The sequence below is a fragment of the Sphingomonas folli genome, assembly GCF_019429525.1.
GTDB classification, from domain to species: Bacteria; Pseudomonadota; Alphaproteobacteria; order Sphingomonadales; family Sphingomonadaceae; genus Sphingomonas; species Sphingomonas folii.
The window spans coordinates 222070-279181 of the sequence record NZ_JAHXZL010000006.1 but is presented as its reverse complement, the minus strand read 5'-3'; the positions used below and the strand labels follow the sequence as shown (position 1 = coordinate 279181).

The window sequence follows — 57112 nt, the reverse complement described above, 5'->3', positions numbered from 1 at the left end:
TCGCTCCGCGCGGGCGCGTCGGTGGAGCAGCTGCGCGACCGGCACGGCCCGGCCAGCGGCTCGAAGATCGGCGCGGAACCCGGATGAATCGGGAGCCTCCTCTTAGAATGAGGCGTGGGAGCGGTCCCGACGCTCGACCCGCACCGCGACGTGCGGGGGCGACGCAGGCACGCCCGGCACACTCGGTATCTCTGCCCGTGAGGATCGGCATGCGCGCCACGATCGAGATGAAGCTGGCCCTTACCGTCGCGCTGCCGGCGCGGGTGCTGGCGCTCGGCCGCCTGGTGGATCACGCGAGGGACATCGCGCCGACCGACGAGCTGAACACCGACCGGCGCGGGAACCAGGAGGCGTCGGCACCGGCGAGCAGGATCGACCTGCCGCGCGACGGGACCTTGGCGCGGGGACGGCCGTTCCGGCGCGACGCGACGGCGCCGGGGGAGCGGTCCAGGCCCCATGACGAGCGGGTTCGCGAGATCGGCCCGGTGGATCGCGACGGCGAGGCGGCGCGTCGCGCGCTCGGCGAGAGGGTTCGGGTGGCGCGGCAGTTCACCGCAACGCTGGCCCCACGCGGCGTCGGTATCACGCTGGGGTCCAGCGACGACGTGCTCGCCCTCGTGCCGCGGCCATGATCCGGTCGGCGACGCGTCCGGTGCCCCGCATGGACCCTGACCCCGCGGCGACCTGGCCGCTCGCCGGCGCGCCCGACGATCGGCTCACGGCGCGCGACTTCGCCCGTCTGTCCGACTTCATCCGCGCCGAATCGGGCATCCGCCTGCCCGACGCCAAGACGACGATGCTCGAGGGCCGGCTGCGTCGCCGCGTCCGCGTCACCGGCCATACCACGCTGGCGGACTATTGCGCCACGCTGTTCGAGCGCGGCGGGCTCGCCGCCGAGCGCGAGCATCTGCTCAACGCGGTGACCACCAACAAGATCGACTTCTTCCGCGAGCCGCGCCACTTCGACTATCTCCAGGCGGAGGTGCTGCCGCGGCTGCGCGACTCCGGCGTGGGGCGCATCCGCGCCTGGAGCGCCGGCTGCTCCACCGGGGCGGAGCCCTATACGCTGGCGATGCTGCTCGATTCCTTCGCGCTCGATCACGGCGGCCCCGATTACGGCATCCTCGCGACCGACCTCGACACCGAGGTGCTGGCGGTGGCGCGCCGCGGCGTCTTCCCCAGCGCGCAGCTCGATCCCGTGCCGCCGCTGCTGCGCCAGCGCTACCTGCGCCGCGCGGTCGACGGGGCGCGCGACGAGCTGCGTATCGCACCCGAGCTGCGCGCCGCGATCGGCTTCGCGCCGCTCAACCTGATCGACGATCATTATCCCGTGGGCGCGCCGATGCACCTGATCTTCTGCCGCAACGTGCTGATCTACTTCGAGCGCGACACGCAGTGCGCGGTGGTGCGGCGGCTCGCCGGCTGTCTCGCGCCCGGCGGGCTGCTGTTCCTGGGCCACAGCGAGTCGATCGCCGGGCTCGACCTTCCCCTGGTGTCGGTCTCCGGCACCGTGTTCGCGCGGGCATGAGCGCGGTGCGCAGGACCCGCGTCCTGGTGATCGACGACAGCGCCAGCGTGCGCCAGGCGATGACCGCGATCCTCTCCGCCGACGCCGAGCTGGAGGTGATCACCGCGAGCGACCCCTTCGTCGCGGCGCGGCATATCCAGCAGGCGGTGCCCGACGTGATCACGCTCGACGTCGAGATGCCGCGGATGGACGGGCTGACCTTCCTGCGCAAGTTGATGGCGCAGCGGCCGATCCCGGTGGTGATGTGCTCCTCGCTGGTGGAGGAGGGATCGGAGACGCTGCTCCAGGCGCTGGAGGCGGGCGCGGTCGACGTGATCCTCAAGCCGCGCATGGGCGTCGTCGAGCATCTCGCCGACGCGCACGTGCAGATCCGTGAGACCGTCAAGGGCGCGGCGCGCGCGCGGCTGGGCGCTCGGCCGCCGCGCGAGGCGCCGCCGCGCAGGCTCTCCGCCGACGCGGTGCTGCCGCCGCCGAGCGGCCACGCGATGAGCCGCACCACCGAGATGGTGGTCTGCGTCGGCGCCTCCACCGGCGGCACCGAGGCGCTGCGCGAGGTGCTGGAGGCGCTGCCCGCCAACGCGCCGGGGATCGTGGTGGTGCAGCACATGCCCGAGCGGTTCACGCGCGCCTTCGCGCAGCGGCTCGACTCGCTCTGCGCGGTGGACGTGCGCGAGGCCGTCGATGGGGACACGGTGATGCGGGGCCGCGTGCTGATCGCGCCGGGCGGGCTGAGCCACACCCTGCTCGAGCGGCACGGCGCGCGCTACGTCGTCGCGGTGCGCGAGGGTCCGCTGGTGGCGCGTCACCGCCCCTCGGTCGACGTGCTGTTCCGCTCGGCCGCGCGCAGCGCCGGCGCCAATGCGGTGGGCGTGATCATGACCGGCATGGGCGACGACGGCGCGCGCGGGCTGCTCGAGATGAAGCAGGCCGGCGCGCGCACGATCGCGCAGGACGAGGCGACCTCGGTGGTGTTCGGCATGCCCAAGGAAGCGATCGCGCGCGGCGCGGCGGAGCGGGTGGTGCCGCTGGGGCGGATCGCGCGCGAGCTGCTCCAGGCCGCGGCGCGCTGAGCGAGGAGAGGAAGCATGCTGGTGGCACCGATCACACCCGACCGCGATCTCACCCCGATCGAGCAGCTGGTCGAGGGGCTCAACGCCCTCGCCGGGGGGCTGGAGGAGCGGTTCCGCGGGGTGGGCGAGACGCTCGCCGCGGCGATCGACACGATCGACCGCATGGCGGGCGCGCTCGACGAGGTGCAGCGCGCGCTCGCGCCCGAGCGCGCCGGCGCCGCGGTGGCCGAGCTGCGCGCCGCGGCGGCGCGGCTCACCGAGCTGCCCGAGACGCAGCGACGCCGCGCCGACGACGTCGCGCAGCTGACCCAGCGGACCCGCACGCTGCGCGCGCTGCTCGCGGAGATGGGCGAGGTGATGCGGCTGCTCGGCTGCTACGGCATGAGCATCAAGATCGCCTCGGCGGGCGAGCCGGCCTTCTTCCAGTTCGTCGCGGTGATGCAGGCCAAGCTGGACGGCAGCGAGCAGCAGCTGCGGTGCTTCGCGCAGGAGCTCGAGCGTTTCGGGCGGATCGTCGCGGACGTGCGGGCGACCGACGCGCGGCTGGCGAGCGAGTGCGCCAAAGTGGGTGAGCAGGCGCCCGCCGAACTCGCCGCCAGCGCCGACGCGCTCGAGGTGCAGCTCGCCGCGGTCGCGCGGATGGCGCAGGAGGTGGGCGCGATCACGCGCACGGTCCAGGGCGAGGTGGCACGCGTGCTCGGCGCGATCCAGATCGGCGACAGCGTGCGCCAGCGCGTCGAGCATTGCGTCGCGGTACTGCGCGTGATCGATCCCTCGGCGGGGGCCGGCGGCGAGCGCCCGGCGAAGCCGCCGCGCGGCGCGGTGGCGCATGTCGCGCGGCTGATCGCGGCGCAGATGCGCGCGATCGCCGACGACTTTCGCCACGCGAGCGTCGCGCTGCTCGACTCGCTCGCGCAGCTCGGTCCGCTCGCCGCCGAGCTGCTCGCGCTGGTCGAGGCGCAGGCGGCGCATGTCGCGGAGAGCGCGGGCGAGGGGGCCGGCGACGGCGGCGCGCTGCTGCGGCTGGAGCAGGGCATCGCCGCGCTGGGCGACGTCACCGCGCACCTGTTCGACACCGACGAGCAGCTCGCGATGCTGGCCGCCTTCGTCGAGGAGACGGTGGTGGATCTCGGCCGCGGGCTGCAGGCGATCCGCGCGGTGACGCTCGACGTGCAGGACATCGCCACCAACACGCGGCTGCTCTGCCGCCGCCACGGCGACACCGGGCGCGCGGTGGCGGTGATCGCCACCGAGGTCGACCCGTGCGCGCGCAAGCTCGAGCGGCTGCGCGGCGCGGTGGTCGAGCAGATCGCGGCGCTCGGCGCGGTCGCGCTGGGCGGCGTGGCCGCGGGTGTCGGCGGCGACGCGCGCGCGATGCTGCGCGACGCGCTGGCGGTGGTGCGCACCGCGTGCGAGCGCTCCGACTCGGCCGTGGCGGGCAGCGGCGACGAGGCGCGCCGCATCGCCGCCGCGCTGGCGCACAGCGTCGAGGAGCTGCACGAGCAGCAGATGTTCATCAGCGCGCTCGAGGCGGCGTCGGGCTCGCTCCACGACTGCACCGAGGGACATGAGGCGCTGAGTGACGCCGACGTGGCGAGCCTGCACGAGCTGCTGCCGTGGATCGCCGGCCTCTACACGATGGCGCGCGAGCGCGAGATCCACGCGCCGTTCCTGCTCCCCGGCATGGCGACCCGCACCGGCGACGCCGCGGCGCCCGCGGAGGACGACGACGGGCTGTTCTGAGCCGGGGACGGAACTCGCGGCGTCGGCGCGGCTTGGGTCGAACATCCACGTGACGAAGAGGATGACGCGATGACCCAGCAGGCCACTCTCTACCGCATGGTCCTGCCCGACCATGTCTGCCCGTTCGGCGTTCGCGCCAAGGCGATGCTGGAGCAGGCGGGCTATGACGTCGACGACCGGGTCCTCGCCACGCGCGAGGCGGTCGACACGTTCGAGCGCGAGCAGGGCGTGGAGACCACGCCGCAGGTGTTCGTCGACGGCGAGCGCATCGGCGGCAGCGACGAACTGGAGCGCTGGTTGCAGCGCGGCTGAGGCCAGGGGCGGGGCGGGGCGCGGACGCCCCCGCCCGCGCGCTCAGTGGCCGACCGCCTCGCGCACCTTGTCGGCGGCCTTGGCGAGCAGGCCCTTCTCGGCCTCCTCGGCCTCCTCCTTGGTGCGGAAGGCGGCGCCCTCCGGTTCGGCCGGCGGGGCGTAGACCGAGAAGAGCTTCAGCTCGCCCGTGCCCTTGTTGACGATATTGTGCTGCGCGCCCTTGGGCACGACGACGAGGTGGTTGGGACCGGCCTTGGTCGAGTGGCCGTCGATCACCACCTGCGCGTCGCCGGCGACGATGAACGTGGTCTGGTCGGCCGGATGGGTCTCCATCCCGATCTCCTCGCCCGCCGGGATGCTCATCAGCACGATCTGCACCTTGGCGTCGCGGTACACTTCCTTCTGCCAGAGCGCGTTCTTCGACGCGAGCTCGACCATGTCCTTGTTGAAGATCGTCATCGGACCGTCCTCCTTGATGTGTCGCAAGGCCCGACGATCGAGCCGCCCCGAGCGTTCCCGCGCGCCTCAGCCGCGCCGACGCGCGCGCGTCGGCAGCACCAGCTGCTCGATGAAGTTGCGGATCTCGGTCGAGCGGGTCGCCGGGTCGGTGACCTGCGCGTCGAGGCCGAGCCGCCAGGCGAGGTCGTGCCGGTCGGGGGCGTCGCCGAGCGCCTCCACCAGCGCGGCCTGCGCGACCACATCGGCGTCGTCGCGCGCCAGCCCGTGCTCGACCAGATCGTCGGCCTGGCGCCGCAGCGCGGCGGCGACCTCGCCCAGGTCGATCTCGGGATGATATTGCACGCCCCAGAAGACGCCGTCGCCGTGGCGGATCTCAGCCGCCTGTACCGCGGTCACCGCGTTGCTGGCGAGCAGGATCGCGCCCGCGGGCAGCTCGGCGACCTCGTCGGTGTGGATCGCGGGGGCGTCATAGGCGGGCGCGCGGCCGCGCAGCAGCGGGTGGTCGCGCCCCGCCGCGGTCGGCGTGATGCGGCGCGCGAAGCCCGCCTCGCGGCGCTCGCCCATCGCGCGCACGCGCCCGCCCGCGGCGGCGACGGCGACCTGCAGCCCGGCGCACGAGCCGAACGAGGGCACGCCCGAGCGGAAGACCTCGCGCATGAAAGCGGTGATGCGGCGGCACTCGGGTCTGTCGTCGTAGAGGTGCAGCGGCGATCCGGTGAGGAACACCGCGTCGTGCGCGGCGATGTCGCCGATGCCGAGCGGGTCGGCGCCCTCGTCGGCGGGGGTGACGCGGGTGATCCGCGCGCCCGGCGCGAGCGTCGCGAGCAGTGAGGCATAGGTCTCGCCCGAGCTACGTCCGACGCTGTCGCGCCGGCGCGCCCGCGCCTCGGGCGGCTCACTCTCGGCGACGAGGAAGGACAGGGCTGCGGTGGGTTGATCTGGCACGTCGCGCTGGAACGTGCCGGCGCGCGATCGGGTCCGGCCGCCAGTGGCTCAGCGCGGTCGCCCTGAGGATCGCTCGGCCAGGGCGGCGACGATCTCGCGCTCGGAAGCGACGTGATCCTCGATCACGCAGCGGAAGCCGAGCCCGGGCATGCCATGGTCGCTCGGCACTCTCGCTTGCGCGACGGTGAGCCCGTCGAGCGAGCGGGTGAGGCGCTCGGCGTCGGCGACCACGTGCGGGTGCTGCTCGAGGTGGCGATAGCCGCCGCTGGTGGCGACCACGCGCCCCGCGGGGTCGACGATCGAGATCGTCGCGCGGGAGGCGCGGTTCATGACGCCGATCAGCTCCGCCACCTGCCCCTCGAAGTCGAACTCGAGGTAGCAGATCCCGACGATCACCCCCTCGCAGATCACCGGCGCGACATAGATCAGCACCTTGCGGTCGTTCGACCAGGGATTGACCCAGACCTCGTCGGTGACCCAGCCCGCGGTCGCGCCGCCCGACAGCACGCGGCGGAACTGCGCGAAGTCGGCGAAATGGACGTCGCGCACCGCCATATTCTCATGCGCGCAGACCCGCACCTTGCCCTCGGCGTCGACCAGGAAGGCGTTGAGGAAATAGGGCGAGTAGCCGAGCAGCGCGCGCAGCCGGTCGTGCGCGCGCGCTTCGGCGCGGGGATCGGTGTCGAGCAGCAGGCTCTCGCGGATCGAATGGTCCGAGGCGAGGAAGCGGACGTCGACCGAGCGATCGTACAGCATCCGCGCGAGCGCGTCGGCGATCGACTGCGCCAGCTCGCCGAGTCGCCCGCCCTCGAGCTCGCTGACCAGCTCGGCGGCGATCTCGCTGCCCTGGCGCAGCCGGCCGAGCAGTTCCTCGCGGAAGGCGTGCGACGAGCTGCTCGCCTGCGCCGCGAGCGACTTCACCTCCTGCGCGACGATGCCGAAGCCACGCCCTGCCTCCCCCGCGCGCGCCGCCTCGATCGCGGCGTTGAGCGCGAGCAGCTTGGTCTGCGCCGCGATCGCCTCGGAACGGTCCGCGTGCGCGCGGACCTCGGTGCTGAGCGATCCCAACAGGGAGCGGATACGACGCGGCATGATGATCCCTGTGTCAGGTCGCCGGTTATGCGGCTGAACGGTGAATGCGGGGTAAACCCATCTGCATCAAGCTCGTCCGCCGCTCGCCCGCGCCAGGACGTGCGCGCCCGAAAGTCGTCCGTCGCGCGGCGCCACGGCGCTACTTGTCCATCATTGATCATACTTAATCGGTATAATGTGAGAGAACGTTCACATCATAGCGTCGTGGGCGCTGCTTTGACGCTTGACAGCGCGAGGTCTTGCACGGATTAAATCAATTTGATTGACGTATCGCCGAAGAGCGCGTCTGCCAGGAGGGGATTTATGAAGGGGATCAACGGGTTGAATGCGAGCCGCGCGAAGCTGCTCGCCGCCGTGTCGCTGGTCGGGCTGCTCGGCCTGCCGCTCGACGCGCTGGCGCAGACCGGCGCCGGCACCGCCACCGGGGACGCGGCGACGACCGATCCCGACCGCGTCGCCGCGCCCGATCAGGCGAGCGACGAGCCCGCCGACATCGTCGTCACCGGCATCCGCGCCTCGCAGGCGCGCGCGATCGAGGTGAAGCGCAACGCCGACAGCGTGGTCGAGGCGATCAGCGCGCAGGACATCGGCAAGCTGCCCGACGTCACCATCTCCGACTCGCTCCAGCGCATCCCCGGCGTGCAGATCCGCCGCGACGCGGGCGAGGGCGCCGCGGTCAACATCCGCGGCCTGCCGCAGGTGACCACGCTGCTCAACGGCGAGCAGTTCCTCGGCGCCAACTCGGTGACGACGGTGCAGCCCAATTTCACCGACATCCCGTCGCAGCTCTTCTCGGGCGCGACCGTCTTCAAGTCGCCGACCGCCTCGCTCCAGCAGGCCGGCCTTACCGGCACGATCGACCTGCTGACGCGGCGACCGTTCGACCTCAAGCAGGGCCTCACCTTCTCCGCCGCGGGCGAGGGCCAGTATGGCGACAAGACCGAGAAGTGGAACCCGTCGTTCAACGGCCTGATCGCGTTCCACGGCGACCGCGTCGGCCTGCTGGTGTCGGCCTCGTACAGCGACCTGACGCTGGCGAACAGCTTCCGCGGCGTGCAGGACTATGGCGTCGCGCTGCGCAACGAGTCGGGCAGCGCCACCAACCAGGGTGATTTCGCGGTCGGCAACAACGGCGTCAGCCGCGGCACGCCGGTGCGCGACGCCAGCGGCAACATCACCGGCTACGACGTCAACGGCGACGGCGACGCCAACGACGCGTTCATCACGCCGCAGTCGCACACCGCGTGGAACCGCATCACCGATCGGCAGCGCTTCGGCGCGAACGCGTCGTTCCAGTTCGAGATCAACGACGCGCTGCGGCTGACCGCGGACGGCTTCTACACGCGCCAGACGCAATATGACCGCACCGCCGGCTTCCAGTTCCAGAACATCGACTGGCTGTCGTCGCCCTTCTCGCCGACCAAGTCGCGCGACACCGGCGCCACCTCGGGCGGCTACAACGTCAACACCGTCCAGCAATATACCTACGCGCTGCCGAGCTTCGACAGCTACTCGGAGACCTTCCGCACCAAGAGCGAGTCGCAGAACTACAACGTCCAGCTGGACTGGAAGCCGACCGACACGTTCAAGGCGACCGTGCGCGGCATCTATGGCAAGGCCAACCGCGACCGCGACCAGTCGTACACCCAGTTCAGCCTAACCAACGGACGCCAGTGGGGCTATCAGGCCGACGGGACGCCGCGGAGCACCGGCGTCGCCAACGGCGGGCTCGGCAACTATCCCGCCTCGGTGGGCGGCGACCGGACGTTCAACCCGACCGGCTACCAGGTCTACAGCGACACCGCGACGGTGGACTATTCGAGCGGGACGCCCGTCTTCGGCTTCTCGCCGGGCTTCCTCGCGCAGGCGGGCGACGCCTCGCGCTACGGCCTGAAGACCGTCTCGTCCGAGGGCAACGTCTACCAGAAGGGCGATATCTGGGCGTTGCGCGCCGACGGCGAGTGGCAGCCCAACGACGAGCTCAAGATCGCTTTCGGCGCGCGCTACGGCGAGCGCAGCGTCAACCAGTACACGTTCGACCGCGCCTCGCCGGTCTATGCCGGCAACACCGACAACCCGGCGAACCCGGCGGCGGGCTGCCTGGTCAAGTGGAAGGCGTTCGACGTCAACCTCGACGACAAATACTGCCCGGTGCTCGACGCGCAGGGCCGCGGCTACACCGCCGGGCTGACGCGCCAAGCGACCGATCCGATCTTCGCCGGTCAGATCAAGCAATATCAGCTTCCCGCCGCCGGGGCGCCGACCTTGTGGGCGCTCGATCCGAAGGCGATGGACGACAGCGAGGCCTGGCAGAACAAGTTCTACCCGGGCAGCGTGAACGTCATCAACCCGGCGCTGTCGTTCGACGTCAACACGCGCCAGATCTCGGGCTACGCCCAGGTGTCCGGCGAGGGTGAGCTGCTCGGCATGCCGTTCCGCGCCAACGGCGGCCTGCAGGTCGTCAACACGCGGCTCAACGTGCGGCAGAACATCGTCGGTGTGCCGCAGCCCTACGGCGTCGCGGGTGTGGACGCGGGCGACGTGCGCACCCAGCGCGAGTTCACCGACTTCCTGCCGTCGATCAACATCGCCTTCGACGTGACGGACAAGCTGCGCGCCCGCGCCGCTTTCTCGAAGACGATGACGCTGCTCGACTTCCAGCAATGGGGCGGCGGTCTCAACATCAACTACGCGATCAACACGGCGACCAACCTGTTCGAGGCGCGCACCGCCGACTCGCTCGGCAATCCCAACCTCAACCCGTGGCGCGCCACCAACGTCGAGGGCAGCCTCGAATATTACACGGGTCGGTCGAGCCTGATCGCGGCGGGTGCCTTCTACATCGCGGTCGACAGCTTCATCGATCGCACCACCGAGCTGCGCAGCGACATCCCCGACAATGACGGCGTGATCCGCCGCCAGGTCGTGACCAACACCTTCCGCCAGGGCGAGGGCGGCACGCTCAAGGGCATCGAGCTCTCGGCGCGCCAGTCGCTGGCCGACTATGGCGTCAACGGGCTGTTCGGCGGCTTCGGTGTCGACGCCAACTACACGCTGTCGCTCGGCGACGCCGGGCTCGTCGACCTGGCCGGCAACAACCAGCCGTTCCAGGACAATTCGAAGCACCAGATCAACGCCGCGCTCTGGTTCGAGAAATATGGTCTGCAGGCGCGCGTCGCCTACAATTACCGCTCGAAGCGGCTGGTGTCGTCCAACTACGGCGGGATCGACGGTCTCGCCCAGTATCAGCAGCCGACCAACTATCTCGACGCCTCGATCTCGTATGACGTGACGCCGTTCCTCACCCTCTACGGCCAGGCCTCCAACCTGACCGCCGAGACCGAGCGTTACTATCTCACCTGGCCCGATCAGGTGCTGTACGAGAACATCTACGAGCGGCGCTTCATCGCCGGCGCGCGCGTCCGCTTCTGATCGCCCTGGTCACCGCTCCCGCCCTCGGGCAGGAGCGGTGGCGGGTGAGGGACGCATCATGACGAACGCACCGATCCGCTCGATCACGATCGTCGGCGGGGGCACCGCCGGCTGGATGGCGGCGACCTGGCTGGCGCGCCGCTTCGCGCACCTGCGGCTCGCCATCACCGTGGTGGAGAGCGCCGCGATCGGCACCGTCGGCGTCGGCGAGGCCACCGTGCCCGCGATCCGCGACTTCCTCGCCGCGGTGGAGCTCGGCGAGGCCGAGGTGCTGCGCGAGACCGAGGGCACGATCAAATACGGCATCCGCTTCCGCGACTGGCAGCGCGACGGCCACGACTTCTTCCACCCCTTCGGCCTGTACGGCGTCGCCGCGCGCGGGGTCGCCTTCCACCATTACTGGCTCAAGCTGCGCGCGGCGGGCGATCCGACCCCGATCGGCGCCTATTGCGTCGCGACCCAGCTGGCCGAGCGCGGCCTGTTCCTGCCGCCCGCCGACCGCCCCGCCAACGACCTCGGCGTGTTCAACTTCGCGCTCCACTTCGACGCATCGAAGTTCGCCGCGCTGCTCAAGCGGCTCGCGCTCGCCAACCATGTCCGCCACGTCGAGGGGCGCATCACCGAGGTGCTTCGCGACGGCGAGCGCGGCCTGGTGGACGCGGTGCTGCTCGAGGACGGCACGCGCTTGGAGGGCGACCTGTGGATCGACTGCTCGGGCTTCCGCAGCCTGCTGCTCGGCGACGCGATGGGGGTGCCGTACGTCGACTGGCGCCGCTGGCTGCCGTGCGACCGCGCGGTGGCGATCCCGTGCCGCGCCTCGGCGCCGCACCGCCCGCTCACCACCGCGACCGCGCGCGCCGCGGGATGGCAGTGGCATATCCCGCTGCGCCATCGCACCGGCAACGGCTATGTCTATTGCTCCGACTTCACGAGCGACGACGCGGCCGAGGCGGTGCTGCGCGCCAGCCTGGAGGGCGAGCCGCTCGCGCCCGCCAACCGGCTGCGCTTCACCGCGGGGCATCGCGCGCGCTTCTGGGAGGGGAACGTCGTCGGGCTGGGGCTCGCCTCGGGCTTCCTCGAGCCGCTCGAGTCGACCAGCATCTCGCTGATCCAGTCGGGGCTCGACCGGCTGGCGCCGCTGTTCCCCGACCGCGGCTTCGACCCGCGGCTGGCGGCGACCTACAATCGCCAGTCGGTGCTGGAGTTCGAGCGGATGCGCGATTTCCTGCTGCTCCACTATCTGCCCAACCGGCGCGAGGGCGAGCCCTTCTGGGACGCGATCCGCGCGGTGCCGCCGACCGACGGCCTCCAGGCCAAGCTCGACGCGTGGCGCGCCGCGGGCGAGTTCGTGCGGCGCGAGTGGGACACGTTCCAGGACGCGAGCTGGCTCAGCCTCTACGCCGGCTTCGACGACCTGCCCGCGCGTCCGTCGCCGATGGCGGACCAGTATGACGTCGCGACGCTCACCGACAGCCTGGCGCGGATGCGCGAGGCGATCGCGGGCACGCTGCGGCTGGCCGAGCCGCACCAGGATTTCCTCCGCCGCGTCGCGGGCGGGGGGCAGTGACATCGCGCCGCGGCGCGTACCGGGAAGAGAGACGATGGGGGCGAGAATGAGGAGGGCGGCGTGGCTGCTGGCGGGCACCGGCCTGGCGCTGGGCGCGGGGATGGCGGCGCGCGCCGACGTGCCCGGCAACGGCGGGCCGTACAACGTGCGCAGCCTGGCGGGCGGGATCGGGATCGAGCGTCCGCTCGCGCGCGCCGACGCGCTGGTCGCGGCGGGGGCACCCTACACGCTGAGCGCCTGGGTCCGCCCTGACTCGAGGCAGGACGGCGCGGTCACGCTGATCGCGCTCGGCGCCGCGCCGACGCAGCGCGCGCTGCTGCTCGACGGCGGCCGGCTGGTGCTCCGCGACGGCGAGGCGGCGGTGCGCGGGCCAGCGCTCACCCCGGGCAAATGGGCCCATGTCGCGGCGGTGTCCGACGGGGCGCGCGCGACGCTCTACGTCGACGGGCGCCGCGTCAGCACCGTCGCGGCGCGCTCCGTCGCGGTGACGCCGGTGATCGCGATCGCGCCGCCCGGCGCGGCGCATCTCGGCGGCCAGCTCGTCGGCGCGACGGCGGAGAGCGGCGCGACCGACGCGCGCGCGCTCGCCGCCGCCGCGCGCGCCCGGCCCGACTTCGACACGGTGCAGATGACCGAGATCGGCGTCGGCTGGCCGTTCCAGAAGAGCGCCAACATCGGCCTCACCGTCCAGCAGGACGCCTGGACGCTCCCCCGGTCGCGCGCCGACGCGACGACCAGGCCGGTCGCCAAGCCCGTGCCGCAGCGGCCCGTGATGCAGCCGACCGCGCCCGGCCACTGGCAGCTCAACGGCTGGCAGCTCGCCGCCGCGCCCGAGGTGACCGGCGACGGTGCCGCGCTCTCGCGACCCGGCGCCGCCCGGGGTGAGGCGTGGCGCGTCGCGACCGTGCCCGGCACCGTGCTGCAGACATTGGTCGACCGCGGCGTCTACCCGGACCCCTATTACGGGCTCAACAACCTGCAGATCCCCGAGCGGCTCGCGCGGCAGGACTATTGGTACCGCACGCGCTTCACCGTCCCGCCCGAGGCGGCGGGCAGGAGGCTGACGCTCGTCTTCGGTGGGATCAACTATGCGTCGGAGGTCTGGGCCAACGGCGAGAAGCTCGGCACGACGCGCGGCGCCTTCATCCGCGGCCAGTTCGCCTATACGCCGGTGGCGGGCGAGAATGTCGTGGCGGTGCGCGTCTCGCCGCCGCCGCACCCCGGCATCCCGCACGAGCAGTCGGTCTCGGCGGGGGTCGGCGAGAACGGCGGCCAGCTCGCGATCGACGGCCCCACCTTCGTCGCCACAGAGGGCTGGGACTGGATCCCCGGCATCCGCGACCGCAACACCGGCATCTGGCGCCCGGTCGAGCTGGTCGCGACCGGCGCGGTCAGGATCGGCGACCCACACGTCGTCACCGATCTGCCGCTGCCGCGCACCGACAGCGCCGACGTCTACGTCACCGTGCCGCTCGACAACGCCGGCGCGGCCGCGCCCGTGACGGTGCGAGTCGCCTTCGGCGGCGTCACGGTGGAGCGGCAGGTCACCGCCGCGCCGGGGCACAGCGAGGTCGCCTTCACCCCGCGCGACTTCCCGCAGCTGCGCGTCGCCGACCCGCGGCTGTGGTGGCCCAACGGCTACGGCGAGCCGCACCTCTACGACGTCACCTATCAGGTGAGCGACGCCGCGGGCGTGTCCGACCTGCGCCGGGGCCGCTTCGGCATCCGCGAGGTGAGCTACGACCTCTCGCTGTTCGACCCCGCCGGCGCGCTGCGCCGCGTCAACGTCCAGACCACCGACGGCGCGCTCGCGGGCACGAAGCTGATCGACGTGCGCCACGCCGCGATCAAGGAGTCGCCGCGCGGCTGGGCCGAGTCGCTCACCGCGGCGGGGGCGACGTCGCGGGCGGTGACGCCGATCGCCAAGACGCTCCCCGAGCCGCACCTCACGCTCCGCGTCAACGGCGTCCGCATCGCCGCGCGCGGCGGCAACTGGGGCATGGACGACGCCATGAAGCGCGTCAGCTACGACTGGCTCAAGCCCTTCTTCCGCCTCCAGCGCGAGGCGCACATGAACGTCATCCGCAACTGGATGGGCAACAACGACGAGGAGGAGTTCTTCGATCTCGCCGACGAGAACGGCATGATGGTGCTCAACGATTTCTGGCAGTCGACGCAGAACTTCCAGGTCGAGCCCGACGACCCCTCGCTGTTCCTCGCCAACGCGCGCGACACGATCGCGCGCTACCGCAACCATCCCTCGATCGTCCTCTGGTTCGGTCGCAACGAGGGCGTGCCCTATCCCACGCTCAACGAGGGGCTCGACCGGGCGGTGTTCGAGCTGGACGGCACGCGCTGGTTCACCGGCAGCTCGAACGTGGTCAACCTGCAGGGCTCGGGGCCGTACAACTACCGGCCGCCGGTCGGCTATTTCACCGATCTCGCCACCGGCTTCTCGGTCGAGACCGGCACGCCCTCGCTGTCGACCGCCGAGTCGATCGCGAGCTACGTCCCCGCGGCGGACCGCTGGCCGCTCGGCGACGTGCTGGCGTATCACGACTGGCATGTCAGCGGGAACGGCGACACTAAGACCTTCACCGCGACGCTGGAGCGGATGTTCGGCGCGGGCACCAGCTTCGCCGACTTCGAGCGCAAGGCGCAGATGATGAACCTGGAGACGCACAAGGCGATGTACGAGGGCTTCCTCGGCCATCTCTGGACCAAGAACTCGGGGCGGCTGCTGTGGATGACCCACCCGGCCTGGCCGTCGAACGCGTGGCAGATCTACTCCTGGGACTATGACACGCACGCGGCTTACTATGGCGCGAAGAAGGCGACCGAGCCGCTCCACGTCCAGCTCAACCTGCCGGGCAACGAGCTGGTGGTGCTCAACACCACCCAGGCGGCGGCAACGGGGCTGACCGCGCGCGTGCGCGTCCTCGGGCTCGACAACGCCGAGCTGTTCGCGCGCGAGGACCGCCTCGACGCCGCCGCCAACGCCGCGACGACGCTGGCGGCGGTGCCGCTCGACCGGCTCTTCGCCGCGCACCCGATGGTGCTGGTGAAGCTGGTGCTGGCGGACGCGGCGGGGAAGACGCTGTCGGAGAACCTCTACTGGCGCGGGCGCGACGAGGCGTCGTACCGCGCGCTCGACGAGCTCGCGCCGGTGGCGCTGGCGAGCTCGGCCGAGCGCGCGAGCGAGGGCGAGGACCGCGTGGTGCGCGTGACCCTGGCGAACGAGGGGGCGGTGCCCGCGCTCAACGCCAAGCTGACCCTGGTCGACGCCGCGGGCAAGCGCGTGCTGCCGGCCTATTACGACGACAATTACGTCGCACTGCTGCCCGGCGAGAGGAAGGTGATCGCGATCCGCTATCCCGCGGGCGGGGCCGAGGCGGCGGCGGTGACGCTGGCGGGCTGGAACGTCCGCGCGGCCAAGGTGGCGGTGAAGTGAGGCGCGTGTTCCTCGCCGCGCTGGCGCTGGTGGCGGCGCCGGTCGGGGCGGATGCGTCCGACCTCGATGTCGGCCGGCGGGGTGAAGTCGATGCCTCCGTCCTCCCGGGTCACCACGGACCTGTTTCGGGATCCGCGTCCCCGCGCACCGGTCCCGCGGCGGAGGTGCGGAACGGTGGATCCCGGACCAAGGCTGGTATGACGGCCGTAGGAACGGGCCGGGTTTCGCCCGCCGCCACGAGCACCGTGTTCCTGCGCGCGCAGGAACCCAGGGCTGCGAGCCCCGGCGCGCGTGATCCTGGGCTCCCGCGTCCGCAGGAGCACGGGACCACTGCCGTCGCGCGTACCAGCCTCGGCAGCGTGCGCGGCACCAGCGCGGGCGGCCATCTCGTCTTCCGCGGCCTCCCGTACGCGGCCGCGCCACTCGGCCCGCGCCGCCTCGCCCCGCCGGCACCGCCCGCGCGCTGGCCCGGCATCCGCGACGCCGCCGCGCCGGCCGCCGCCTGCACCCAGCAGGACTATGGCTGGAACCGCGCCGATCACCTCCACCAGTCGGAGGATTGCCTGACGCTCGACGTCGGCACCGAGGCGCTCACCGGTAGCCGCCCCGTGCTCGTGTGGATCCACGGCGGCGCCAATTACGCGGGTTCACCCGGCGACATGGCCGAGTCGCCGATCGTCGCGCGCGGCATCGTCATGGTCGGCGTGCGCTACCGGCTCGGCGCGCTCGGCTTCCTCCATCACCGCGCCGCCGGCGGCGGCAACCTCGCGACGCAGGACCAGATCGCCGCGCTGCGCTGGGTCCAGGAGCATATCGCGCGCTTCGGCGGCGACCCCGACCGCGTGACCATCGCGGGCGAGAGCGCGGGCGCGCAGGACGTCGGGCTGCTCGTCGCCGCACCGGGCGCGCGCGGGCTGTTCCGCCGCGCGATCATGGAGAGCGGCACCCCCGGCTTCGGCCTGCCGTGGCGCTCGCGCGAGGAGGCGCTGCGGCTCGGCGACCAGGTCGACGACGCGCTCGGCGCAGGCGGCGACGCCGCGCAGCTGCGCTCGGTCGCGGCCTGGCCGCTGCTCGTCGCGGGCGAGGCGACGCACGACCAGCTGCTCACCGACGACAGCTACCGCTGGCTGCGCACCACCGTCGACGGCACCGTCTTCCCGGAGGCACCCGACCGGCTGCTCGCCGCGGCGCCGGGCGTGGACGTACTGATCGGCACCAACCGGATCGAGCTCGACCTGCCCGGCGGGCACAGTCGCCGCGACGCCTTCGTCGCGCTGAGCTATCCCGGCCGCGAGGCGCAGGCGCGGCGCTTCTACGGGCTCGACCGGCCCGAGCCGCGCGCCGACCCCGCCGACCGCGACGGCACGCGCGACCAGCGCATCGCCACCGACGCGACCTTCCGCTGCCCGGCGCAGCGCTTCGCCGCGGCGATGCGGGAGCGCGGCGGCAAGGTGTGGCGCTATCTGTTCGACGGCAGCGCGAGCGGCGCGCCGACGCGCCACGCGCTGGAGATCCCCTTCATCTACGCCGACCAGCCGCTCGGCCGGCTGCGTCTGATCGACTATTGGGCCAATTTCGTGAAGACCGGCGACCCGAACGGCGCCGGGCTGCCGGGCTGGCCCGCGGCGGACGCGGCGCAGACCTATCTGGCGCTCGACGCCGCCGGCGCGCGCGCCGCGGTGCCGCCGACCGAGGACATATGCCGCTGGGGAGACTCGCTGTGATCGACCGACGCACCGCCCTGCTGGGAGTCGCCGGCGGGATCGCCGCCGGGGCGCTCGCCACCCCCGCCGCGGCGGCGGACGAGGCCGCCGAGCGCCGGCTCCACGAGGACTGGCCGTGGCTCGGCCGCTATGCCGCGGACAATCGCCGGCTGATCGAGTCGCGCGCCGAGGTGGGCATCGTCTTCCTCGGCGACTCGATCACCGAGGGCTGGGGGAGCAAGCGGCCGGGCTTCTTCACGGCCGGGCGGGTCGATCGCGGCATCGGCGGGCAGACCACGCCGCAGATGGTGCTGCGCGTGATGGCCGACGTGGTCGCGCTGCGCCCGCGCGCGCTCCACCTGATGGCGGGCACCAACGACATCGCCGGCAACACCGGGCCGATGACGGCCGCGCAGACGCGCGACAACGTCACCGCGATCGTCCAGCTCGCGCGCGCCAACCGGATCGCGGTGCTGCTCGCCTCGATCCCGCCCGCGGCCAGCTTCCCGTGGCGGCCGGGGCTGGAGACGGTGGCGCCGATCCGTGCCTTCAACGCCTGGGCCCGGGCGGCGGCGCCGCGGCTGGGCGCGCGCTTCGTCGACTATACCCCGGCGCTGGCGGACGCCGCCGGCGGGATGCGGCCGGGGATGGCCTATGACGGGGTGCATCCGACCGAGCGGGGCTATGACGCGATGGCCGCGGTGATCGAGCCGGTGTTGCGGGGCATGAAGCTGTAGGCGCTGCCCTCGTCGCCGTGATGCTCCCGCGGACGGCTGGGCCCAGCGTGGCCGGCGCCGCTCTCATGGCCCCGCGTCCTGCATCCGGCGGGACCAGGCGAGGAAGGACTCGCCGCGCCTCGCGCAGCGAGGCGAAGACCGGCCGGCCCTATTTCTCGTCGCGCCGGGCGTTCGCGAACAGCACCGCCGCGGCCACCGCGGCCGAGCCGATCCCCGCCGCCAGCCAGGTCTTGCCGCCCTGCCAGCGGCGGTCGCGGCGCCGCTGCGCGGCCTTGCCCGCGCCGGCTTCCTCGTGCGCCTTGGCGGCGGCCACCTCGGCCAGGATCTCGTTGGGTTGGTCGCTCATCGGGTCTCTCCTCTGCCCGCGCCATAACGCGCGCGGAACGCGTTGGCGAACGTCGCCAGCGCGCCCCGCGCGATCGCCGCGCGCAGGTCCGCCATCAACGCCTCGTAGAAGGCGATGTTGTGCTCGGTCATGAGCATCGCGCCCAGGATCTCGCCGCTGCGCACCAGATGGTGGAGATAGGCGCGCGTCCAGGTGGCGCAGACCGCGCAGCCGCACGCGGGGTCGAGCGGCGACGGGTCCTCGTGGAAGCGCGCGTTGCGGATGTTGATCGGGCCGTCGCGCGTGAACGCCTGGCCGGTGCGGCCCGACCGGGTCGGCATCACGCAGTCGAACATGTCGACCCCGCGCTCCACCGCGCCGACGATGTCGTCGGGCTTGCCCACCCCCATCAGGTAGCGCGGCCGGTCCGCGGGCAGCTGCGCCGGCGCATAGTCGAGGCAGCCGAACATCGCCGCCTGTCCCTCGCCCACCGCGAGCCCGCCGATCGCATAGCCGTCGAAGCCGATGTCGACGAGCGCGTCGGCCGAGGCGCGGCGCAGCCCCTCGTCGAGCGCACCCTGCTGGATCCCGAAGATCGCGTTGTGCTCGGCGTGCGCGCCACCCGAGTCGAAGGCGTCGCGGCTGCGCCGCGCCCAGCGCATCGATCGCTCCATCGCCGCGGCCTGCACCTCGCGCGTCGAGGTGGTGGGGACCAGCTCGTCGAACGCCATCACGATGTTCGAGCCGAGCAGCCGCTGGATCTCGATCGAGCGCTCGGGGGTGATCAGGTGGCGCGTGCCGTCGAGGTGGGAGGCGAAGGCGACGCCCTCCTCGGATCTCTTGGTCAGCTCGCTCAGGCTCATCACCTGATAGCCGCCCGAGTCGGTCAGGATCGGTCGCTCCCAGCCCATGAAGGCGTGCAGACCGCCCAGCCGCGCCACCCGCTCGGCGCCGGGGCGGAGCATCAGGTGATAGGTGTTGCCCAGGATGATGTCGGCGCCAGCGCGCTCGACGTCGGCGGGCTTCATCGCCTTCACCGTGGCGGCGGTGCCGACCGGCATGAAGGCGGGGGTGCGGATCTCGCCGCGGTGCATGCGGATCGCGCCGGTGCGCGCCGCGCCGTCGGTGGCGTGGACCTGGAAGGCGAACCGCGGTGTCCCGCTCACCGCGCGCGCCCGGCGAGATCGTCGCGGTCGCCGGGGGGCGGGCCGCGGCGGCGGTCCTTGGCCTTCTCGTCCTTGCCGTCCTTCTTGCCGGGGGGTCGGCGACCCGTGGTCGGCCCCTGCGCGTCGACCGGCAGGGTGCGATAGGTCAGCAGCTCGGCACGGCTGACGAGATGGTCGCCGTCGCGGTCGTAGCGCGCGAACAGCCGCGAGAAATGATCCTCCAGCTCGTCGAGCGTCACCGCGTCGTCGTCGTCGCGGTCGACCTCGTAGGGGCTCGGCAGCGCGTGCTGGTCGCCGAGGAAGCGCTTGGCCCAGTCGGAATAAGCGAGATAGCGGAGCTTGCCGGTCTTGGCGGTGTCGATCGCCGCGAACGAGCGGCGCACGCCCTCCTCCAGCTCGGCGCGGTCGACCATCGCGTCGCCGTTCGTGTCGAAGGTGGCGATCATCATCGCCACTGGCTCGGCGACCAGCGTGGCGGGGGTTTGCGGCGCGGCGGGCAGCGGGGCGCGCACCGTCACGGTCTCGCCCTCCTGCTGCGGGAGCGGCGCGGGCGCGGCGGCGAGGAGCAGGGCGAACGCGAACATGACACCGTCCGTGGCAGAAGCCGCGCCGCGGGCCAAGGGGGGCGCGCGCGCGCGACGGCGGAGGGCGACGACGCACCGTCCGGCCAGGTGGCGGCGGAGCTTGCTCGTCGCCGTGCCGGTCGCCGCCGCGGCGGGCGCGAATGTTGCGAATGTTGAGTCGCTGGCGCGGTTCGCGCGAACGTTGAGTCCGACGCGGGGGGGCGGGTGATCTTGGTCAACGGGCGTCGCTGACCGGGATGGCGGCCGGCGACGATGAGACAGAGCGGCGTGATGGTCGCAGGCCGGCGCGGTGTAGGACAGCGGCGGCGTCGACTTATGCCGCAGCTCCTCCCCGGCACGGGGAGGGGGACCGCCGGCGAAGCCGGTGGTGGAGGGGGCTCTCCGCGGCCGTTGCGCGGCGCGGAGAGCCCCCTCCACCAGCCTTCGGCTGGTCCCCCTCGCCGCGAGCGGGGAGGATCTGAGGAGTTGCTCCCGTGGCCATCAGCCGCTCACCCTGCCACCGCCGCCACCGCCACCGCCACCATCACCGGCCCCGCCGCAGACAGCGCGCTCGTCCTCAACTTCGGCCGGGGACCAGGTGGGGGACGCCCGTGAGTCTCACCACCGCCTTCTCACCCAAGGCGCCGAGCGCGGCGCGCCTGTCACCCCCTGTTCGCCCCGCGCGCGCTCGGCTAAGCGCCGCGCGCCAGAGGGAGCGGAGTTCGACATGGGGGCCGGATCGTCGCGCGTCGCGCTGCCGCTCGCCTGCCTCGCGCTGGTCGCCGCGCCCGCGCGCGCGCAGGACGAGCGCCCGACCGGCTATCCGCGCTCCGCCAACGAGCGGCGCGACGGCACGGTGACGCTGTCCGCGGTCTATACCGCCGACCTCGCCGCCGACGCGGCGGGCGGACGCGCGCGCGGCGTGCGCTACCTCGACAACCTCGACCTACAGGCCGCGCTCGACCTCGACCGGCTGGTCGGCTGGCACGGCGCGCGCGCCTTCGGCTATGTCATCCGCGACAATGGGGCGAGCCTCTCCGCGCTCAGCGGGGACGCGCAGGGCGTGTCGAACATCGAGACCGCGGTGCCGGCCACGCGGCTGTTCGAGGCCTGGGTCGAGCAGGACATCGGCCGCCGCGCCTCGATCAAGGCGGGTCTGTACAACCTCAACGCCGAGTTCGACACCACCGTGAGCGGCGGGCTGTTCCGCCTGTCGTCGCACGGCGTCGGCCCCGAGCTGGCGCAGTCGGGGCGGCGCGGGCCGTCGATCTTCCCGGTGACCTCGCTGGCGCTGCGCGGCGAGGTGGGGTTCGGGAGCCACTGGCTGTTCCACGCGGCGGTGCTCGACGGCGTCCCCGGCGACCCCGGCCGACCCGCCGCGACCGCGATCCGGCTGCGCCGCGGGGACGGCGCGCTGCTGGTCGCCGAGCTCGGCTGGCTCGACCGCGCGACCAAAGTGGCGATCGGCAGCTGGCGCTACACCGCCCCCTTCGCCCCGATCGGGGCGCCCGCCGAGCGGGGGCGCGGCAACGGCGGCGGCTATGTGCTCGCCGAGCGCCAGCTGATCGGCGAGTCGCGCGGGGGCGCCGGGGTGAGCGGCTGGCTCCGCTACGGCGTCGCCGACTCGCGCTACAACGCGATCGCGCGCTACGTCGGCGGCGGCCTGGTGCGCTCGGGCACGTGGCAGGGGCGCGACGACGACCAGCTCGGCCTGTCGTTCGCCTGCGCCTGGTTCGGCGACCGCCACCGCGCGCTCGCGGGCACCGGCGCGCGCGAGCTGGTCGTCGAGGGCGCCTATCGCTGGGTCGCCGCGCGCTGGCTCAGCCTCGAGCCCGACGCGCAATATGTGATCGACCCGAGCGGCCGGCGCGACACGCCCGACGCGCTGGTGCTCGCGCTGCGCGTCAAGGTGGGCCGCTGACGCAAAGTCGTTGCGTTCGGCGGGGTCACTTCATAATGTCCGAGTAATCGTGATCTGGGTGAGCCGCGTCGGGGAACGCGCCGCCGACAACGGGAGGATGGGATGAAGGGACGTCTGTTCGCGCTGACCGGCGCGCTGATGCTGGCGGCGCTCGCGCCGGCGCCGGGTGAGGCGCAGGAGCCCGCCGCGCCCGCCGCCACCGCCACGGTCCACGGCGACCAGCCCGGGGCGACCTACGACCGGCGCATCTTCACCCAGTTCGCCGAGCATCTCGGCGACGGCATCTACAACGGCCTCTACGTCGGCAACGACCGCAGGATCCCCAACACGCGCGGCTTCCGCAACGACGTGATCGGCGCGCTCAAGGAGCTGGGCGTGCCGGTGATCCGCTGGCCCGGCGGCTGCTTCGCCGACGAGTACCACTGGCGCGAGGGCGTCGGCCCGAAGAACAAGCGCCCGGTCAAGATCAACACCCACTGGGGCGGCGTGACCGAGCCCAACAGCGTCGGCACGCACGAGTTCATGGAGCTGGTCGAGCAGGTCGGCGCCGAGCCCTATATCTCGGGCAACGTCGGCAACGGCACCCCGCAGGAGATGGCGGAGTGGGTGGAATATATCACCTCGCCCGCCGGCACGCTCGCCGACGAGCGCGCGCAGAACGGGCACAAGGCGCCGTGGAAACTCCCCTATTTCGGCATCGGCAACGAGCTGTGGGGCTGCGGCGGCAACATGCGCCCGGAATATGCCGCCGACGTGACGCGCCGCTACGCCACCTTCATCAAGGCACCCGCCAACACCAAGGTGCTCAAGATCGCCTCGGGCGCCAACGGCGACGATTATAACTGGACCGAGGTGATGATGCGCGAGGCGGGCGAGCAGCTCGACGGCCTCTCGCTCCATTATTACACCGTGCCGGGCGGCACCGGCTGGCCGCCGCGCGCCTCGGCGACCGACTTCGACGAGGCCGGCTGGGCCGACACGCTCGCCAAGACCTGGAAGATGGAGGAACTGATCACGCGCCACAGCGCGATCATGGACAAATATGATCCGAAGAAGCGCGTCTTCCTCGCGGTCGACGAATGGGGCACCTGGTACGCGCAGGACCCCGGCACGCACCCCGGCTTCCTGCGCCAGCAGAACAGCCTGCGCGACGCGCTGGTCGCCGCGATCAACCTCAACATCTTCGCCAAGCACGCCGACCGCGTGCGGATGACCGCGATCGCGCAGATGGTGAACGTGCTGCAGGCGATGATCCTGACCGACGGCAGCAAGATGGTGCTGACGCCGACGTACCACGTCTTCCACATGTACAAGCCGTACATGGACGGCACGGTGCTGCCGATCGAGCTCAAGTCGCCCTGGTACAACAAGGACCAGTGGGTGATGCCGGCGGTCAGCGCCTCGGCGGTGCGCGACAAGGCGGGGGTGGTGCATGTCGCGCTCGCCAACGCCGACCCGAACCGCGCGATCACGGTGCAGGCCGCGCTCGCCGGGCTCAACGCCAGCGGCGCCACCGGGCAGATCCTCACCGCGCCCGCGATGACCGCGATCAACACCTTCGACCAGCCCAACGCGGTCGCGCCCGCCGCCTTCACGGGCGCGCAGGTGGCGGGCGGGCAGCTCAGCGTGACGCTGCCGGCCAAGTCGGTGGTCATGCTGACGCTGCAGTGAGGGCGCGCGGCGCGGGGGCGACCCGCGCCGCCGGCACGGCGATCGCGCGGATCATGTCGGAGTATTGCGCCGCCCAGATCCGCCGTCGCCCCGCCGGAGCACGGCGCGCCGCCTCCCCCGCCACTCAGCGCAGCAGCGTCACCTTGGCGGTGACTGGGAAATGGTCGGACGGATAGACCCCGCCCGGCCGGTCGGTGACGACCGTGGCGCCGCCGGCGCGCGCGCCGTCGAGGAAGATATAGTCGATCCGGCGGTCGGCCACCCCGGTGAAGTCGTGGAAGGTCATCCCGCCCGGTCGCTTGCCCCAGGCGTCGGTCATGGCGGCGGCGAGGCGGCGATAGGCGGCGCTGTCGGGCGTGGCGTTGAAGTCGCCGGTCAACACCACGGGCACGCCGCGCGCGATCGTCGGGATACGCTCGAGCAGCAGCGCCGCGGCGCGGTCGCGCGCGGCGGCGTCGACGTCGCGGTGCGCGAGATGCGTGTCGATCAGCAGGAAATGCCGGCGCGGATCGCTCCTGAGCGCGAACTCGCCCCAGGTCGCCATCCGCGGCAGGTCGGTGCCCCAGCTCTGGCTGCCGACCGCGTCGGGCGTGTCCGAGAGCCAGAAGTCGCCCTGGCGCAGCAACGTCAGGCGATCGGTGCGGTAGAGGATCCCCATATGCTCGTCGGCGTGCGCGCCCCTGCGGTCGCGGCCGAACCAGCGATAGTCGGGCAGCGCCGCGACCATGTCGTCGCCCTGGCGCTGGAGCAGCTCCTGCGTGCCGACCACGTCGGGGTGGACGCGGCGCAGCATCGCCACCGCGGCGGCCCGGCGCGACGGCCACGGCTGCGGCCCCTCGTCCGAGGCGTAGCGGACGTTGTAGGTCATCACCTTGAGCGACGGCGCGCAGGCGCCGGTGAGCGCGACGAGCGCGAGCGCGGCGGCGGCGCGGGCGGGACGGTGGCGTGCGGTCATGGCATGGGCTCCCTCGGCGCCGCGATGCGCGAGCGAGCGGGCGAGCGCAAGCGCCGCGCGGCCGACGAGGCGGCGCGAGAACGAGAACGGCCCGCCCGACGGGGTCGGGCGGGCCGCTGTCAGCCGTTCGGCGGGCCGATCAGCTCGACGAGGACAGGTTCACCGCGGCGTACTTGCCGCGACGATCGACCTCGATCTCGAACTGCAGCCGGTCGCCCTCGTTGAGCGTCGGCATGCCGGCGCGCTCGACCGCCGAGATGTGGACGAACGCGTCGGGCTGGCCGTCGTCGCGCTGGATGAAGCCGAAACCCTTCATGGCGTTGAAGAACTTGACCGTACCCGTGGCCTTCTCACCGGTCAGCTGGCGCTGCGGCGCGCCGCGCGCACCGCCGGCACCGCCCGGCGCGCCGCCGAAGCCGCCCTCGCGCGGGGGCGCGCGATCGGTCACTGGCATCGGCTCGCCGTCGATCTTGAGGTCGGTCGCCGAGATGCGGCCGCCGCGATCCACCAGGGTGAAGCCGAGCGGCTGACCCTCGGCCAGGCCGGCGAGACCCGCCTGCTCGACCGCGGAGATGTGGACGAACACGTCCTCGCCGCCGTCGTCGCGCACGATGAAGCCGAAGCCCTTCTGCGCGTTGAAGAACTTGACGACGCCCGTGCCCTCGCCGACGACCTGGGGGGGCATGCCGCGGCCGCCGCCGAAGCCGCCACCACCGCCGCCGCCGCTGAACCCGCCGCCGCCGCCGCCGAAGCCGCGACCACCGCCGCCGCCGCCGCCGAAGCCACCGCCGCCGAAGCCGCGGTTGCCGCCACCGCCACCGAAGCCGCCGCGATCCTCGTAGCCGAAGCCGCCGCCACCGAAGCCACCGCCGCCGCCGAAGTCGTCACCGCCGCCGCCGAAACCGTCGCGCTTGTCGCGCCCACGCCCGCCGCGATTGCCGCGGCCGCCCTTGTCGTAACCCATAACCCTGTTCGTCTTCCCGGTCCGCCCGAACATTCTCAACGAGACCACGCGCAGGACGGCGAACGCGGTTCCCCGGGCGCAGATCCATCGCGCCGCATCGCCCGTCATAGCCGAACAATCCAGCCCCGTCGAATCGTTGTGCGAGTCTTTTCTTTGCAGGAGGGCCAGTCACTTGCTTCTTATCGTGCGCGAGCCACCGTCCGTCGCAGGCGGGGCGGAAGGAACGCGTTGAGCCCGTCGCCCGGCCCCGCTACAGCCGCTCGCATGGCTGTCCATTTCCACGAGGAAGATCTGCCCGGCGACGTGTTCGCCCCGGGCGCCGCGATCGCGGTCGATACCGAGACGATGGGGCTGATCACCCCGCGCGACCGGCTCTGCCTGGTGCAATTGTCCGACGGCGGCGGCGACGAGCATCTCGTCCGCTTCAATCCCGGGAGCGACTATGCCGCGCCGGTGCTGCGCGCGGTGCTCGCCGATCCCGGGCGGGCGAAGCTGTACCATTTCGCGCGCTTCGACCTCGCCGCGATCCGCCACTATCTCGGCGTCGTCGCCGCCCCCGTCTATTGCACCAAGACCGCGTCGCGGCTGGTGCGCACCTACACCGACCGCCACGGGCTGAAGGAGCTGGTGCGCGAGCTGCTCGGCCAGGACATCTCGAAGCAGCAGCAGTCGTCCGACTGGGGCGGCCCCGAGCTGAGCGAGGCGCAGCGCGACTATGCCGCCTCCGACGTGCGCTTCCTGCACCGGCTGCGCGACGAGCTCGACCGCCGGCTCGCGCGCGAGGGCCGCACCGCGCTGGCGCAGGCGTGCTTCGACTTCCTCCCCGCGCGCGCCGAGCTCGACCTCGCGGGCTGGCCCGAGGTGGACATCTTCGCGCATGTCTGAGGTGGCGCTGCGCACGCGTTCGGAGCGCCAGCGCTGGGCGCAGCCCGGCGGGCGCCACGATCGCCTGATCGCCACCGCCAACCGCCTGCTGCCGCTCTCGATCGGCGTGCTGTTCGCCTTCCTGGTGATGGCGCCGCTGACCATGGGCGGCGACGCCTCGTTCGTGCTCGACAAGAACAAGGTCGAGGTCGCGCGCGAGCGACTCAAGATCCAGCGCGCGCGCTATCGCGGCACCGACGCCAAGGGGCAGCCCTTCGCGCTCACCGCCGGTTCGGCGCTGCAGAAGAGCTCGGCCGAGCCGGTCGTCAACATCCGCGACCTCGCCGCCGCGATCCGCCTGTCCGACGGACCGGCGGAGATGACCGCGCCGACCGGCCGCTACGACATGGACCGCGAGCAGGTCGACGTCGCCGGGCCGATCAAGGTGCGCGGCCCGAACAATTACGCGCTCGACACCAACGACGCGGTGGTCGACCTCAAGACGCGCAAGCTGCGCTCCACCGCGGCGGTGACGGGCACGGTGCGGCAGGGCACGTTCAGCGCCGACAGCATGCGCGCCGACCTGGAGGCGCGCACCGTCACGCTCGACGGCAATGCGCGCTTGCGGATCGACCCGAGAAAATAGAAAGAGCGCTGGATGTTGCGCCCCCTCGCCCCGGTCGCCTGCCGAGTCCCGCTGCTGGCGCTGCTGCTCGCCGGCGGCGCGGTCGCGCAGACGCGTCACAACAGCGCCGCGCCGATCGATTTCGGCGCCGACCACATCGAGCTGCAGGATCGCGCCAACCGCGCCGTGCTGGCGGGCAACGTCAAGGTGCGCCAGGCCGAGATGACGCTCGACGCGGCGCGGATGACGGTCGCCTACACCGGGCAGGTCGAGGACGGGAACCCGCAGGTGTCGCGGCTCGACGCCGCGGGCGGGGTGACGGTGACCCGGCCCGACCAGACCGCGCGCAGCACCTATGCGGTGTACGACCTCAACCGCCGCGTCATCACGATGCTGGGCGGGGTGCGGCTGACCCAGGCGGGCAATACCGTCAGCGGCGGCCGCCTGACGATCAACCTCGACACGGGGCGCGCGGTGATCGACGGCTCGGCGGTGGCGGGCGGCAGCGGCGGGGCGGGCAACGTCACGCAGGCGCCGAGCGGGCGCGTGACGGGGACGTTCTCGGTACCCAAGCGGAACTGAGGGAACGATCCTGTCCTCCCCTCGACGGGGAGGGGCGAGCGCCCGCCTCGCCCCCGTGGCCGCACCGCTCGTCATGTCCCCCCTTCAAAGCGCGCGCCCGATCGGGCATGCACGTTCCCTGCCAACCGGCGCGCCGTTAGTCGTCCGGTAACCCTGTTATGCGAGGTCGATCGCCGATGGACAGCGTCACCACCCAGCTCGACCGCGAGTCGCTCGACCAGGTCGCGCCGATCCACGAGGCGCCGGCGCGGAGCGGCCTCCAGGTGGTCTCGATCGCGAAGAGCTACGACAAGCGCGTGGTGCTCACCGACGTGTCGGTGTCGGTCGGGCGCGGCGAGGTGATCGGGCTGCTCGGCCCCAACGGCGCGGGCAAGACCACCTGCTTCTACTCGGTGATGGGGCTGGTGAAGCCCGACTCGGGCCGGATCATGCTCGACGGCGACGACATCACCGGCCTGCCGATGTACCGCCGCGCCATCCTCGGCCTCGGCTACCTGCCGCAGGAGACGTCGATCTTCCGCGGGCTGACGATCGAGAAGAACATCCTCACCGTGCTCGAGCTGGCCGAGCCCGACGCCGCCGCGCGCGCCGAGAAGCTGGAGAAGCTGCTGGGCGATTTCGGCCTCACGCGGCTGCGCGACGCGCCCGCGATGGCGCTGTCCGGCGGCGAGCGCCGCCGCGCCGAGATCGCGCGCGCGCTCGCCGCCGATCCCTCGATCATGCTGCTCGACGAGCCCTTCGCCGGGATCGACCCGATCTCGATCGCGGACATCCGCGACCTGGTGTGCCAGCTCAAGGAGCGCGGCATCGGCGTGCTGATCACCGACCACAACGTGCGCGAGACGCTCGACATCGTCGACCGCGGCTACATCATCTACGACGGCAAGGTGCTGTTCACCGGCAGCCCCGAGGAGCTGGTGCGCGACGAGAACGTCCGCCGCCTCTACCTGGGCGAGAGCTTCACGCTGTAATGCCGACGCGCCGCGGACCCGCCCGGTGAGTCTCGCGCCGCGCCTCGACCTGCGCCAGTCGCAGTCGCTGGTGATGACGCCGCAGCTCCAGCAGGCGATCAAGCTGCTGGCGCTGAGCAACCTCGAGATCGAGGGCGTGATCGCCGAGGAGATCGAGCGCAACCCGCTGCTCGAGTCGAGCGCGCCCGCCGAGGACGCGCCCACCGCCGTGCCAGACGCCACCGAGGCGCCGCGCGACGAGCCTGCGGGGGCCGACGAGCTGGTGATGGCGGGCGAGGGCGCGGGCGAGTCGCTCGACGTCGACATCGCCGCCGAGCGGTTCGACGACGGCCCCAGCGAGTCCGCGGCCGAGCGGATCGGCGAGATCGGCGCCGGGAGCAGCGGCAGCGGCGAGGCGATCGACTTCGACAGCTTCGCCGACACCAGCGAGAGCCTCGCCGACGTGCTGCTCGCCCAGGCGGGCGCGAGCTTCGACGACGCCGACCTCTTCGTCGCGCGCGCGCTGATCGACCAGATCGACGAGGCCGGCTACCTCCGCGCGGACCTGCTCGACGTGGCGCAGCGGCTCGGCGTGCCGCTCGCTCAGGTCGAGGCGGTGCTCGCCGCGATCCAGCGCTTCGAGCCGACCGGGGTGGGCGCGCGCGACCTCGCCGAGTGTCTCGCGATCCAGGCGCGCGACGCGGACCGCTACGACCCCATGATGGCGCGGCTGCTCGACCACCTCGACCTGCTCGCGCGCGGCGAGCTGGCGCGGCTCAGGAAGATCTGCCGCGCCGACGACGAGGACATGGCGGACATGATCCGCGAGCTGCGCGGCTATGATCCCAAGCCCGGCTTCCGCTACGGCGGCGACCCGCCCGCGCCGGTGATCCCCGACCTCAACGTGACCCGCGCGCGCGGCGGCTGGGCGATCGAGCTCAACGCCGCGACGCTGCCGCGCGTGCTGGTCAACAAGAGCTATTATGCCGAGCTCGCCGGCGGGGCGCAGGACCGCGCGGGCAAGACCTGGCTCGCCGAGAAGCTCGCCAGCGCCAACTGGCTGGTCAAGGCGCTCGACCAGCGCCAGCGCACGATCATCAAGGTGGCGACCGAGATCGTGCGCCAGCAGGAGGCCTTCTTCCTCCACGGCGTCGCGCATTTGCGCCCGCTGACGCTGCGCCAGGTGGCGGACGCGATCGAGCTGCACGAGTCGACCGTGAGCCGCGTCACCAGCAACAAATATCTCAGCTGCGCGCGCGGGCTGTTCGAGCTGAAGTATTTCTTCACCTCGGCGATCGCCGCGGCGGACGGCGGCGACGCGGTCTCGGCCGAGGCGGTGAGGAGCGCGATCCGCGCGCTGATCGCGGGCGAGGGCGACACGATTCTGTCCGACGACACTCTGGTGGAGCTGCTCGAGGCCAAGGGGTTCGGGATCGCGCGCCGCACCGTGGCGAAATATCGCGAGGCGATGGGGATCGGCAGCTCGGTCCAGCGCCGCCGCGCCCGCGCGCTGCAGCGCGCCTGACGCCGGGTGCGCGCCAAGCTCCTCGCCGCGCAAGAAATGCTTGGATCATCCCCTAGCTTGGTAGAGTATGACCTCGGGCTCGGACGGGCTGACGAGGGGCGCGGGATGAGCGGTGTGGCTGCGAGCGAGGCGGACGAGGGCTCGGCGATCGCGGCGGCGGTGCGGGCGCTGCGCACCGCGCGCGACGACTGGCGTGCCGGCCACCCGTCCGAGGAGGCGCGCTCCTTCCCGTCGCGCCCCGCGCTGGAGCGCGTGGTCGAGACACTCGCCGCCGCGCTGTTCCCGCGGCGACTCGGCCAGTATCGCGGCGGAGCGGGCGACGAGGACGGCTTCGTCGCCGCCAAACTGCTCGCCGCCGCGGGCGAGCTGGAGCGCGAGATCGGCGCCGAGCTGGCCTATTGGCAGGCCGAGGCGCGCAGCGGCACCTTCGATCCCGGGCAGGCCGCGGCGATCGTCCGGCTGTTCCTCGCCACGCTCGGCGAGGTGCGCCGGCTGATCGACAGCGACGTCGCCGCCGCGTTCCTCGGCGACCCCGCGGCGCGCAGCGCGGACGAGATCCTGGTCTGCTACCCGGGCGCGATCGCGAGCCTGCACCATCGCATCGCGCACCCGCTCTACCAGCTCGGCGCGCCGATCACCGCGCGGCTGATCTCGGAGATTGCCAACGAGCGCACCGGGGTCGACATCCACCCCGGCGCGACGATCGGCGCGCATTTCTTCATCGACCACGGTACCGGCGTCGTCATCGGCGAGACCGCGATCGTCGGCGAGCGGGTGCGGCTCTACCAGCACGTCACGCTCGGCGCGCGCACGCCCTTGTGCGACGCGCTCGACCGCCCGCGCGAGCGCTATGCGCGCCACCCGATCGTCGAGGACGACGTGGTGATCTACGCCGGCGCGACGATCCTCGGCCGCGTGACGATCGGTCGCGGCGCGATGATCGGCGGCAACGTCTGGCTGCTGGAGGACGTGCCGCCGGGACGCACCGTGGCGCAGCCGGTCGCGCGCGTGCTCGCGCCCGCCGACGGCGAGCGCTGGCGCGACGGGCTGGCGGGGGACTGAGGATGGCGTCGCGGCGGCCGCTGATCGGGGTGCTCTGCTGCAACGAGGTGGCGCATCGCCCGGTGCAGGCGGTGGCGAGCCGCTTCGTCCGCCCGCTCGCCGCGGTATCGGGCGCGACCGTGCTGCTGGTGCCCGCGCTCACCGGCGCGAACGACGCCGCCGCGCTCGCCGCGCCGCTCGACGGGCTGCTGCTGACGGGATCGCGCTCGCACGTGGCGCCGGCGCGCTACGGCTCCTCGCTGCCGCTCCCGCCCGAGGCGCTCGACCTCGAGCGCGACGAGGTGGCGCTGTCGCTCGCCGACGCGATGATCGCCGCGGGCAAGCCGGTGTTCGGCATCTGCCGCGGTTTGCAGGAGATCAACGTGCTGTTCGGCGGCTCGCTCTCGGCCGAGCCGTGCCGCGGCCGCCACCTGCGCGGCGGGAGCTGGGCGCAGCGCGACTATGCCGAGCTGTTCGCGCTGCGCCACGACGTCCGCCTCGCGCCCGAGGGGCGGCTGGCGCGCGCGACGGGGGAGCGGCGGCTGACGGTCCACTCGGTCCACGAGCAGGCGATCGACCGGCTCGGCGGCGGGCTGCGCGTCGAGGCGCGCGCGAGCGACGACGGCGTGATCGAGGCGGTCGCCGCGCCGGGGTGCGGCGCCGAGGTGCTGGCGGTGCAGTGGCATCCGGAATGGGACGTGGAGTCGAGCGCGGGGAGCCGGGCCTTCTTCGCGCTGATCGGCGCCGCGCTGCGCGGCGAGAGCGAGTGGGTCCACTGAGCGCCGGGGCATGAGGGACGGGCGGGGAGGTGAGGAAATCCTCCCCGCATGGCGGGGAGGGGGACCGCCGGCCGCAGGCCGGTGGTGGAGGGGGCTCTCCCCGGAGCGCAGCGCCTTCGGACTTCCCCCTCCACCAGCCTGCGGCTGGTCTCCCTTATCGCGAGCGGGGAGGATCTCAGAGGCATCGAGAGCGATCACGAGAAGAGCGTTATTAGTATACGATATATTGCGCCCGTCGCCACTCCGTGACACACTCCTCTCGCGCCACCCAAACCGCTGACGAGGAGAGACCATGCCGAGCACGACCCGCCGCGACCTGATGGCGGGCGCCGCGACGCTGGCGCCGCTCGCGCTGCTGCCGGTCACCGCGTCCGCCGCTACCGCCGGGGCGCGCGTCGTCCGCGCGCGCCCGCTGCCGCTCGCCGACGTGCGCCTCGCCCCCTCCGACTATCACACCGCGGTCGAGGTCAACCGCGCCTATCTCCACCGGCTCGACCCCGATCGGCTGCTCCACCATTTCCGCACCTATGCCGGCCTGCCCGCCAAGGGGGAGGTCTACGGCGGCTGGGAGAGCGACACGATCGCGGGCCACACGCTCGGCCATTATCTCAGCGCGCTCGCGCTCGGCTGGGAGCAGACCGGCGACGCGGAGCTGCGCCGCCGCGCCGATTACATCGTCGGCGAGCTGGCCATCGTGCAGGCCAGGCGCGGTACCGGCTATGTCGGCGCGCTCGGGCGCAAGCGGAAGGACGGCACGATCGTCGACGGCGAGGAGATCTTCCCCGAGATCGTGCGCGGCGAGATCAGGTCGGGCGGGTTCGACCTCAACGGCGCCTGGTCGCCGATGTACACCGTCCACAAGCTGTTCGCGGGGCTGCTCGACGTCCATGCCGCCTGGGGCAACGCGCAAGCGCTGCGCGTCGCCACCGGGCTCGCGGGCTATTTCGAGCGCGTGTTCACCGCGCTCGACGCGGCGCGGCTGGAGGAGGTGCTCGGCTGCGAATATGGCGGCATGAACGACAGCTACGCCGAGCTCTACGCGCGCACCGGCGACCCGCGCTGGCTGCGCATGGCGCGCCTGTTCTACGACCATCGCGTGCTCGACCCGCTCGCCGCGGGGGAGGACAGGCTCGCCAACTTCCACGCCAACACGCAGGTGCCCAAGCTGGTCGGGCTCGCGCGGATCCACGAGGTGAGCGGCGGCGATCCCGCCAAGGCCGAGGCGGCGCGCTTCTTCTTCGACCGCGTGACGCGGCATCACAGCTACGCGATCGGCGGCAACGCCGACCGCGAGTATTTCTTCCAGCCCGACGCGGTCGCGCAGCACGTCACCGAGCAGACCTGCGAGCATTGCAACACCTACAACATGCTCAAGCTGACGCGGCACCTCTGGTCGTGGCAGCCCGACGGCGCGCTGTTCGACTTCTACGAGCGCGCCCACCTCAACCATGTCATGAGCGCGCAGGACCCGGCGACCGGCGGCTTCACCTACATGACCCCGCTGCTGAGCGGCGCGGCGCGCGATTACTCGACCACCAAGGACGACGCGTTCTGGTGCTGCGTCGGCTCGGGGATGGAGAGCCATGCCAAGCACGGCGAGTCGATCTTCTGGGAGGGCGACGACGGCACCTTCTACGTCAACCTCTACATCCCCGCCGAGGCGCGCTGGGCGACTCGACGCGGCAGGGTCGCGCTGGCCACGCGCTACCCGTACGAGGGCGAGGTGGCGCTGCGCTTCACCGAGCTGCGCGGCGGTACCTTCCCGGTCGCGCTGCGCGTGCCCGGCTGGGCGGGGGACGGCGCGCGCGTGGCGGTCAACGGCGAGCCCGTCACGCCCACGCGCGCGCGCGGCTACGCGATCGTGGAGCGGCGCTGGACGGCGGGCGACACGATCGCGCTGACGCTGCCGCTCGCGCTGCGCACCGAGAGCGCGCCGGGCGACCCCGACACGATCGCGGTGCTGCGCGGGCCGATGGTGCTCGCCGCCGACCTCGGACCGGCCGAGCGCACCTGGGACGGCGCCGACCCGGCGCTCGTCGGCGCCGACGTGCTCGCCGGTTTCGCGGTGAGCGACGCCGCCGCCGGGCGCTACGCCACGCGCGGGGTGGTGCGGCCGGGCGACATCGACTTCGTCCCCTTCTATCGCCAGTACCGCCGGCGCAGCGCGGTCTATTTCAAGCGCTTCACCGACGCGGGCTGGGCCGAGGCGGAGTCCGCTTACACCGCCGAGCAGGCGCGGCTGCGCGACCTGGCGGCGCGTTCGGTCGACGTCATGTTCCTCGGCGAGATGCAGCCCGAGCGCGACCATCGCCTGACGAGCGAGCTGAGCTACCCGGTGACCTATCGCGGCCGGCAGGGACGCGACGCGCGCTCGGGCGGCTATATCGAGTTCACGATGACGGTGCGGCCCGGCCCGCTGGTGCTCCAGGCGACCTACTGGGGCGGCGAGCGCGCGCGCGACTTCGACATCCTGGTGGATAACGTGAAGGTCGCCACGCAGCATCTCGAGGACGACCGGCCCGGCGCCTTCATCGACCGCGACTATTCGCTGCCGCCGGGGCTCACCGCGGGCAAGCAGTCGGTGCGCGTCAAGTTCCTGCCGCACGACCGCAGCACCGCGGGGCCGGTGTTCGGCGTCCGCCTCTATACCGCGCGCGCGGGCACGGCGGCGTGAGCGACGGCGTCCGGCTGACGCTCGACGAGGTGCGCGACCTGGCGCGGCGGACGCTGCGCGCGGTGGGGCTGGCGCCCGCGCACGCCGAGGCGGTGGCCGAGACGATGGTGGCGGGCGAGCGCGACGGCTGCGCCAGCCACGGAGTCTACCGCCTGCTCGTCGCGGCGCACAGCCTGCGCGGCGGCGCCGTCGCGCGCGACGCGGTGCCGCGGGTGAGCGAGCCCGCCGCCGCGCTGGTGCGGGTCGACGGCGGCGGTGGCTTCGCGCAGCTCGCCTTCGCCGCGGGTCGCCCGCTGCTGGAGGCGAAGGCGCGCGCGAGCGGCATCGCCGCGCTGGCTCTGACGAACGTGGTGCATTTCGCCGCGCTGTGGCCCGAGGTCGAGGCGCTCGCCGCGGCGGGGCTGGTCGCGCTGGCGATGACGCCGAGCCACGCCTGGGTCGCGCCCGCGGGGGGCACGCGCCCGGTGTTCGGCACCAACCCGATCGCCTTCGGCTGGCCGCGCCCCGATGGGCACCCGTTCGTGTTCGACCTCGCCACCAGCGCGGTGGCGCGCGGCGAGATCGAGCTGCACCGCCGAGCCGGCCGCGCGATCCCGGACGACTGGGGCTATGACGCCGAGGGGCGACCCAGCACCGACGCCGCCGCGGTGCTGGCGGGCGCGATGCGCACCTTCGGCGGGCACAAGGGCTCCGCGCTGGCGGCGATGGTCGAGCTGCTCGCCGGGCCGCTGATCGGCGAGATGACCAGCGCCGAGTCGCTCGCCGCCGACGCCGGCCGTGGCGCCTCGCCGCGCGGGGGCGAGCTGATCGTCGCGCTCGATCCCGCCGGCTTCCTGGGTGCCGCCGCGGCCGGGCAGCTCGCGCGCGCCGAGGCGCTGTTCGCCGCGATCGAGGACCAGGGCGCGCGGCTGCCCTCGGCGAGGCGCTACGCGGCGCGCGCGCGGAGCGAGAAAGAGGGTGTGCTGGTGCCGGCCGCGCTCTACGCCGACATCATCGCGATCGGGGAGGTTGAGTGAGGCATCTATGGGCGGCGCTGCTGGGCGCGACGATGACATGGGCGGTGGCGGCGGCGGTGGCGGCGGCGGTGCCGGCGAGCGCCGCGCCTGGGGCGGGAGGCGCCGACGCGACGCTGCGGACGCTCTACACCGACGAATATAGCTGGCGCCAGCAGCAGTTCGCCGCCGACGAGGACAGCCGCCGCGAGGCGCGCGCGCACCTGCCCGACGTCGGCCCCGCGGCGCAGGCGGCGCGATTGAAGCGCTGGGAGGACACCGCGGCGCGGCTGCGCGCGATCCGCCCCACCGATCTCTCGCCCGCGGAGCAGGTCAATTACGCGGTCTATCGCCAGCAGATCGACGCGCTCCTCGCCGAGCAGCGCTTCCGCGACTATGAGAAGCCGCTCACCGCCGACACCAGCTTCTGGGGCGACGTCGCCGCCGCGGCGCGCGACCCGCTGGCGAACGAGAAGGAATATCGCGCCTATCTATCGATGCTGGGCGAGCTGCCGCGCTACTTCGACCAGCAGATCGCCCAGATGCGCGCCGGGCTCAAGCGCGGCTTCACCCCGCCCAAGGTGACGCTGGCTGGGCGCGACATCGGCGTGGCGCAGGTGGTCGAGGCCAGGTCGATCGCGGACAATCCCTTCTACGCGCCCTTCGCCACCATGCCGCGGCAGATCCCGGCCGCGACCCAGGCCGCGCTGCGCCGCGCCGGCGAGGCCGCGATCCGCGACTCGGTGCTGCCCGCGCACCGCCGGCTGCTCGCCTTCCTCCGCGAGGACTATATCCCGGGCGCGCGCACGTCGTTGGCGGCCTATGACCTGCCCGACGGCAAGGCCTATTATCAGTCGAAGGTGGCGGAATATACGACGCTGCCGCAGACCCCCGAGCAGGTCCACGCGATCGGGCTCGCCGAGGTCGCCAAGATCCGCGCGCGCATGCTGCAGGTGATGGCGCAGGTGAAGTTCCAGGGCGATCTCCCCGCCTTCCTCACCTTCCTGCGTACCGACCCGCGCTTCTACGCGACGACCCCGCAGCAGCTGCTCGACCGCGCGGCGTGGATCGCCAAGACCTTCGACGGCAAGGCGGCGCGCTATTTCGGCCGGCTGCCGCGCAGCCGCTTCGCGATCAAGCCGGTGCCCGCCGACGTCGCCCCCTTCTACACCGCCGGGCGCGGCGGGCCGGGGGTGTATCTGGTCAACACCTATGACCTGCCCGCGCGCTCGCTGTACGCCATGCCCGCGCTGACGCTCCACGAGAGCGCGCCCGGGCACGCCTTCCAGATGCCGCTCGCCGCCGAGAACAAGGACCTGCCGCCGTTCCGCCGCGACACCTATCTCTCCGTCTACGGCGAGGGCTGGGCGCTCTACTGCGAGACGCTGGGCGAGGAGATGGGGATGTACGACACGCCCTACGACCTGTTCGGCATGCTCAGCTACCAGGCGTGGCGCGCGTCGCGGCTGGTGGTCGATACCGGGATCCACGCGATGGGCTGGAGCCGCGAGCGCGCCCAGGCCTATCTGCGCGACAACACCGCTTTGTCCGACCACGAGGTGACCACCGAGGTCGACCGCTACATCGCCTGGCCGGGGCAGGCGCTGAGCTATTACACCGGACAGCTCGCGATCCAGCGCGCTCGCGCGCGCGCCGAGCAGGCGCTCGGCCCCAAGTTCAACGTCAAGGCCTTCCACGACGCGGTGCTGGCGCTCGGCTCGGTGCCGGTGGGCGAGATCGACCGCCGCGTCGACCAGCTGATCCGCGACGGCGGCCGGGGGCCTTACCCGGACGAGGAGTAGTCAGACAGGTTGCGCCGGCGCGATCTGTTTAGTATACGATTATGACCAGAGAGAATGAGAAGGCGGTGTCGACGATGGCGATCGGTTGGAAGGGCGTGTTCCCGGCGGTGACGACCCAGGTGCGCGAGGACCTCACGCTCGACCTGTCGGACACGCAGCGCGTGGTCGACGAGCTGATCCGCGACGGCGTCACCGGGGTCATCGCGCTCGGCACGGTGGGCGAGAACAACTCGCTCGACTATGACGAGAAGGTCGCGGTGCTCTCCGCCATCGTCGAGGTGGTCGACGGGCGCGTGCCGGTGATCACCGGCGTCTCGGAATATGACACGCGTCGCGCGGCGCGCTACGCCCAGGCGGCGGAGAGGGCCGGGGCGGACGGGCTGATGCTGCTGCCGCCGATGGTCTATGTCCCCAAGCCCGACGAGCTGGTGGCGCATTTCCGCGGCGTGGCGGAGCAGACCGCGCTGCCGATCATGCTGTACAACAACCCGCCGGCCTATCGCACCGTGATCGACCGCCACGTGCTCGAGCAGCTGGTGCCGGTGGAGAACATCGTCGCGGTGAAGGAGTCGGCGCCCGACACGCGCCGCTTCACCGACTTCCGCAACGACTTCGGCGACCGCTACGTGCTGTTCGCGGGGCTCGACGACGTCGCCTTGGAAGGGCTGTACCTCGGCGCGCAGGGCTGGGTCTCGGGGCTGACCAACGCCTTCCCCAAGGAGTCGGTCGAGCTGGTCGCGGCGTTCGAGCGCGGCGATCACGCCAAGGCGATCGAGATCTACCGCTGGTTCATGCCCTTGCTCCACCTCGACGCGGAGCATGACCTGGTGCAGTCGATCAAGCTCGCCGAGCAGGTGATGGGGCGCGGCTCGGAGCGCGTGCTGCCGCCGCGCTATGTCCTCACCGGGGAGCGCCGCGCCGAGGTGATCGCGATGGTGGAGCGCGCCGCGGCGACTCGCCCGACGCTGTCGCTGCCCGCCGCCGCCTGATAGCCTCGGCCGATGCGCCACACCTTCTTCTGCGTCGACGGCCATACCGCGGGCAACCCGGTGCGGCTCGTCGCCGGGGGCGCGCCGCTGCTGCGCGGCGCCTCCATGTCCGAGCGCCGGCAGGATTTCCTCGCGCGCTACGACTGGATCCGCACCGGGCTCTGCTTCGAGCCGCGCGGGCACGACATGATGTCGGGCGGCTTCCTCTACCCGCCCACCACCGCCGACGCCGATGTCGGCATCCTGTTCATCGAGACGAGCGGCTGTCTGCCGATGTGCGGGCACGGCACGATCGGGATGATCACCTTCGGGCTGGAGCACGGGCTGATCCAGCCGGCGACACCGGGGCGGCTCAAGGTCGAGGTGCCAGCCGGCGTGATCGACATCGCCTATGCGGTGGTGGGCGAGAAGGTGACCTCGGTGCGGATCACCAACGTGCCGAGCTATGTCGCGGCGCGGGGGGTGGAGGTGGAGGTGGCCGAGCTCGGGCGGCTCCGCGTCGACGTCGCTTATGGCGGCAATTACTACGCGATCGTCGAGCCGCAGGGGCGCTATGCGGGGCTCGACGCGATGGGGGCGGACCGGCTGGTCGCGGCGTCGCGGCTGGTGCGCGCGGCGGTGCGCGACAAGGTCGAGCCGATCCACCCGCTCGACCCGACGATCCGCGGGGTGAGCCACGTGCTCTGGGCCGACCGCCCGCGCGGGAACGACGCCGACGGGCGCAACGCAGTGTTCTACGGCGACAAAGCGATCGACCGCTCGCCCTGCGGCACCGGCACCTCGGCGCGGCTGGCGCATCTCGCCGACCGCGGCGACCTCGCGGTAGGCGACCGCTTCGTCCACGAGAGCTATATCGGCAGCCGCTTCGTCGGCCGCGTCGAGTCGACGACGACGCTGGGCGACGTGCCCGCGATCATCCCCTCGATCGAGGGATCGGCGGTGGCGACCGGCTTCAACACGATCTGGATCGACCGCGACGACCCGTTCTGGGCCGGGTTCCAGGTGACGTGAGCGGGGCGGCGACGCTCAGCGCGGATCATCGCGGAAGGCAGTCTGGTCTCCGGCCCGCGGCCGGGCACCTTCCAACGTCGCGAGGATCGAACCGGCATCATCTGCCGTCATCCCGGACTTGGTCCGGGATCCACCCGGCCGCGAGAGCAACGCTGTCAGGACATGCGGAACGGTGGATCCCGGACCAAGTCCGGGATGACGGACGGGAAGGCCGACAGGGTGGAGGCGCCTCACCCCCTTGGCAGGCTTGCGCGGCGGCAGAAGGGCCGAACCACCCGCGCCGCCGCCCGCCGCACCCACCCGCGTAGGAGAACGAACCGCATGCTGGGCCAGCGCAAGTCACTCGCCGACGTCACCCGGCACGAGGAGGGCCGCGCGCTCGCCAAGACGCTCTCCTGGCCGCACCTGATCGCGCTGGGCGTGGGCGCGATCGTCGGCACCGGCATCTACACGCTCACCGGCGTCGGCGCCGAGCGCGCCGGCCCCGCGGTGATCCTCGCCTTCGCCATCGCCGGCGCGGTCTGCGCCTGCGCCGCGCTCGCCTATGCCGAGCTCGCGACGATGATCCCCGCCGCGGGCGGCGCGTACACGTTCAGCTACGCCGCGCTGGGCGAGACCGCGGCCTGGGTGGTGGGGTGGAGCCTGATCCTCGAATATTCGCTCGCCTGCTCGACCGTGGCGGTCGGCTGGTCGGGCTATCTCGTCGGCTGGATCCAGTCGGCGGGCGTGACGCTGCCGCCGGCGTTGCTTGCCGGGCCGCACGGCGGTGGCATCGTCAACCTGCCCGCGGTCGCGGTGGCGCTCGCCGTGATGGGGCTGCTGGTCATGGGCACGCGCGAGAGCGCGACGCTCAACATCGTGCTGGTGGTGGTGAAGCTCGCCGCGCTGGCGGTGTTCATCGTCTTCGCGCTCCCCGCGTTCGATCCCGCCAACCTCCACCCCTTCATGCCCTACGGCTTCGCCGCGGCGGAGAGCGGCGGGCACAAGCGCGGCGTGATGGCGGCGGCGGCGATCGTCTTCTTCGCCTTCTACGGCTTCGACGCGGTCGCGACCTCGGCCGAGGAAGCGAAGCGGCCGGGGCGCGACCTGACGATCGGCATCGTCGGCTCGATGCTGATGTGCACCGCGATCTACATGGCGGTCGCGGTCGCGGCGATCGGGGCGCTGCCGTTCACCCGGCTGGCGAACTCGCCCGAGCCGCTCGCCCTCGTGCTGCGCTCGCTCGGCCAGCCGCTCGCCGGCCACCTGATCGCGCTGGCCGCGGTGATCGCGCTGCCCTCGGTGATCTTGGTGATGATGTACGGGCAGAGCCGCATCTTCTTCGTGATGGCGCGCGACGGGCTGCTGCCGCGCGGGCTCGCCACGGTGAGCGCGCGCAGCGGCGCGCCGACCCGGATCACGCTGCTGACCGGGGTGGCGATCGCGGTGGTGGCGGGGCTGTTCCGGCTCGACGAGATCGCCGAGCTCGCCAACGCGGGGACGCTGCTCGCCTTCATCGCCGCGGGCGCGTGCCTGATGGTGCTGCGTCGCATCGCGCCCGACGCGCCGCGGCTGTTCCGCTGTCCGCTGCCTCATCTGGTCGGGACGCTCGCCATCCTGGGCTGCCTCTACCTGCTGTGGAGCCTGCCGAGCGCGACGATCACGCGCTTCCTGCTGTGGAACGCGGCGGGGCTGCTGTTCTATCTCGCTTATGGGCGCACGCGCGGGCTGCGGCGGGTGGCGGCGTAGCGCGCCTAACCTATGTGAGAGAAACGACGCGTTAACCAGCGGCGCTTAGACTAGCGGCATGACGCGTCGTCTCCCGCTCCCGCTGCTGCTCCACGGCGCGCTGTTCGCGGCGGTGCTGCTGGTGCTGGCGCTGCGGCCGCCGGCGCAGGGGACGCTGCTGGTGGTACCGATCGCCGCGGCGCCGGGCGCGCTCGCCTCGGCCGCGCTCGCCGCCGACGCGCGGCTGGTCGGGCGCGGGCCGGGGCGGAGCCTGGTGGTGCGCGGCGCGCGCGACCGGATCAAGGCGCGGCTTCGCCTGGGCGACGCGCTGCTGCTCGCCGCGCCCTCCCCGCTGTGCGGCGATGACATCGGAGTCACGGCATGACGGTGATCGGCTGGCGCGCGCTCGACACGCTGACCCTCGAGCAGATGCGGCTCGCCGGCATGCGGCTGCTCGTCGCGCTCGGCTGGGTCGCGCTCGCCGCGGTGGCGGTGATCCAGCTCGCGCTGACCGGCGCGGTCGACCCGCTCCTGCTCGGCGCCGGGATCGCGCTGACCGCGGCGCCGACATGGCTGGCCATCAGGGGGCGCACCGACGCGCAGGCGCGCACGATCGCGGGCACGCTCGCCGCCACCGCGCCCGCGCTGCTGGTCTATGTGCTGGAGGGCCATCCCTGGCAGATGGACGGGCACATGTTCTTCTTCGTCGCGCTCGCCGCGCTGGTGGTGCTGTGCGACTGGCGGCCGATCGTCTTCGCCGCCGGGCTGATCGCGCTCCACCACCTGCTGCTCGAGTGGTTCGCCCCGGCCTGGGTGTTCGCGGGTGACGGGCGACTCGGGCGCGTCCTGGTCCACGCGCTCGCGGTGGTGATGCAGGCGGCGGTGCTGTGGCTGGTGACGGTCGTGCTGGAGCGGCTGCTCGAGCGCCAGCGCCTGTCGATCGAGGGCGGTCGGGCGCTGGTCGCGGAGGCGGACGAGGCGCGCGCCGCGGCCGAGCAGGCGCGCGCGACCGCGACCGAGGCGCTGCGCCAGGTGCGCGCCGCCGAGGACGCGGCCGCGGCCGAGCGCGCGCGCGTCCGCGGCGTCGAGCAGGACGCGGCGTCGCGACGGCGCGACGAACTGGTCGCGGTGGCCGAGGCGTTCGAGGGTTCGGTGGCGCAGGTGGTGCGCGCGATCGGCGCCGCCGCGACTCAGCTCGAGCGCTCGTCGATCGCGCTCGACGATCTCGCCGCGGGCGCGGGCACGCAGGCCGCGGCGGTGGCGACCGAGGCGGTCGAGGCGACCGCGCAGATCCGCCACGTCGCCGACTCGATCCGCGACCTGGGCGGCTCGATCCGCGCCATCGCCGACTCGGCCGAGCAGCAGAGCGCGCTCACCGAGGTCGCGCAGGCGGCGGCGGGCAGCGGCGTCGGCCGCATCGGCGAGCTGGAGGAGCACGGCCAGCGGATCGGCCAGCTCGTCGGCGACATCCGCGACATCGCCGAGAAGACCAACCTGCTCGCGCTCAACGCCACGATCGAGGCGGCGCGCGCGGGCGAGGCGGGGCGCGGCTTCGCGGTGGTCGCGGGCGAGGTCCGCTCGCTCGCCGCCGACTCGACGCGCGCGAGCGACCGCATCAGCGCGCTGCTCGGCGCGATCTTCGCCGGTGTGGGGGACGCCGCCGCGGCGCTGACGCGCGCCGACGCGGCGGTGGCGCAGGTGTCGAGCGCGGCGGGCGGCATCGCCGCCTCGGTGTCGGACCAGCGCCAGCTCGCCGCCGGGATCGAGGCGGGGGCGGCGCGCACCGCCAGCGGCGCCGAGCTGATCGAGCGCCGCATCGACGAGGTCGCCGCGGCGGTGCGCACCACCGCCTCGCTGTCGCAGACGGTGCGCGGCAGCGCGGGCGAGCTCGCCGCCAGCGCGCGCGCGCTCGACGGCGCGACCGAGCGCTTCGTCGGCTTCCTCAAGGGCGAGGCGCCGCGGCAGTCGCGGGCCTAGAGCCGACGATGGGCTCCTGCGCCCGCCGGCGCACGATCGGCGCCCGCCGCCTCGAACCCTATCCCTCGTCGATCCCCCAGTTGAGCCCGCGCGAGATCGCGGGATCGGCCACCGCGGTGAGCGCGTAGGCGACGAACTGCTTGCCGCGCTGCCACCACCCCGTCGCGGCGCGATAGGCCTCCGGTGTCACCTCGTGCGACTGCGCGATCTCGCCCTCGACATAGGCGCGCGCGTGCGCGGCGAAGGCGGGGTCGTCGATCCGCAGCATCAGCTCGAGGTTGATGAACAGGCTGCGCATGTCGAGGTTGGCGCTGCCGATCCAGGTGGCGTCGTCGACCACGTACAATTTCGTGTGCAGCTTGGTCGCGGCATATTCGAACACGCGCACCCCGCGGCGCAGCAGGCCCGCGTAGGTGAAGCGCGCCGCCGCGATCGTCACGTTGTTGTCCGATTTGGAGGCGGTGACGACGCGCACCGCTGCGGCACGGCGACCGGCGCGGTCGAGCGCGCGCAGCAGCGTCGGGCTCGGGGTGAAATAGCCCGCGATCACGTCGATCCGCGCGGCGCGCCGCATGTCGTCGCGGATCGCGCGCGCCCAGGGTGACAGCTCGCGGGTGGGCCCGCCGATCAGCCAGCGCAGTCTGCCCTCGTCCTCGCTCCACCGCGCCAGCGCGCGGTTGAGCCGCCGCACCCGCCCGCCGCCGTGGATGCCGTGTTCCAGCGCGTCGAAATAGCCCGCCATCCGCGCCGCGGCGGGGCCCTCGACCAGCAGCCCGAGGTCGCGCCACGCCTGCTCGCGCGGCGTGCCGAAATAATCGTCCTCGATGTTGAAGCCGCCGACGATGATCCGCGCGTCCGCGGTCTCGGCGTCGGCGAGCGCGAGCTTCTGGTGGTTGCGCAGCAGGTAGCGCCGCCCGAAGCGCGCCGAGAAGCGGCATACCGACACGCCTGCCTGCTCCAGCGGGGCGAAGAAGGCGGGGTCGGCGTCGTCGCTGCCGAAACCGTCGACGATCAGCGCCACGCGCACGCCGCGTCCCGCCGCGGCGGCCAGCGCCGCGTTGACGCGCCGCCCCGAGGAATCGTCGGCGTAGATATAATAGAGCACGCGGAGCGAGTGGCGCGCACCGTCGATCAGCGCGATCAGTCCCTCCAGCCGGCGCGGTCCGGTGTCGAGCAGCGTCAGGCGATTGCCCTCCACGGTGAAGCTGGGCTGTGCGGGGGCGTCGTCCATGGCGTCCCAGATGCCGGGTCGGCGCGTGCCGGGCAAGCGCGGCGGTGCGCGACGGGCGGCTTCCTTGACGGCTGGGCGGGGCTCGACTAGATGCGCACTCTTCCCTGAAGTCTACGATAAGAGGATACGCGATGGCGCGCGTCACCGTCGAGGATTGCGTCGACAAGATCCCGAACCGCTTCGACCTGGTCCTGCTCGCCGCCCAGCGCGCGCGGCAGGTGTCGGGCGGCGCCGAGCTGACGATCGACCGCGACCGCGACAAGAACCCGGTGGTCGCGCTGCGCGAGATCGCCGAGGAGACGGTCCGGCCCGACGAGCTCCACGAATCGGTGGTGCAGAGCCTGCAGCGCGTCCAGATCGACGACGAGGAAGAGGCCGACGCGATCGGCAGCCTGGCCGCCTCGGCCGAGGCGCTGCGCCTCACCGCGGTCGCCCCGCCGCGCAACCAGAACCTCGGCGCCGACTACGACGGCTGAGGCGTTCCGTGGCTCGCCTGCGCTCCGGCGCAGGTCGGGGCCGAGAATGACGAGCGTTGCGTGGCTCTAGGCTCCGGCGTGCGCCGGAGCACGGCATGACTTGGGTGAGATAAGCGCTTGAGTGGCGCCGACGGCAGGATTGTCACGGCCGCCTTCCCACCGGCGTCATCCTGAACTCGTTTCAGGATCCACCGCGCGGCAGGAGCCACCGCCGGTAAGAGCGCGGCACCGTGGATCCTGAAACAAGTTCAGGATGACGTTGATAGAGCGGGAGGGCGCAGGCGCCATTCCCCCCCGGTCACCCCACCAGCGTCACGCTCATCGTGATGCGCTTCTCGCCCCCGGGTGCCACCTCGAACACGCCGGGCTTGTCGCGATACTCGCCGCCATAGCCCTCGGGATCGGCGATGCCGTGCCACGGCTCGACGCAGACGAAGGCGGCCCCCGGCTTGGTCCAGATGCCCAGCATCGGCGTGTCGGGGAAGGCGATCTCCAGCTGCGGGCCTGCCTCCGCGCCGTAGCGCACCGACTGCGACCGCACCGAGTCCCACACCAGCGCGTCGTGCGCGAACAGCGCGTCGTCGAGCCGCAGCACGCGGCCGTCGAGCGGCGACTCGACCGTCGCCGCCGCGATCGTGCCGTCCGCGGCGATGCTGCGCAGCCGCGCGGGCTCGTCCTCGGCGAAGACGATGCGATGATCCGCCCGCGCGTGCCCGTAAGGCAGCGGCCAGGCGAAGGCGGGGTGGAAGCCGAAGCTCGCCGGCAGCGGCACGTCCGCCGGGTTCGCGACGGTCGCCTCGATCGCCAGCGTCGCGCCCTCGAGCGTGAAGGCCAGCTCGAGCCGGAAGGCGAACGGATAGCGCGCGCGCGTCGCGGCATCGTCGGTCAGCGCGAACACCGCGCGGGTCGGCGTCGCCTCGATCACCGCGAAGTCGCTACGCCGCGCGAAGCCGTGCTTGCGCATCGGATAGTCGACCCCGTCGACGCGGATCGTCTCGCCCGAGGGCGCACCTACCACCGGGAAGAGGATCGGCGCGCGCCCGTTCCAGAAGCGCGGGTCCGCGTCGGTCATCAGCTCGCGCCCGTCGGCGTCGGTCAGCGACGAGAGCTGCGCGCCATGCGGGTCGATCGCCGCGCCCAGCACCCCGTTCGAGAGTCGGATCCACTCAGCCACGCAAGCTCGCTCCCAGTTTGCCCGCCGCGGCGACCACCTTGTCGGCGATCGCCTTGAGCTCGGCGTCGGTGAAACTCTTCTCGCCCGGCTGGAGCACCACCTCCAGCGCGACCGACTTCTGCCCCTCGGGCACGCCCGCGCCGGTGAAGACGTCGAACACGCGCGCGCGGACGATCGCGGCCTTGTCGGCGCCCCTGGCGGCGCGCGCCAGCGCCTCGGCGGCGAGCGCCGCGGGCGCGAGGAAGGCGAAGTCGCGCCGCACCGGCTGGAGCGCGGGCGGCGCATAGGCCGGGCGCATGAAGCCCGCGCCGCGCCTCGCCGGCAGCGAGTCGAGGTAGAGTTCCACCGCGGCGACCGGGCCGGACAGGTCGAAGGCGCGCGACACCGCTGGGTGAACCGCGCCGAACGCCGCCAGCACCGTCTTGGGGCCGAGCCGCAGCGTGCCCGAGCGACCGGGGTGGAAGGCCTCGCCCGCCTCGGCCATCACCTGGAGGTTGTCGACCGGTGCCCCCGCCGCGGCGAGCAGCGCGAGCGCCTCGGCCTTGGCGTCATAGGCATCGTAGCCCGCGGCCTTGCCCTCGCGCCAGCCGCGCGCGCGGCGGTCGCCCGCGAGCACCACGCCGAGCGTCGCGCGCTCGTGCGGCGCGCCGTCCCTCGCGAGATAGCGCCGCCCCAGCTCGAACAGCCGGACACTCTCCGCGCCCTGGCGCAGGTTGCGCTCGGCCGCGGCGAGCAGGCCGGGGAGCAGCGACGGGCGCATCACCTTGAGCTCCTCGCTGATCGGGTTGGCGAGCGTCCAGGCGCCCCCGCCGAACACCGCGGCGTGGCGCTCCGAGACGAAGCTCCACGTCACCGCCTCGTCCAGCCCGCGCGCCGCGGCGGCGCGGCGGACGCGGCGCTCGACCTTCTGCTCGGCGGTGGCGGTCGGGCGCGCGACCCCGTCCGCGCGCGGCAGCGCCACCGCGGGGACATGGTCGAGCCCCTCGATCCGGATCACCTCCTCGACCAGGTCGGCGGCGCCGTCGACGTCGGGGCGCCAGGTCGGCGGGGTGACCTGCCACTCGGGCGAGACGGCGAAGCCGAGCGACTCGAGGATCGCGCGCTGCCGCTCGGGTGGCACGTCGAGGCCGCCGAGCGTCGCGGCGCGCGACGGGTCGTAGGCATAGCTCGGCATCGTCACCGGCGGCGTGCCCGCGCGGGTGACCGCGCTGGCGGTGCCGCCGCAATATTCCTGGACGAGGAAGGCCGCGATCGCGAGCCCGTCGTCGAGGAACGCCGGATCGACGCCGCGCTCGAACCGCTGGCGCGCGTCGCTGGTCAGCGCGAGTGCCTGGCCGGTGCGCGCGATCGCGTCGGGCGCGAAATAGGCGCACTCGATGATGACGTCGGTGGTCGCCGCCGACACGCCCGAGTGCGCGCCGCCCATGATACCGCCGATGTCGTGCACCGCGACGTCGTCGGCGATCACGGTCATGCCCGCGGCGAGCGCGTAGGTGCGGCCGTTGAGCGCCTCCACGCTCTCGCCGTCGCGCGCCCGGCGCGCGACGAGCCCGCCCGACAGGCGGGCGCGGTCGTAGACGTGCAGCGGGCGGCCGAGGTCGACGGTGAGATAGTTGGTGATGTCGACCAGCGCCGAGATCGGCTTCTGCCCGATCGCGCGCAGGCGGCGGCGCATCCACTCGGGCGCCTCGCCGTTGCTGAGACCGGAGACCGCCTGCGCGTAGAAGGCGGGACAGCCCGCGGTGTCCTCGACCCGCACGTCGGGGCCGGGGCCCTCGCCCGGGACCTGCGGCACGGTCAGCGGCACGAGCGTGCCCAGCCCCGCCGCGGCGAGGTCGCGCGCGATGCCGCGCACCCCCATGCAATCGGGCCGATTGGGCGTGACCGACACGTCGATCACCGCGTCGTCCAGCCCGGCATAATCGGCGAAGGCGGTGCCGACCGATGCGTCCGCGGGCAGCTCGATGATGCCGTCATGGTCGTCGCCCAGCTCGAGCTCGCGCGACGAGCACATCATGCCGTTCGACTCGACCCCGCGGATCGCGGCGACGCGCAGCACCATGCCGTTGGCGGGGACGGTCGCACCCGCGGTGCCGAACACGCCGACCAGCCCGGCGCGCGCGTTGGGCGCGCCGCACACCACCTGGAGCGGCGCGCCGCCGTTGACGTCGGGCCCGGCCTCGACCGTGAGCACCTGGAGCTTGTCCGCCTGGGGGTGCGGCGCGGCGGTGAGCACGCGCGCGACCCGGAAGCCGCCCAGCCGCGCGGCGGGGTTCTCGACCCCCTCCACCTCCAGCCCGACGCGGGTGAGCGCGGCGAGGATCGAATCGAGCGACTCGCCCGTGTCGAGATGGTCCTTGAGCCAGGAGAGCGTGAATTTCATCGGTTCGTCCGGAGCTGAAGGAGGGTCAGGCGGGGGTGCCGACGCCGCCCGACAGCGTCGGGACGTCGAGCGCGGCGAAGCCGTAATGGTGCAGCCAGCGGGTGTCGGCCTCGAACATCGGGCGCAGGTCGTCGATGCCGTATTTCAGCATCGCCAGCCGGTCGATGCCGCAGCCGAAGGCGAAGCCCTGCCACTCGTCCGGGTCGAGCCCGCAGTTGGCGATCACGCGCGGGTGGACCATGCCGCTGCCGAGCACCTCCATCCAGCCCCCCCCGTCGCCGGTGGCGTCGCCGCCGATCACGCGCTTGCCCTTCTCGACCGAGAAGCCGACGTCGACCTCGGCGGAGGGCTCGGTGAAGGGGAAGTAGCTCGGGCGCAGCCGCAGCACGACGTCGTCGCGCTCGAAGAAGGCCCTGAGAAAGGTCTCCAGCGTCCATTTGAGGTGCCCGAGCGTGATTCCCTTGTCGATCACCAGTCCCTCGACCTGGTGGAACATCGGCGTGTGCGTCGCGTCCCAGTCGGAACGATACACGCGCCCGGGCGCGATGATGCGGATCGGCGCGCCGGCGCCGTCCTGGCGGCGCGCGACCTCCACCATGGTGCGGATCTGCACCGGCGAGGTATGCGTGCGCAGCACCAGCGGCGCGGCCTCGTCGCCCTGGCCTCGCGCGACGTAGAACGTGTCCTGCATCGCGCGCGCGGGGTGGGTCTCGGGGATGTTGAGCGCGCCGAAATTGTGCCAGTCGTCCTCGATCTCGGGCCCGGTGGCGACGGCGAAGCCGAGGTCGGCGAAGATCTCGGCCAGCTCGTCCATCACCTGGCTCACCGGGTGGACCGTGCCGCCCGCGGGCAGGTCGACCGGCAGCGTCATGTCGAGCGCCTCGCCGGCGAGCTGCGCGTCGAGCGCGACCTGCTCCAGCACCGCCCTGCGCTCGGCGATCGCGGCGGTGACCGCCTCGCGCAGCTGGTGGATCGCGGGGCCGCGCGCCTGGCGCTCCTCGGGCGACATCGCGCCCAACGTCTTGAGCAGCGCGGTGACCCGCCCCTGCTTGCCGAGCGCCTCGACCCGCACCGCCTCCAGTGCGTCGAGCCCCGCGGCCGCGGCGATCGCGGCGAGCAGGTGGGTGTGGAGCTCGTGCGTGTCGGTCATTGGTCACCCTCGTCGTTCACGCCGCCACGGCCGCTCACGCGGGCCGCGGGGGCGAAGCCGAGGCCGATGGCGAGGTCGCACCACGCCGGGTTCGCCTCCTCGATCAGCCGCAACTTCCAGTCGCGCTTCCACTTCTTCAGCTGTTTCTCGCGCGCGATCGCAGCCTCCATCGTGTCGGCGGTCTCATACCAGACCAGCCGCACCGCTCCGTAGCGGCTGGCGAACCCCGGGATCAATCCTTCGCGATGCTGCGCGATCCGGGCGAGCAGGTTCGAGGTGACGCCGATGTACAATGTGCCGTGCCGCCGGCTCGCGAGGACGTAGACGCAGGGCTGCTTCGGCATGGGGGCAAGGTGGCGAGTAGCGCGACACAGGCATTGTAGGACGCGCGTTCTTATGCCGGACACTATGCTAGCGTCTTTGCCTCCCCGCTTTCTCCTCTTCGTCATCCCCGCGGAGGCGGGGATCCCTACGCGCGGGTCGGCGTGAGAACCGCGACGTCAGCGTATATGGATCCCCGCCTTCGCGAGGATGACGAAGAGGAGGGCGCGGGTCCTCGAAGGCGGTTTCCGGGCGCGGCTCCGCGCCACGCCGCGATCATCCGTGTCGCACACCGCACCTTCGCCCAAGCGAAAAGGGGCGCCGGTGTCACCACCGACGCCCCCTATCTCATCGCGGAGGAAGCCTCACGCCGCCTGCGGCAGCGCGGCCTTCGCCTGGGCGATGATCGCGGTGAAGGCGGCGCCCTCGTTCATCGCGATGTCGGCCAGCACCTTCCGGTCCAGCTCGACGCCCGCGAGCTTCAGCCCGTGCATGAACTGGCTGTAGGTCAGACCCTCGGCGCGGACGCCGGCGTTGATGCGCTGGATCCACAGGCCGCGGAAGGTCCGCTTCTTCACCTTGCGGTCGCGATAGGCGTACTGGCCGGCCTTCTCGACCGCCTGCCGCGCGACGCGGATGGTGTTCTTGCGACGGCCGCGATAGCCCTTCGCCTGCTCCAGGATGTTCTTGTGCTTGGCGCGAGTGGTGACGCCCCGCTTGACGCGTGCCATATGCTATTCCTCCTCGTCGCTCAGTTCAGGCCGTACGGCGCCCAGGCCTTCACCGTCGCGGTGTCGGCCTTCGACAGCACCGTGGTGCCGCGGTTCTGGCGGATGTACTTGGCATTGTGGCTGATGAGGCGGTGGCGCTTGCCGGCGACGCCGTGCTTGAGCTTGCCGGTGGCGGTGAGCTTGAAGCGCTTCTTGACGCCGCTCTTGGTCTTGAGCTTGGGCATTTTCGTCCTTTCTGCTGGAGCGTTCGGCTGAAACGGCCGCGGCAGCCCTGGATGGCCGGGCCGTTCGTCACCGCCGATCGCTCGGAGAAGCGCGCGCCTTAGCCGCGCTCACCGCGAAAATCAACCGCCCGCATCTGGCACGGTGCCGCGGCGCGCGCGCGGAACCGCGCCACCCGTCGCGCGATTGGTCCGGCATGGCAACGATCCCGCCCGACACGGCCGCGCCCGCCACCGCCGCGCGCACGGACGGCGCGTCCGGCGGTACGCCGCCGCCACCGTCGCCCGCCGCCGCGCGGTCGCCCGGGCGCGGCCGGCGGATCGCGCGCGACGTCGCGCTCGGCATCGTCGCGCTGCTCGCCGCGATCTGGCTGGTGCTCTACGTCACCAAGGGCCGGTTCCTGAAGCACCCGTTCGAGCACGTCGTCGGCAAGCTGACCCACCGCCAGGTCACCGTGGGCGGCGACTTCCAGCTCTATTTCGCCCCGCTCAAGCTCAAATTCTACGCCGAGCGACTCGCCGTCGCCAATCCCGCCTGGGCGACCCGGCCGAACCTGTTCGCCGCCGAGCGGATCGACTCGCGCATCGCACCGCTGTCGCTGCTCTTCGGCAAGCGCCGGCTCTACTGGCTCGACCTGGCGAACGGCGCGGTCGACCTCGAGTGGGACGCCGCGCACACGCGCAACACCTGGACCTTCAGCGAGGACAAGGGCTCGGGCAAGCCGCTCGACCTGCCGCGGATCGATCGCGCCACCGTCGCGGGCACGCAGGTGCGCTACCGCGACCCGCGGATGAGGCTGCTCGCCGACCTGACGCTCGACACGATCCGCTCGACCGACGCGCGGATCGGCCAGGCGGTCGGGCTCAGCGGCAGAGGGCAGCTGCGCGACACGCCCTTCACGCTGGCGGCGCGGCTGCTCTCGCCCGACGCGACCGTGGCGCGCGGGCGCAACGAGCTGGTCGCGCGCGCGCGCGCCGCGGGCAACACCGTCGACGTCGCGGGCACGCTGCCGAGCCTCGCCGAGTTCCAGAACGTGCCGCTGGCGGTGCGCGCCAGCGGGCGCAACCTGTCGACCCTGCTCGACGTGATCGGCGTGGTGATCCCCAACACGCGGACGTACCGGCTGCGCGCGCAGCTGGTGCAGAGCGGCAACGAATATCGCTTCACGCGGATGCGCGGCACGTTCGGCGACAGCGACGTCGCGGGGCGACTGACCATCACCAACGGCGCGCGGCTCCACCTCGACTCGGAGCTGACGACGCGACGGCTGGACATCGTCGATGCCGCGCCCTTCATCGGCTACAACCCCGACATCGTCGCGGAGAAGGGCGCGATCGCCGCCGCCGCCGCGACCGGCGCGGCGCCGGCGCGGATCCTGCCCGACGCCGCGCTGCCGGTGGCGACGATGCAGCGCTTCGACGCCGACCTGAAGTGGCACGTCGGCGTGGTGCGCTCGCGCCGCGCGCCGATCGCCGACATCGACATGGTGCTCGATCTCGAGCGCGGGCGGCTGGCGCTGTCGCCGCTGACCTTCGCGATGGCGCGCGGCAACGTCGCCGCGGACGCGATCTTCGACACGCGCGAGCGGCCCAGCGCGGTCAGCTACGACATCCGCCTCGCGCCCACGCCGATGGGGCGGCTGCTCGCGGGCTATGGCGTCGCCGAATCGGGCACGTCGGGCACGATCCGCGGTCGCATCCAGCTCACCGGGCGCGGCGACACGATCCACGACTCGCTCGCCAGCGCGCGCGGTCGCATCGCCTTCGTCATGCCGGCGGGGACCCTGTGGACGCGCAACGTCGAGCTCGCCGAGATCGACCTCGGCACCTTCGTGCAGAAGATGTTCCAGCAGGAGCTGAAGGAACCGGTGCAGATCAACTGCGGGCTGGTCGCCTTCACCGTGCGCGACGGCGTCGCGGCGACCGACCCGATCCTGATCGACACCAAGAACAACGTGATCCTCGCGCGCGGCGGGTTCAGCTTCAAGACCGAGGCGCTCGACCTCGCCTTCCGCGCCGATTCGAAGAAGTTCAGCCTCTTCTCCGGCCAGTCGCCGGTGGGGCTGGGAGGCTATTTCGCGCGGCCGCAGCTCAACGTGATCTCGCCGCAGCTGGTGGCGCGCGCCGGCGTCGGTCTCGGGCTGGCGGTGGTGGCGACCCCGGTCGCGGCGCTGCTCGCCTTCGTCGACCCGGGCGACGCCAAGGCGGCGCAGTGCGGGCCGATCCTCGGCGGCAAGACCGCGGCGGCGCAGCGCGACGAGAAGAACCAGCCGCGCACCGACGTGGGCGACGGCACCACCAGCAAGGCCGAGGCGCCGAAGCGGAAGAAGTTCCTCGGCATCTTCTGAGGCGCGCTCATCGCCACGATCCCTCGGGCCGGTCGACGTCGCGCTCGGCGGCGTCGAGCGCGGCGACCAGCCCGGCGCGGTCGAGCGGCACGCAATAGGCCGGCTTGGCGCGCTCGAACCGCCAGCCCTCCGCCAGCGGGCCGGCGTCGACCGCGGCATAGCCGAGCGAGCCGTGCAATGCCGCGACCTGGGCGCAGGCACCCTCGTCGTCGCCCGCGATCGGCAGCGCGCGGCGGGCGCCACCGGGCAGCACCGGCGGCGCGCGCAGGTCGCGCGCCAGGATGGCGTTGAACGCCTTCGCGATCGCCGCCGCGGGAAAGTGGCGGGCGACCATCTCGCTGGTGGTGGTGGAGCGCGAGTCGAGCGCGGCGATCCGACCGTCGCGGTCGGGGTAATAATTGTTGGCGTCGACCACGGTCCGCCCGGCGAGCAGTTCCGGCGCGAGCCCGAACACCGCGGTGAAGGGGATCGCGAGCACCACCAGCTCGCTCAGCGCGGGCACGTCCTCGGCGCGCGCGGCGGCGCAGCCGATCGTCGCGGCGAGGTCGTAGATCGTCTCGGGCGCGCGCGAGTTGGCGAGCGTCACGTCGTGCCCCGCCAGGACCGCGCGCCGCGCGAGCGCCTGGCCGACCTGCCCCGCCCCGATGATCCCGCCCCGCACCGCCCCGCTCCGCGCTGACCTCAGCGCATTATAGGCGCGGCGCGGACCGGACGTGCCGCCGACTCACGCCGGCGCGGGCGGCGGCGCGGTGGCGGGATCCTCGGGCGCGGCGAGCGGCCGCACCCGCACCAGCAGGAGGCCCCCGAGCAGCGCGATCCCGCCCAGCGCGGCGCAGAAGAGGACCACGCCCGACCAGCCGTGGCGCGTCCAGGCGACCCCGCCGGCCGAGCCGAGCACGCTGGATCCGAGGTAGTAGAAGAACAGGTACCAGGCCGCCGCCTGCCCGCGCGCGGCACCGCCGCGGCGGCCGACCCAGGCGCTGGCGATCGAGTGCGCGCCGAAGAAGCCGATCGTCACCACCGCGATCCCCAGGATCACCAGCCCGAGCGGCGCCGCCGCGGTGAGCGCGACGCCCGCGATCAGCAGCACCACCGGCGCCCAGAAGACGCGCCGACGCCCCAGCCGCCCCGCCAGTCCGCCGAACAGCCGCGAGCTCAGCGAGCCGAGCACGTAGAGCAGGAACACCGCCCCGATCGTCGCCTGCCCGAGGCGATAGGGCGGCGCGAGCAGGTGGAAGCCCGCGTAATTGTAGACGGTGACGAAGGCGCCCATCAGCAGGAAGCCCTCGAGATAGAGCAGGCGCAGCCCGGGGTCGCGGAACAGTGCCGCCGCACCGCGCGGCAGCGCCAGCAAGCCGGCGTCGCTCGGCGCGAACCGCCGCGACGGCGGCGCGAGCCGGCGGAACGCCTCGGCCAGCCCCAGCCCGATCACGCCGACGCTCGCCAGCGCCCAGCGCCAGTCCGCCACCGCGGCGACCAGGCTGGCGACCAGCCGGCCGCCCATGCCGCCGAGCGCGCTGCCGGCGATGTAGAGCCCCATCGCCGCGCCGATCGACGCGGCATCGACCTCCTCGGCGACATAGGCCATCGCCACCGCGGGCACGCCCGCGAGCGCCAGCCCGGCGAGCAGCCGCAGCGCGAGCAGGGCGTGCCAGCCGGGCACCACCGCCGCCGCCACGGTCAGCAGCGCGGCGGCGATCATCGCCGCCACCATCAGCGGCCGCCGCCCGACCCGGTCCGACACCGCGCCGGCGACCAGGATGCCGAGCGCGAGCGGCCCCGTCGCCAGCGACACCGCCAGCGACGCCGCCTCCGCGCTCAGCCGGAAGTCGGCCGCCAGCAGCGGCAGCAGCGGCTGCACCGCGTAGAGCGTCGAGAAGGTGGCGAAGCCCGCGAACAGCATCGCCAACGTGAGGCGGCGATAGGCCGGCGAGCCCGCCGCCAGCGCGGGCGGCACGCGCCTCAGCCCGTGCCCTGCGCGCGCGCGCCGGCGATCATGCGGCGGGCGATCGCGCGCACGCCCGCGTCGTCCTTGCTGTCGTCGTGCGCCGGGTCGCCCAGGTGCGACAGGCTCGCCTCGAGGAAGTCGAGCAGCCCGGGATCGCGCGACTCGACATATTCGATGAGCTTGAAGAGCAGATGCTCGGTGGCGATCTCGCGCTGGCGCGTGCGGCTGATCTCGTCTCTCATGGCGTGCTCCTGTCGAGCAGATCTAACCCGTTCGGAGGAGGCAGGGTCCCGGTCGGAGCACCACCTTCGGCGATGAGCCGCGCCGATCGCCCCGATCTCGCCGGCCATAACGTTCGCAAAACGAACAACGCGCTGTTTATGCTTCATTTTACCTTGATATCGCGGCACCATCCGGCGCGAGGGGAGGCGCGCCCGATCACGTCCCTTTTCGGGAAGGGACATCCCGCTTGGCCGCTTGTCGGTCCGTGGCATTCCCGCATGCTCTCCATGGTTTGTCAGCTAACCTACGGTGACGACGCGAAGAACGAGAGGCCTATCAGCATCACCGCGGCGAACGCGGGACGATCGGCCCGACCGGTCGGGCAACAGGAGAGAGCAATGGTCAGCGTGCTGCACGGCTCCGCCGTCGTCGCGATGGTCGCGCAGGGCCAGGGCGAGGCTCGCGCCGCCAGCGCGCACCCGCCGGAGCGCGTCGCGCCCGCGGCGGAGTCCGACGACCCGCTCGCCGCGCTCGCCCGGGACCATGCGCGCGCGCTCGACGCCGACGCGCTGCTCGTCACCTGGCAGCCCGCCACCGGGGCGCCGGCGGCGCTCTACGCCGGTGGCGCCGCGCTCACGCGCGACCGGATCGACCAGCTCGTCGCCGAGCAGACGGCGCGCCCGGCGCGCGCACCGCGCGAGTGGCGCGCCGCGGCGGAGGGGGCCCAGCTCCTCGCCGTCTTCGCGGCGGGCGAGGGCACCGTCACGATAGCGACATTGTTCGAGCGGCCGAGCGAGGCGGCGCGCGCGCGGGCCGACGCGGAGAGCGCGCGACGTCAGCCGCTGCTCGAGCCCTTCTTCGCGATGTGGGCGCAGCGCGCGCGGGCCCAGGCGCAGGCGCGCGGGCTCGTCGAGGCGGTGAACCACGCCGACGTCGGCGTGCTGCTGGTGAACGCGCGCGGCCAGCTGATGCTCGCCAACGATGTCGCCGAGGCGCTGATGGCGCGGCAGGACGGGCTGCGACGCAGCGGCACGCTGCTGAGCGGCAGCCGGCTGCCCGACACGCTGCGGCTGCAGACCGCGATCGACCATGTCGTCGGCAGCGGCGCGATGCGCGGCCGCGCCGCCGCGCCGGTGATCGCGCTGGGCCGCGCCGAGCGGCGCCCGCTGCTCGTCGCGATCGTCGCCACCGAGCAGCCGCCCGCCAGCGCCGAGGACTGCGCCGCGATCCTCTACGTCTTCGACCCGGCGCAGGAGCTGCGCCGGCTGATCGAGCCGGTGTGCAAGCTCTACGGCCTCTCGCCGGTCGAGACCCGGCTAACCTGCCTGCTCGCCGACGCGCTGAGCCTGGCCGACGCCGCCGCGGCGATGCACGTGCGCGAGCAGACCGCGCGATCGTACCTCAAGCAGATCTTCCTCAAGACCGACACCAACCGCCAGGCCGAGCTGTTGTGGCTGATGCTGAAGAGCGCGGTGCGCGTCGCGCCGAGCTGTCGCACGTCCTTCGTGTGAACACCCCCTGAACGAGGGGAGCGGCTTTCCCCGAACGAGGGCAAGGGAATCACTTATGTCGGGGCAGAGAAGCGCCAGCGGAGTCCGCATACCCGAGGTGTACCGAGGATACGGTGCCGCACCGCTCCTCCGACGACGGCGACGTCGCGCGGTCAACAGGGGGCGTGGCGATCACGTGATAGCGAGGAACGCCGACATGAAAGCACAATTCTTCCGCTCCTGCTCCGTCGCCGCGCTGCTGATCGCGGCCCCCGCGGTGGCGCAGACCGCCGAT

Annotated in this window: 50 protein-coding genes (2 of these 50 running past the window's edge); 32 read left to right on the top strand and 18 right to left on the bottom strand. The window is 72.7% G+C overall.

The genetic code is table 11. From position 1 onward, the window contains the following. From KZ813_RS11430 to KZ813_RS11405, 6 genes are all read left to right on the top strand, one after another. Positions 1-87 carry the final stretch of a hypothetical protein gene (locus KZ813_RS11430; protein ID WP_219755095.1) on the top strand. Its footprint begins 144 nt before the window's first position, so only the last 87 of its 231 coding nucleotides appear in the window; the start codon falls outside the window, past its left edge; it ends in the stop codon at positions 85-87. Between the two features lie 122 nt (positions 88-209). Continuing rightward, entirely contained in the window at positions 210-632 is a 423-nt protein-coding gene (locus KZ813_RS11425; RefSeq protein WP_219755094.1) for a hypothetical protein, read from the top strand. A 29-nt stretch (positions 633-661) separates the two neighbouring features. Next, a complete protein-coding gene (locus KZ813_RS11420) occupies positions 662-1528 on the top strand; it encodes a CheR family methyltransferase (protein WP_219755093.1) in 867 nt (288 codons plus the stop codon). After that, positions 1525-2598, top strand: coding sequence for a protein-glutamate methylesterase/protein-glutamine glutaminase (locus KZ813_RS11415; protein ID WP_258046664.1), 1074 nt, complete (start codon positions 1525-1527; stop codon positions 2596-2598). The genes KZ813_RS11420 and KZ813_RS11415 overlap by 4 nt, the downstream gene beginning before the upstream one ends. A gap of 15 nt (positions 2599-2613) precedes the next feature. Continuing rightward, positions 2614-4341: a hypothetical protein gene (locus KZ813_RS11410; RefSeq protein ID WP_219755092.1), complete on the top strand. Its 1728-nt coding sequence runs from the start codon at positions 2614-2616 to the stop codon at positions 4339-4341. Positions 4342-4410: 69 nt separating this feature from the next. Further along, a complete protein-coding gene (locus KZ813_RS11405) occupies positions 4411-4653 on the top strand; it encodes a glutaredoxin domain-containing protein (RefSeq protein WP_258046663.1) in 243 nt (80 codons plus the stop codon). 42 nt (positions 4654-4695) lie between these two features. Here the strand turns inward: KZ813_RS11405 and KZ813_RS11400 are convergent, their stop codons facing one another. From KZ813_RS11400 to KZ813_RS11390, 3 genes are all read right to left on the bottom strand, one after another. Continuing rightward, positions 4696-5112, bottom strand: a complete 417-nt coding sequence (locus tag KZ813_RS11400) for a cupin domain-containing protein (protein ID WP_219755091.1) — start codon at positions 5110-5112, stop codon at positions 4696-4698. Positions 5113-5178: 66 nt separating this feature from the next. After that, positions 5179-6057, bottom strand: a complete 879-nt coding sequence (locus KZ813_RS11395) for a type 1 glutamine amidotransferase (protein WP_308461867.1) — start codon at positions 6055-6057, stop codon at positions 5179-5181. 48 nt (positions 6058-6105) lie between these two features. After that, positions 6106-7125 carry a cache domain-containing protein gene (locus tag KZ813_RS11390; RefSeq protein WP_308461866.1) on the bottom strand — a complete coding sequence of 340 codons (1020 nt, stop codon included), beginning with the start codon at positions 7123-7125 and terminating at the stop codon, positions 6106-6108. Between the two features lie 327 nt (positions 7126-7452). Between KZ813_RS11390 and KZ813_RS11385 the strand changes: the two genes are divergently transcribed. The 5 genes from KZ813_RS11385 to KZ813_RS11365 all read left to right on the top strand — a co-directional run bounded on the left by KZ813_RS11385 (position 7453) and on the right by KZ813_RS11365 (position 18039). After that, a complete protein-coding gene (locus KZ813_RS11385) occupies positions 7453-10581 on the top strand; it encodes a TonB-dependent receptor (protein WP_219755089.1) in 3129 nt (1042 codons plus the stop codon). Between the two features lie 58 nt (positions 10582-10639). Then, positions 10640-12148: a tryptophan halogenase family protein gene (locus KZ813_RS11380; protein WP_219755088.1), complete on the top strand. Its 1509-nt coding sequence runs from the start codon at positions 10640-10642 to the stop codon at positions 12146-12148. Between the two features lie 46 nt (positions 12149-12194). Beyond that, positions 12195-15599: a glycosyl hydrolase 2 galactose-binding domain-containing protein gene (locus KZ813_RS11375; protein ID WP_258046662.1), complete on the top strand. Its 3405-nt coding sequence runs from the start codon at positions 12195-12197 to the stop codon at positions 15597-15599. A 197-nt stretch (positions 15600-15796) separates the two neighbouring features. Continuing rightward, positions 15797-17323 (top strand): carboxylesterase family protein, encoded by a 1527-nt coding sequence (locus KZ813_RS11370; protein ID WP_258046661.1) that lies wholly within the window; start codon positions 15797-15799, stop codon positions 17321-17323. Further along, positions 17320-18039, top strand: coding sequence for a GDSL-type esterase/lipase family protein (locus KZ813_RS11365; RefSeq protein ID WP_308461865.1), 720 nt, complete (start codon positions 17320-17322; stop codon positions 18037-18039). The genes KZ813_RS11370 and KZ813_RS11365 overlap by 4 nt, the downstream gene beginning before the upstream one ends. A 148-nt stretch (positions 18040-18187) precedes the next feature. Here KZ813_RS11365 and KZ813_RS11360 read toward each other — a convergent pair whose 3' ends face one another. Genes KZ813_RS11360 through KZ813_RS11350 form a run of 3 tightly spaced genes read right to left on the bottom strand, consistent with a single transcriptional unit; the run spans position 18188 to position 20114 of the window. Continuing rightward, positions 18188-18385, bottom strand: a complete 198-nt coding sequence (locus tag KZ813_RS11360; RefSeq protein ID WP_219755084.1) for a hypothetical protein — start codon at positions 18383-18385, stop codon at positions 18188-18190. After that, positions 18382-19530, bottom strand: coding sequence for a tRNA guanosine(34) transglycosylase Tgt (gene tgt / locus KZ813_RS11355; protein WP_219755083.1), 1149 nt, complete (start codon positions 19528-19530; stop codon positions 18382-18384). Before tgt ends, KZ813_RS11360 begins: the two co-directional genes overlap by 4 nt. Beyond that, entirely contained in the window at positions 19527-20114 is a 588-nt protein-coding gene (locus KZ813_RS11350) for an EF-hand domain-containing protein (protein WP_258046660.1), read from the bottom strand. The genes tgt and KZ813_RS11350 overlap by 4 nt, the downstream gene beginning before the upstream one ends. Before the next feature lie 706 nt (positions 20115-20820). On the opposite strand from KZ813_RS11350, the gene KZ813_RS11345 reads away from it, so the two are divergent. Both KZ813_RS11345 and KZ813_RS11340 read left to right on the top strand, forming a co-directional pair. Beyond that, positions 20821-22014: a carbohydrate porin gene (locus KZ813_RS11345; RefSeq protein ID WP_219755082.1), complete on the top strand. Its 1194-nt coding sequence runs from the start codon at positions 20821-20823 to the stop codon at positions 22012-22014. A gap of 102 nt (positions 22015-22116) precedes the next feature. After that, positions 22117-23685, top strand: a complete 1569-nt coding sequence (locus tag KZ813_RS11340; protein WP_373369273.1) for an alpha-N-arabinofuranosidase — start codon at positions 22117-22119, stop codon at positions 23683-23685. A gap of 124 nt (positions 23686-23809) precedes the next feature. Here KZ813_RS11340 and KZ813_RS11335 read toward each other — a convergent pair whose 3' ends face one another. Further along, positions 23810-24640 (bottom strand): endonuclease/exonuclease/phosphatase family protein, encoded by an 831-nt coding sequence (locus KZ813_RS11335; protein WP_219755081.1) that lies wholly within the window; start codon positions 24638-24640, stop codon positions 23810-23812. 139 nt (positions 24641-24779) lie between these two features. Continuing rightward, positions 24780-25604 carry a cold-shock protein gene (locus KZ813_RS20385; RefSeq protein ID WP_219755080.1) on the bottom strand — a complete coding sequence of 275 codons (825 nt, stop codon included), beginning with the start codon at positions 25602-25604 and terminating at the stop codon, positions 24780-24782. A 264-nt stretch (positions 25605-25868) separates the two neighbouring features. Between KZ813_RS20385 and KZ813_RS11325 the strand changes: the two genes are divergently transcribed. The 15 genes from KZ813_RS11325 to KZ813_RS11255 all read left to right on the top strand — a co-directional run bounded on the left by KZ813_RS11325 (position 25869) and on the right by KZ813_RS11255 (position 43122). Then, positions 25869-26489, top strand: a complete 621-nt coding sequence (locus KZ813_RS11325; protein WP_219755079.1) for a ribonuclease D — start codon at positions 25869-25871, stop codon at positions 26487-26489. Further along, positions 26482-27114, top strand: a complete 633-nt coding sequence (lptC, locus tag KZ813_RS11320) for an LPS export ABC transporter periplasmic protein LptC (protein WP_219755078.1) — start codon at positions 26482-26484, stop codon at positions 27112-27114. The genes KZ813_RS11325 and lptC overlap by 8 nt, the downstream gene beginning before the upstream one ends. A gap of 12 nt (positions 27115-27126) precedes the next feature. Then, entirely contained in the window at positions 27127-27675 is a 549-nt protein-coding gene (locus KZ813_RS11315) for an LptA/OstA family protein (RefSeq protein WP_219755077.1), read from the top strand. A gap of 176 nt (positions 27676-27851) precedes the next feature. Beyond that, positions 27852-28646: an LPS export ABC transporter ATP-binding protein gene (gene lptB, locus KZ813_RS11310; RefSeq protein ID WP_258046659.1), complete on the top strand. Its 795-nt coding sequence runs from the start codon at positions 27852-27854 to the stop codon at positions 28644-28646. Between the two features lie 25 nt (positions 28647-28671). Then, the gene (rpoN, locus tag KZ813_RS11305; protein WP_219755076.1) at positions 28672-30150 is read left to right on the top strand and encodes an RNA polymerase factor sigma-54; all 1479 of its coding nucleotides are present in this window, start codon (positions 28672-28674) and stop codon (positions 30148-30150) included. A gap of 105 nt (positions 30151-30255) precedes the next feature. After that, on the top strand, positions 30256-31212 hold the full coding sequence (gene epsC / locus KZ813_RS11300) for a serine O-acetyltransferase EpsC (protein ID WP_219755075.1): 957 nt from the start codon (positions 30256-30258) through the stop codon (positions 31210-31212). A gap of 2 nt (positions 31213-31214) precedes the next feature. Next, positions 31215-31970 (top strand): gamma-glutamyl-gamma-aminobutyrate hydrolase family protein, encoded by a 756-nt coding sequence (locus KZ813_RS11295; RefSeq protein WP_219755074.1) that lies wholly within the window; start codon positions 31215-31217, stop codon positions 31968-31970. 292 nt (positions 31971-32262) lie between these two features. Continuing rightward, positions 32263-34644, top strand: a complete 2382-nt coding sequence (locus KZ813_RS11290) for a glycoside hydrolase family 127 protein (protein WP_258046658.1) — start codon at positions 32263-32265, stop codon at positions 34642-34644. Beyond that, positions 34641-35660, top strand: a complete 1020-nt coding sequence (locus tag KZ813_RS11285; RefSeq protein ID WP_219755073.1) for an Ldh family oxidoreductase — start codon at positions 34641-34643, stop codon at positions 35658-35660. Before KZ813_RS11290 ends, KZ813_RS11285 begins: the two co-directional genes overlap by 4 nt. Positions 35661-35692: 32 nt before the next feature. Beyond that, the gene (locus tag KZ813_RS11280; protein ID WP_219755152.1) at positions 35693-37438 is read left to right on the top strand and encodes a DUF885 domain-containing protein; all 1746 of its coding nucleotides are present in this window, start codon (positions 35693-35695) and stop codon (positions 37436-37438) included. A 74-nt stretch (positions 37439-37512) separates the two neighbouring features. Beyond that, positions 37513-38427, top strand: a complete 915-nt coding sequence (locus KZ813_RS11275) for a dihydrodipicolinate synthase family protein (protein WP_219755151.1) — start codon at positions 37513-37515, stop codon at positions 38425-38427. 12 nt (positions 38428-38439) lie between these two features. Continuing rightward, complete coding sequence (locus KZ813_RS11270; RefSeq protein ID WP_219755072.1) at positions 38440-39438, top strand: 4-hydroxyproline epimerase; 999 nt, start codon at positions 38440-38442, stop codon at positions 39436-39438. 321 nt (positions 39439-39759) lie between these two features. After that, entirely contained in the window at positions 39760-41166 is a 1407-nt protein-coding gene (locus KZ813_RS11265; protein WP_219755071.1) for an amino acid permease, read from the top strand. Between the two features lie 58 nt (positions 41167-41224). After that, complete coding sequence (locus tag KZ813_RS11260; RefSeq protein WP_219755070.1) at positions 41225-41530, top strand: hypothetical protein; 306 nt, start codon at positions 41225-41227, stop codon at positions 41528-41530. Continuing rightward, positions 41527-43122 carry a methyl-accepting chemotaxis protein gene (locus KZ813_RS11255; RefSeq protein ID WP_219755069.1) on the top strand — a complete coding sequence of 532 codons (1596 nt, stop codon included), beginning with the start codon at positions 41527-41529 and terminating at the stop codon, positions 43120-43122. The genes KZ813_RS11260 and KZ813_RS11255 overlap by 4 nt, the downstream gene beginning before the upstream one ends. Before the next feature lie 58 nt (positions 43123-43180). Here the strand turns inward: KZ813_RS11255 and KZ813_RS11250 are convergent, their stop codons facing one another. After that, positions 43181-44353, bottom strand: a complete 1173-nt coding sequence (locus tag KZ813_RS11250; protein WP_219755068.1) for a phospholipase D-like domain-containing protein — start codon at positions 44351-44353, stop codon at positions 43181-43183. A gap of 131 nt (positions 44354-44484) precedes the next feature. On the opposite strand from KZ813_RS11250, the gene rpoZ reads away from it, so the two are divergent. Beyond that, positions 44485-44829 (top strand): DNA-directed RNA polymerase subunit omega, encoded by a 345-nt coding sequence (rpoZ, locus tag KZ813_RS11245; protein ID WP_219755067.1) that lies wholly within the window; start codon positions 44485-44487, stop codon positions 44827-44829. A gap of 298 nt (positions 44830-45127) precedes the next feature. On the opposite strand, the gene KZ813_RS11240 is transcribed toward rpoZ, so the two are convergent. From KZ813_RS11240 to rpmI, 6 genes are all read right to left on the bottom strand, one after another. Beyond that, positions 45128-46003, bottom strand: a complete 876-nt coding sequence (locus tag KZ813_RS11240) for an aldose 1-epimerase family protein (RefSeq protein WP_219755066.1) — start codon at positions 46001-46003, stop codon at positions 45128-45130. Beyond that, positions 45996-48386, bottom strand: a complete 2391-nt coding sequence (gene pheT, locus KZ813_RS11235) for a phenylalanine--tRNA ligase subunit beta (RefSeq protein WP_219755065.1) — start codon at positions 48384-48386, stop codon at positions 45996-45998. The genes KZ813_RS11240 and pheT overlap by 8 nt, the downstream gene beginning before the upstream one ends. 25 nt (positions 48387-48411) lie before the next feature. Continuing rightward, positions 48412-49536: a phenylalanine--tRNA ligase subunit alpha gene (pheS, locus tag KZ813_RS11230; RefSeq protein ID WP_219755064.1), complete on the bottom strand. Its 1125-nt coding sequence runs from the start codon at positions 49534-49536 to the stop codon at positions 48412-48414. Next, positions 49533-49880: a GIY-YIG nuclease family protein gene (locus KZ813_RS11225; protein WP_219755063.1), complete on the bottom strand. Its 348-nt coding sequence runs from the start codon at positions 49878-49880 to the stop codon at positions 49533-49535. The genes pheS and KZ813_RS11225 overlap by 4 nt, the downstream gene beginning before the upstream one ends. 342 nt (positions 49881-50222) lie before the next feature. Next, positions 50223-50588, bottom strand: coding sequence for a 50S ribosomal protein L20 (gene rplT, locus KZ813_RS11220; RefSeq protein WP_183922336.1), 366 nt, complete (start codon positions 50586-50588; stop codon positions 50223-50225). A gap of 20 nt (positions 50589-50608) precedes the next feature. Next, the gene (gene rpmI / locus KZ813_RS11215) at positions 50609-50812 is read right to left on the bottom strand and encodes a 50S ribosomal protein L35 (protein ID WP_219755062.1); all 204 of its coding nucleotides are present in this window, start codon (positions 50810-50812) and stop codon (positions 50609-50611) included. A gap of 194 nt (positions 50813-51006) precedes the next feature. On the opposite strand from rpmI, the gene KZ813_RS11210 reads away from it, so the two are divergent. After that, positions 51007-53157, top strand: a complete 2151-nt coding sequence (locus KZ813_RS11210) for an AsmA family protein (RefSeq protein ID WP_219755061.1) — start codon at positions 51007-51009, stop codon at positions 53155-53157. Positions 53158-53164: 7 nt separating this feature from the next. On the opposite strand, the gene KZ813_RS11205 is transcribed toward KZ813_RS11210, so the two are convergent. From KZ813_RS11205 to KZ813_RS20130, 3 genes are all read right to left on the bottom strand, one after another. Next, positions 53165-53818: an NADPH-dependent F420 reductase gene (locus KZ813_RS11205; protein WP_219755060.1), complete on the bottom strand. Its 654-nt coding sequence runs from the start codon at positions 53816-53818 to the stop codon at positions 53165-53167. A gap of 63 nt (positions 53819-53881) precedes the next feature. After that, positions 53882-55114 carry an MFS transporter gene (locus KZ813_RS11200; protein WP_308461864.1) on the bottom strand — a complete coding sequence of 411 codons (1233 nt, stop codon included), beginning with the start codon at positions 55112-55114 and terminating at the stop codon, positions 53882-53884. 5 nt (positions 55115-55119) lie between these two features. Then, complete coding sequence (locus KZ813_RS20130; protein WP_258046657.1) at positions 55120-55347, bottom strand: hypothetical protein; 228 nt, start codon at positions 55345-55347, stop codon at positions 55120-55122. Positions 55348-55725: 378 nt separating this feature from the next. Here KZ813_RS20130 and KZ813_RS11195 point away from each other — a divergent pair, with 378 nt between their 5' ends. After that, complete coding sequence (locus tag KZ813_RS11195) at positions 55726-56838, top strand: helix-turn-helix transcriptional regulator (RefSeq protein ID WP_219755059.1); 1113 nt, start codon at positions 55726-55728, stop codon at positions 56836-56838. Positions 56839-57034: 196 nt separating this feature from the next. Continuing rightward, positions 57035-57112 carry the start of a hypothetical protein gene (locus KZ813_RS11190; RefSeq protein WP_219755058.1) on the top strand. It continues 1173 nt past the right edge of the window, so 78 of the gene's 1251 nt are visible here — the first part of the coding sequence; it begins with the start codon at positions 57035-57037; its stop codon lies beyond the right edge, outside the window.

Bases quoted from the DNA above. Each gene is read 5' to 3' on its own strand.
- KZ813_RS11370 (WP_258046661.1), top strand. From the start codon at position 15,797: ATGACGGCCGTAGGAACGGGCCGGGTTTCGCCCGCCGCCACGAGCACC.
- KZ813_RS11275 (WP_219755151.1), top strand. From the start codon at position 37,513: ATGGCGATCGGTTGGAAGGGCGTGTTCCCGGCGGTGACGACCCAGGTG.
- KZ813_RS11405 (WP_258046663.1), top strand. From the start codon at position 4,411: ATGACCCAGCAGGCCACTCTCTACCGCATGGTCCTGCCCGACCATGTC.
- pheS (WP_219755064.1), bottom strand. From the start codon at position 49,536: ATGACCGACACGCACGAGCTCCACACCCACCTGCTCGCCGCGATCGCC.
- KZ813_RS11425 (WP_219755094.1), top strand. From the start codon at position 210: ATGCGCGCCACGATCGAGATGAAGCTGGCCCTTACCGTCGCGCTGCCG.
- KZ813_RS11385 (WP_219755089.1), top strand. From the start codon at position 7,453: ATGAAGGGGATCAACGGGTTGAATGCGAGCCGCGCGAAGCTGCTCGCC.
- KZ813_RS11375 (WP_258046662.1), top strand. From the start codon at position 12,195: ATGAGGAGGGCGGCGTGGCTGCTGGCGGGCACCGGCCTGGCGCTGGGC.
- KZ813_RS11260 (WP_219755070.1), top strand. From the start codon at position 41,225: ATGACGCGTCGTCTCCCGCTCCCGCTGCTGCTCCACGGCGCGCTGTTC.
- KZ813_RS11270 (WP_219755072.1), top strand. From the start codon at position 38,440: ATGCGCCACACCTTCTTCTGCGTCGACGGCCATACCGCGGGCAACCCG.
- KZ813_RS11315 (WP_219755077.1), top strand. From the start codon at position 27,127: ATGTTGCGCCCCCTCGCCCCGGTCGCCTGCCGAGTCCCGCTGCTGGCG.
- pheT (WP_219755065.1), bottom strand. From the start codon at position 48,386: ATGAAATTCACGCTCTCCTGGCTCAAGGACCATCTCGACACGGGCGAG.
- KZ813_RS11195 (WP_219755059.1), top strand. From the start codon at position 55,726: ATGGTCAGCGTGCTGCACGGCTCCGCCGTCGTCGCGATGGTCGCGCAG.
- KZ813_RS11340 (WP_373369273.1), top strand. From the start codon at position 22,117: ATGAAGGGACGTCTGTTCGCGCTGACCGGCGCGCTGATGCTGGCGGCG.
- epsC (WP_219755075.1), top strand. From the start codon at position 30,256: ATGAGCGGTGTGGCTGCGAGCGAGGCGGACGAGGGCTCGGCGATCGCG.
- KZ813_RS11410 (WP_219755092.1), top strand. From the start codon at position 2,614: ATGCTGGTGGCACCGATCACACCCGACCGCGATCTCACCCCGATCGAG.
- KZ813_RS11420 (WP_219755093.1), top strand. From the start codon at position 662: ATGGACCCTGACCCCGCGGCGACCTGGCCGCTCGCCGGCGCGCCCGAC.
- KZ813_RS11290 (WP_258046658.1), top strand. From the start codon at position 32,263: ATGCCGAGCACGACCCGCCGCGACCTGATGGCGGGCGCCGCGACGCTG.
- rplT (WP_183922336.1), bottom strand. From the start codon at position 50,588: ATGGCACGCGTCAAGCGGGGCGTCACCACTCGCGCCAAGCACAAGAAC.
- KZ813_RS11255 (WP_219755069.1), top strand. From the start codon at position 41,527: ATGACGGTGATCGGCTGGCGCGCGCTCGACACGCTGACCCTCGAGCAG.
- KZ813_RS11415 (WP_258046664.1), top strand. From the start codon at position 1,525: ATGAGCGCGGTGCGCAGGACCCGCGTCCTGGTGATCGACGACAGCGCC.
- KZ813_RS20130 (WP_258046657.1), bottom strand. From the start codon at position 55,347: ATGAGAGACGAGATCAGCCGCACGCGCCAGCGCGAGATCGCCACCGAG.
- rpmI (WP_219755062.1), bottom strand. From the start codon at position 50,812: ATGCCCAAGCTCAAGACCAAGAGCGGCGTCAAGAAGCGCTTCAAGCTC.
- KZ813_RS20385 (WP_219755080.1), bottom strand. From the start codon at position 25,604: ATGGGTTACGACAAGGGCGGCCGCGGCAATCGCGGCGGGCGTGGGCGC.
- rpoZ (WP_219755067.1), top strand. From the start codon at position 44,485: ATGGCGCGCGTCACCGTCGAGGATTGCGTCGACAAGATCCCGAACCGC.
- KZ813_RS11265 (WP_219755071.1), top strand. From the start codon at position 39,760: ATGCTGGGCCAGCGCAAGTCACTCGCCGACGTCACCCGGCACGAGGAG.
- KZ813_RS11335 (WP_219755081.1), bottom strand. From the start codon at position 24,640: ATGACCGCACGCCACCGTCCCGCCCGCGCCGCCGCCGCGCTCGCGCTC.
- KZ813_RS11400 (WP_219755091.1), bottom strand. From the start codon at position 5,112: ATGACGATCTTCAACAAGGACATGGTCGAGCTCGCGTCGAAGAACGCG.
- KZ813_RS11345 (WP_219755082.1), top strand. From the start codon at position 20,821: ATGGGGGCCGGATCGTCGCGCGTCGCGCTGCCGCTCGCCTGCCTCGCG.
- KZ813_RS11250 (WP_219755068.1), bottom strand. From the start codon at position 44,353: ATGGACGACGCCCCCGCACAGCCCAGCTTCACCGTGGAGGGCAATCGC.
- KZ813_RS11295 (WP_219755074.1), top strand. From the start codon at position 31,215: ATGGCGTCGCGGCGGCCGCTGATCGGGGTGCTCTGCTGCAACGAGGTG.
- KZ813_RS11280 (WP_219755152.1), top strand. From the start codon at position 35,693: ATGACATGGGCGGTGGCGGCGGCGGTGGCGGCGGCGGTGCCGGCGAGC.
- KZ813_RS11210 (WP_219755061.1), top strand. From the start codon at position 51,007: ATGGCAACGATCCCGCCCGACACGGCCGCGCCCGCCACCGCCGCGCGC.
- KZ813_RS11325 (WP_219755079.1), top strand. From the start codon at position 25,869: ATGGCTGTCCATTTCCACGAGGAAGATCTGCCCGGCGACGTGTTCGCC.
- KZ813_RS11350 (WP_258046660.1), bottom strand. From the start codon at position 20,114: ATGTTCGCGTTCGCCCTGCTCCTCGCCGCCGCGCCCGCGCCGCTCCCG.
- KZ813_RS11380 (WP_219755088.1), top strand. From the start codon at position 10,640: ATGACGAACGCACCGATCCGCTCGATCACGATCGTCGGCGGGGGCACC.
- lptB (WP_258046659.1), top strand. From the start codon at position 27,852: ATGGACAGCGTCACCACCCAGCTCGACCGCGAGTCGCTCGACCAGGTC.
- KZ813_RS11225 (WP_219755063.1), bottom strand. From the start codon at position 49,880: ATGCCGAAGCAGCCCTGCGTCTACGTCCTCGCGAGCCGGCGGCACGGC.
- KZ813_RS11360 (WP_219755084.1), bottom strand. From the start codon at position 18,385: ATGAGCGACCAACCCAACGAGATCCTGGCCGAGGTGGCCGCCGCCAAG.
- lptC (WP_219755078.1), top strand. From the start codon at position 26,482: ATGTCTGAGGTGGCGCTGCGCACGCGTTCGGAGCGCCAGCGCTGGGCG.